Genomic DNA, 57,671 nt, shown 5'->3' on the forward strand with positions numbered 1-57,671 from the left:
TTATGAGGACATCATCAGGCACTAAAGCCAAAAGGGTTGATAAACTGTTTAGGCTATTTTTTTTAGTACGGTTTTCCAAATACTTACCAAGACTCACAAATGCCATCACCATCACAGATGCTTCAAAATAGACGTTTATCGTTTGATGGTGGACATGTTCGCCATGTTGCAGCCAAACATAAGTTGAATATGCCCAAATCACAGTTGTTGCCAGTGCCACCAATACATCCATATTGGCAAGACCGCCTTTAATACTTGCCCATGCCCCTTTGTAAAAATGCCCACCAAACCCAAATTGCACCAGTGTTGCCAACACAAACTGCAACCAAATTGGTGGCATAAATGCATGACTGCCAAACAGCATACCAAACATGCCTACCCAAAATGGCAACGACAATGCCCAAAGACCTAACAGTGAATAAGGGATGGTGCTGACTTGGGCAGCCGATACCGAATCTTGCATCAAAACCGCATCAAAACCTGCTTTTTTAATCCAACCAATGATTTCATCAATTGTTGTTTTGCTATCATCAAATGTAATATTTGCAGACTCACCTGCAAAATTAACACTTGCCATTTCAATGGACGATTTTTTATTAAGCACTTTTTCGATACGGCTAGCACAGGCTTGACACGTCATACCACTAATGGCGACATTAATTGTTTGCTTGTTATCCATAATTAGCCCCAAATTAAAAACCAATAAAAAAACCAAGTAAAACTTGGCTTTTATAGAAAATAAAGAAACTTGTTTTTAAGATTCCACATCAAAACCAATATCTTCTATAGTTTGGACAATTTGTAGTTTATCAAGGGCGTTTTCATCATAATCAATAATTGCCTGTTTTGTATCCAAATTTACAAATGCATTTTTTACACCACAAAGCTCATCCATGGCTTGTTGTACTGCTTTAACACACCCCTGACAAGTCATGCCTTGTATTTGTAAAGTAATCTGTTTCATAATAAAGTTCCAAAACGTTTAGCTTTTTTGGCTTTTTGTATTTGACTGACAAAGCACCAATGAGGGTTTTGCTCAATCGCATTCATGATGGTTTGAGCATCCATGACGCTTTTATCAAAAACAACCGCTACCTGCTTATTTCTAAAATCAACTTCCACGTTTTCTACGCCTGTTAAAGATAAAAGGCTATCTTTGATGGCAGAAACACAACCACCACAATGAATGGTATCAATAGTTAAAGATAAAGTTAGTAGCGCTTGACTCATAAAGATTCTCTTTTATTTTAGATGGATTAAACTTGGAGTGTATAAACTGCCAATCAATTTGGGCAGTCTTTTACTGTAACCCACTTTACCCATAAAAGCAAGTACAACCAAAGGATAATCTAAAAGCTCAATTGCATCCTATTATGGCATCACAGCAATATTTTGCAAGCCAAGCGTTTCAGGTAATCCAAATAATAAATTCATATTTTGAATTGCCTGGCCTGCTGCCCCTTTAACTAAATTATCCTGTACCACAAGCACTGTCAACGTTTCTTGGGCATTATTCTGACAAATGGCGATTTTTAGGCGGTTTGATGCTCGTACTGAACGCGTATCTGGCAAACAGCCATTTGGTAGTACATCAATAAAGGGTTCATCTTGATAAACGCTGGCAAATACACTTTGCCAATCTATCGCCGCACCTTCTTTGCTCAAGGTTAAATGAATGGTGCTAAACATGCCACGAATCATAGGCACAAGGTGTGGTACAAAACGGATATGTTGGGGAAATTTTGCCGACAAAATATCAAAAATGCCCTGCTCAATTTCTGGTTGATGGCGATGACCTGCCACCCCATACGCCGAAAAATTATCTGAAAGCTCGCTAAACAAAAGCCCCATTTTTGCATTACGTCCCGCACCTGATACACCTGACTTTGCATCAATAACGATATGTTTACCAATTAATTGGGTATTTTGTTGATTTTGCATTTTGATGACAGGATTCAGCCCCAAAATTGCCGTAGTTGGATAACAACCAGGATTGCCAATCACATTTGCTGATTTTATTTTGTCACGATTGATTTCAGGTAAACCATACACTGCTTGACCAAGCACCTCAGGACAAGTGTGCAAAAGCCCATACCATTTACTAAAATCATCCAAATTTTGCAAACGAAAATCAGCTGCCAAATCAATGATTTTAGTATTATTATCCAGTAGTTTTTTGGCAGAATTCATTGCAACACCATGAGGCGTAGCAAAAAATACCACATCGCAACTGGCAAGCTTATCATCATTTGGCTCACTGAAAACAAGTTCGCTTGTAGGATAAAAATTTGCAAAAATATCACTGACCTTTTTGCCACCTTCTGACCGTGAAGTTAGTACGTCAATTTTGACATTTGGATGATGTGATAATAGCCGAATCAATTCCGCTCCTGTATACCCTGTACCTCCAACGATACCAACCTTGATTTTATGAGCCATATTCTTTCCTTACAAATCTTTATTAGTATTTACAAGCTATCCAAACCGCGCTGCAAATCACAAATGATGTCCTTGGCATCCTCAAGCCCAACAGACAAACGAATCAGTCCGTCATTGACACCTGCTTTTTGTCGTTGTTCAGAAGTCATGCGAAAATGGGTAGTGCTTGCTGGATGAGTGATGGTGGATTTAGCATCACCTAAATTGTTAGTAATGCTAATCATTTTAGTACTATCAATCACATGCCAAGCCGCAGTTTTATCCAGTACTTCAAACCCAATAATCGCCCCAAAAGCCGTTTTACCATCAAATTCAACATGCTGGCTTTTAACCAATTCATGTGATGGATAGTCAATCAACCCTGAAAAATGCACTTTTTTAACGTTGGGATGATTGCTTAAAAATTCAGCGACTTTTTCGGCGTTTTGACAATGAGTTTTCATGCGAAGTTTTAGAGTTTCCAACCCCTTTAATAGCACCCAAGCATTAAAAGGTGATAAGCTAATTCCGCCCGTTCTAACTACGGTAAAGGCTTTTTCCATCAGTTCATCGCATCCAACCAAAGCACCGCCAAGCACCCGACCTTGACCATCAATGTATTTGCTTGCTGAATGAATCACCACATCAGCGCCAAGTGTCAAGGGTTTTTGCACGATAGGCGTTGCAAAACAGTTATCAACAATTAGTAACGCATTGTTTTGATGGGCCAAATCCGCTAAAAAGCGAATGTCTGCAATTTGAGCCAAAGGATTGCTTGGACTTTCACAATACAAAACTTTGGTGTTAGGCTGAATGGCATTTTGCCAAGCTTTGTTATCAAAGCAATCTACATAACTGATTTCAATACCAAATGCTTTAAAATAAGTATCAAATAACGCCACTGATGACCCGAACAGCTGCTTGGCACATAAAAGATGGTCACCTGTTTTTAAATACGCCAAACACATTGTTAAAATTGCACCCATACCGCTGGCGGTTGCCACTGCTCGTTCGCCGTTTTCTAAAAGCGCTAAACGCCGCTCAAAAGCCCGTACGGTTGGATTGGTATGGCGTGAATAAATATTACCCTTTTTTGTACCATCAAAATGGTCAGCGGCATCTTTGGCAGATTGATAAACATAAGAGCTGGTAGTAAAAATTGCTTCGCTATGTTCGCCTTCATCAGTCCGATGATAGCCGCCGCGCACCGCAAGCGTTTGCTCAGCAAAATCTAAATCCAAATTCAAGGCATCTGATTGCCAGTTAGAGTCTACGATTGTCATTATTGCTCCATGTTCTTGAAATTATAGAAAAATCAAAGTATTGCAAATAAAATATTTTTATTAAAAATCTATTATATGCCTTTTTTTATCAAAATAGAAATGTTTTATTAATAATTTGCCGTTTATTTATCCAAACCCAAACGGTATTTTTTGATGCTAATTTTTTATTTTATTTTTAATATCGCGCTGACAGCTTGGATTAAATATTATTTTAGTGCTTTAATAAATTGATTAACATGATTGGTCAGCAGAATTGATAAAAGGGAATCAGTCTCATACTAACTCCCCATTTATAAAAACCTATTTACTCAATTGATTTAAAATCATAACCTAAATTTATCAGCCCTCCAAGAGACTTTGTCCTAAATAACCATTTTTTTCAAAGCCTGGTAACGTAAAGAAGTAACCACCTCCAAATGGGCTGATGTATTCTTCTAAAGGCTCGCCATTTAATAAATTTTGCACAAAAATAAAACCATCATCTAAATTTGCCTGATAGCAAATAAATATCAATCCCACATCAAGCTGGCTTGCCTTAGAAAGCCCTCGTGAATAGTTGTAAGGACGACGATACAACAAATGTTTTTTCATAAAATCAGGGTCACGTGAATTTGCCAAACGTATATGACTATCTTTAGGAATACTATCTCCATCAGGGTCTTTTTGATAGTCTGGCGTATCATGTTCATGTTTCATGCCAAGCGGTGCGCCACTGTATTTTTCACGTCCAAAAATTGTTTGTTGTTCCTGTAGAGGTGTTCTATCCCAAAACTCTACAAAATGCCGAATCAAGCGAACTGCTTGGTAGGTACCATTTTTTGTCCATGATGGTTCATCTTGGGCATTTTTGGCAACACCTGTCCACAAAACATCGTTAGCAACCTGAGCATTTGAAACGTCAGGGTTAGCAGACCCATCACGAAAACCAAACAAATTACGAGGGGCTTGATCTTGAGGAGACTTAGGTAAAAATCCATCAATACTCCATTTGATTGCTGCATAAGCGCTTAATTGCTTAATCAAATCACGCAGGGCATTTTGGCACGTTTCAGGGCTAAACGCACAAATTTGCAATGAAAAATCACCATCACACCAGTCACTTTGAAGCTTATCATTGGGGAAATCTTTCATTTGAGTTAAATGCTTGGGTTTTTTATCCGCCAATCCAAAACGTTTATCAAATAAACTTTCACCCACGCTTACCGTAATTGTCAAACCATCCGCTGGTATGGTTTGCCCTAAAATGCCGCTGCCAGACGGTGGAAGTTTTGGGTCTGGGTCATGCAGTTGCCCACCTTTGGTTAAAAATTCGATTCGCTGGCTGATAAGCCAAAACATTTTTTTAAGCTCATCAATGGTGTTAATACTAATATCAAACGCTGAAAATATTGCAAATGGTTGATGTGGCGTTGCAATTCCAGCTTGATGAACACCATAACAATCATAGCCTTGTGTAGAGTGCTCAGCTGGATTTTGAGGGCTATTTTGAGTGGTTTTTTGGTAACTTGATGTATTTTTATCACACGCTCCTAACACACCAGCAACAGTAAATGCGGTGGCAGTTTTTAATAAAGTGCGTCTTGGCATGTTTTCTAAAATAGACACAACAATCTCCTCATTTAGACAACCTAATAATTAGTAACTCATTTTTTAAACAAACCACCCAATCGCCAAAACAATCGGGTGGTTTATTAATGGTTCTTTATCATAAAAAGACTTTTCTTGCAAAAGACCAAAGGTGTTAATCCAACCCTAAAAGTCCACGCAATTTTGCTAAATCTTCTGCCAAAGCATTGATTGGAGCTTGTAAAGCCTTACGGTCAGCATCAGTTAATTTATCGTAAGTTTCAAAGCCGTCGCCTTTTTTATATTTTGCTAAAATTTCATTAACAATCTTAAATTGAGCATCGGTTTTTTCCAGCAAGGCTTTATCTTTTTCAGCAATATTGGCACGGAACAATTCAACAATTTTTTGTGAGCCTTCAATATTTGCTTGGAAATCACTCAAATCAGTATGACTGTAACGGTCTTCTTCACCGCTAATTTTACTGCCTGCAACTTCTTCAATCAGCACACTAGCGCCACCTACTACTTTACTTGGTGGGAAGTTTAATAGGTCAATTTCTTTTTTAAGTTTTTCTATATCGCTCAGCAATTTATCTGCAAAAACTTCCGCTCCCTTGGTGGTGTTTTCTTTCCATAAAATGTATTCAATACGGTGAAAACCGGTAAAACCTTCGTCTTTTGCACCCGCTTTAAAATCATCTTCACGCGCATCAATTACAGGGTCTAATTCATTGAATAGCTCTGCAATTGGCTCGATACGCTCATAGTGTACACGCGTACTAGCAAATTTTGCTTTTGCTTCTTCAGTTTTGCCTGCTTTTATTGCTCCTACAAAGTCTTTAGTTTTAGCTAGAAGTTGTTCAGCTTCACCTTGTACGTATTTCTTGTATTCAGCTAGAGGCTGGGCTAGTGCTTCTAAATTAGCTTCATTTGTAGTATCTTTAAAACCACTGTCTGTAACAATCAGCTTGCCACGAGGGTTATTTAATAAACCACAGGTCATTTCATATTCACCGGGCAACAGTGTTACCGTTAGGTTATTAGATAAACTTGGAGCGATATTCTCACGCTCATCAACCACCATCACTCCTTTTAAAATCTCCCACTCCAAGGCGCGACTACTGGCATTTTTAATCGCAAAGGTTGTTTTGCCACTAGGTACTGTAATCTCCATTGGCTCACATGCTGTGTCTGTTACAGCAACATTCACCACACCATCAGCAGATGGTTTGCCAGATGCGGCGGCTTGACCGTCTGCTTTGGCAGGTTCATCAGCCTTTGGTGGCTGACAAGCGGTCAACCCTAAAACAACGGCAAGAGTTAGTAAAGACAATTTAAGTTTCATATTTTTTCCTTGTAAAGTTAGGCAGTTTTAGTTTTACTGCCAGTTAAAAAAACCAATAATGCTGGAATTAAGTAAAGAAAATAAAGCACCACATCACTGGTTACTGGATGGTCGGTATACCCCAAAAATCCTGAAAGTACCACACCTAATGCGCTGTTTTCGTGTAGGATTGGTGAAAAATCAGCCAAAACTGTTTGACCAACATTCCAAATACCCGCTTCATGCAGCGCCCGAAAAGAACCTGCAAACAGTCCTGCGGCAACAAAAATCAAAAACACACCTGTAATCTTGAAAAAACGCGCCAAATTAATGCGCACACCACACTGATAAATCAGCCAACCAATCAAAGCCGCTAACAACAAACCTGCAACTGCACCAATAGGCATTTTAGAATCTGGGCTTTGCTCAAAAACAGCAATTAAAAAGAATACACTTTCTAAACCCTCTCGCAGCACCGCTAAAAATGCCATTAAGACAAGCGCCCATCCCTGTTTATTTCCTTGATTTAGAGCGCTTTGCACTGACGTTTGTAAAGAATCTTTGATGCCTTTAGCGGCTTTTCCCATCCAAATCACCATATAGGTCAGCATAGCAACCGCAACCAGCCCTATAACTCCCACCACAAATTCTTGTTCTTTTTGTGGAATCTCACCAGTTAGTTTATGGATGCCGTAACCAATCACAGTGCAAAGCAGGGCTGCTAAAAAAGCCCCTGTCCAAACTCGACTCATCAGGTGCATATGACCAGATTGACGTAAAAACCCCGCCACAATTCCCACAATCAATGCTGCTTCTATACCTTCGCGCAGCATAATGAGTAACGCCACCCACATTTTGCACACCCTCTTATTCTATATTTTGATACTTCTTGATAAAATTCATAATAAACTTATAAATTGATGAAATTATAACTGAATTTTTTTCAAATGGGAATGATTTTTATTAAAAAAATAAAATATTTTGTTACAAGCTGAATAACTTGAGCAATTATAGGCGCTTTTTTGATTAAAATTAAATCAATAAAAATTTAATAAAATCATAACAATAAAAAAAATTAAATCAAAATCCAAATATACATATCAATTAATCTAATTTATCAAAAAATATCAAGCGTGATAAAACAGCTTAATAAATATGCTTATTATTTTAAAGAAATTTTTTTATTAATTTAATGATATAAATCAAAAGTTTATAAATAAAATTAATTTATCGTTTATTTATTATTTATTCCATGTTTACAATCGTATTTTTTAATAATATTATTTTTTATTGATTCTTATGATTATTTTTAATAAAATTCGTTGGTAATAATTGTTAAAATCAGGCAAAATATAGTAATTTTTATTTAAGGTGAAAAAAATGACCACTCGCATTGAACATGATTTATTAGGTGAACGCGAAATCCCTGCAGACGCTTATTGGGGCATTCACACGCTGCGTGCCAAAGAAAACTTTAACATCTCCAAACAGACCATTTCAGATATTCCTGAATTTGTGCGTGGTATGGTGATGGTAAAAAAAGCAACTGCAGCTGCCAACTTTAAACTGGGTGTGCTTTCTGAAAAGGTGGCAACTGCTATTGATAAAGCATGTGATGAAGTTTTAAAAAATGGTCGTTGTCTTGACCAATTCCCATCGGATGTATTTCAAGGCGGCGCTGGCACTTCGGTAAATATGAATACCAATGAAGTAATTGCAAATTTAGCTTTGGAAATTTTAGGTGAAGCACGGGGTAATTATGCTGTAATTGACCCAATGGATCATGTCAACGCCAGTCAGTCCACCAATGATGCCTATCCTACAGGGTTTCGCTTAGCGGTTTATCACAGTATTTTAACCTTAGTTCATCAAATTAGTCATCTACAACGTGCCTTTAGTCAAAAAGCAGATGAATTTAAAGACGTATTAAAAATGGGCAGAACTCAACTTCAAGATGCAGTTCCTATGTCTTTGGGTCAAGAATTTAAAGGTTTTGCCACATCACTAGAAGAAGAAGTAACCAACCTAAAACGCAACAGTAAATTGTTATTATCCGTCAATTTAGGGGCAACCGCTATTGGAACTGGTGTCAATACACCAGAAGGTTATGCTCCTTTGGTTGTTGAAGAATTGGCTAAAATTACAGGGCTGCCCTGCTCGCTTGCTCCTGATTTGATTGAGGCGACTTCTGATTGTGGCGATTATGTTAGTGTGCATGGTGCGCTTAAACGTCTTGCAATCAAACTGTCTAAAATCTGTAACGATTTGCGCTTATTGTCATCAGGTCCACGTGCTGGTCTAAACGAAATTAATTTGCCTGAAATGCAAGCTGGTTCATCCATCATGCCCGCTAAAGTTAATCCAGTTATCCCTGAAGTTGTCAATCAAGTATGCTTTAAGGTAATTGGCAACGATACTACTGTTGCCTTTGCTGCTGAGGCTGGACAATTACAGTTAAACGTCATGGAACCTGTTATCGCTCAAGCCCTTTTTGAGAGCATTTCTTTGCTTGGCAACGCTTGTGTAAATCTTAGCGACAAATGTGTTGATGGCATCACTGCCAACCGTGAAATTTGCGCCAACTATGTGCTAAACTCCATTGGCATCGTTACTTATTTAAATCCATTTATTGGTCATCATAATGGCGATAAGGTTGGCAAAATCTGTGCTCAAACTGGTAAAGGTGTTAAAGAAGTCGTTTTGGAATTAGGACTGTTAACATCAGCACAGCTAGATGATATTTTATCACCAGAAAATCTACTAAACCCAACATATAAAGCCAAAAAAGTTCAATAAATTTAAATTTTTTGATTAAATAAGCCATAAGAAATTATTAATAATTAAATTATTCTTATGGTTTATTTTTTTTATTCAAAAAAATCCTGAAAATAATAAGCTTATATAAATTATAAAATGTATTTGATAAGCTTATCAAAATAAGATTTTTTGATAATAAAAGTGTAATATTTTAATAAAAAAAAGATAAATAAAATATTTAAAATTTTATTTATTTTATCGGATAAAAGTGTTAGCATAAATTTAAGTGTTAGATTTTGTATTTTAAATAAAGAATTTATCCATCTATCTATTAATTATTTGCAAGGATATTATCATGAGTCAAATTCAATGCCCAAATTGTCATACCATGTTTACGGTTGATAAATCCAACTACACTCAAATTCTAGAACAAGTTCGCACCAGAGAATTTCAAGCCGAAGTTGAAAAAAGAATGCAAGAAATTCAGCAGCAAATCCAGCATAATGCTGAGATTGATAAAATTCAAACCCAAAGACAATATGATGAAATCATTAGTCAAAAAGACCAAGATATTATCGCACTGCAAAATGAGCTAAACAACCATCAAAAAGACAGTGAATTAGCAGTAATTAATGCTCAAAATAAACTACATGCTGAAATTAGTGAACAAAATCAAACCATTACTGCGTTAAAAACACAAATCCAATCTTTACAAATCGCCAAAGATAATGAAAAGAAGTTTGAAATTGCTCAGGCAATCTCTGAAAAAGAACAACAAATTTATCAATTAAACACCAATCTGCAAATGCAAACCAAAGAGAGTGAATTGGCTACACATAATTTAAAAGAACAATATGAACAAAAGCTGCGTCAAAAAGATGAAGTCATTGCCTTTTATAAAGATTTTAAATCCAAACAAAACATCAAGCTTGTTGGGGAAAGTCTAGAACAGCACTGCGAAACTGAATTTAACCGCATTCGTACTACAGCGTTTATTAACGCTCAATTTGGTAAAGATAATGACATCAAAACTGGCAGTAAAGGCGATTATATTTATCGTGAATTTGACGATGATGGCAATGAAATTGTCTCTATTATGTTTGAAATGAAAAATGAATACGAACAAAGTTCCACAAAAAAGAAAAATGAACATTTCTTTAAAGAGCTGGATAAAGACCGTAATCAGAAACAATGTGAATATGCAGTTTTGGTTTCTTTATTAGAAGCTGACAATGAATTTTACAATGCAGGGATTGTTGATGTGTCTTATGCATATCCAAAAATGTATGTAGTGCGTCCACAATCTTTTATTACAATCATTTCATTACTTAGAAACGCAGCATTAAATTCTTTAAAATACAAACAAGAATTGCAACAAATACGTAATCAAAATATTGATATTACCAATTTTGAAGAAAAATTGGATAAATTTAAAGAAGGGTTTGCAAAAAATTATCGTCTTGCCAGTGAACGATTTAAGACCGCGATTGATGAAATTGACAAAACAATTATACATTTACAAAAAACCAGAGAAGCCCTATTGTCTTCAGAAAATAATTTAAGATTGGCAAATAATAAAGCTGATGATTTAAGTGTCAAAAAACTTACCAAAAATAATCCAACCATGAAGGCAAAATTTGATACTTTAAGTGAGTCAAATCACCAATAAATAATTTATAGGTAAGTTACAAACAGTCGCCACACGCCTATTGTAAAATTTTAAATAACAAAGCCAAACAAAAGCGTATGTGGCGCTGTGACATGTTTTAAAAGCAAATTTAAACTAAATGTGTGAAATATTTTTTACAAATTTAAAACCAGACACAAATCCGTAACAAATTTTTAGGCAAAAATTTTAAACCAACATTACAAAATAAAAACCCTTAAGAAGTATTTAGTCAAGTTAAAATAATGCATTTGTTTAATTTTTAAAATTTCATCTTATATTTTTAGGAAAATTAAATTTCTAATTTTTAACCCCTTTTCAATTTAGAAATTTTTTTGTAAAATTCAACGCGTCAAGAACAATGGTACTTAAATTTAAAAAATCTTTTCACTTTCAATAATTTTAGTTTTAGACGCTATGCTTTTTACCAAAAACTGGCGCATGTCGCCCATTAAATTAACTGCCTTTGTTTCTGCCTATTTTGCTTTTGTGCTAAATTGGGCATTTTTTCGAGCAGTATTTGAACTGTATCAACCAATTGGCAAAATCAGTGATTATTTTATTTACACCGTACCAATTGTCTTGTGGGCGTTGTGTTATGGGGTGTTTTTGCTGTTATCTATTCCTTATTTACATAAGGTTATCATACCAATATTACTTCTTATCAGCGCAGCAATCAGTTATCATTCTGTGTTTTTTAATGTGTATTTTGATAAAGACATGCTCGACAATGTCCTGCAAACTACGCCTGCTGAAAGTATACGCATGATATCGTTTAGTTATGTTGCATGGCTTTTGTTCTTGGGTGTACTACCAATAATACTTTATATTAAAGTCAAATGCACATACAGTATTTGGTGGCAAGAAATTATAAAACGCATTGCTGCATTGATGGTATCTTTGGTGATAATTGGTGGCACGGCAATGATTTTTTATCAAGATTATGCGTCCTTTTTTCGCAGTCATCTTGTTGTCAAGCATTTAATTGTGCCATCTAACTTTGTTGCTGCAAGCATTAGCAAAATTAAAAAAATGCGTGCTGCCAACACGCCTTATTTAGCAATCAATAAAGACGCTAAATTACAAAAAACTGATGATAAACGCAATGTGCTTATTTTTATACTCGGTGAAACAACTCGTGCACAAAACTGGGGATTAAATGGTTACAAAAATCAAACCACACCAAAACTTGCTCAGCGCATAAAAAACGGAGAAGCAGTCATTAATTTTTCAGATGTTAGCAGTTGTGGTACAGCAACGGCGCTATCGGTGCCTTGTTTATTTTCTGACATGGGACGCGAGCAATACGATGAAACTAGAGCAAAAAGCCAAGACAACGTCCTAGATGCTTTGCAATATGCTGGTGTGCAAGTTCAATGGATTGAAAATAACAGTGATTGTAAAGGCGTCTGCATACACATACCAACAACCAACACCATTCATTTAAACTTACCAAATTATTGCACAAATGGCGAGTGTTTAGATAATATTATGCTGCCTGAACTGGATAAAATATTAGACACGCCATCTAATAATGACCTCATGGTTGTATTACACACCATTGGTAGTCATGGACCAACTTATTTTGAGCGTTACACTGATAAAGAACGACTATTTACACCAACATGTGACACCCAAGAAATCAATCGTTGCAATGACGAAGAATTACGCAACACTTACGATAACAGTGTGGTTTATGTAGACCAATTTATTGATGCGATTATTACGCGCCTGCAACAACATCAAGACTGGAAAAGTAGCGTAATTTATGCTTCAGATCACGGCGAATCGTTGGGTGAAAATGGAATTTATCTTCATGGTACACCCTATGCAATTGCTCCAAAATATCAAACTCAAATACCAATGGTGCTGTGGCTTTCTCCAACATGGATAGAAGCCAAAGGAATAAATGTTGATTGTTTGCAAAAGCATCATCAAAAACCATATTCACACGACAATATTTTTCATACATTAATTGGCTTAAGTGATGTTAATCCCGATACTGTCAAAAATTATCAAGCCAATCTAGATATTATCGCAAATTGTCATTAACGTTTATTTTTGATAAAAACTACTAAAAGGTTGTCCAAATCTCATGAGACGACCTTTTTCGTGACTGCCCGCTATACCCTGTTAGAGTCATGGTTTTATCGATTAACTAAGTTAACATATCAACGGTGGTAGTGCGGCTGAGTATGAGGGAAAATTGAAAACCTGTGAATTGCTTTTAGTGATTTAATTTTAAGCCAGAATAAATGGGATTTAAGGAAATGGGAAATAAAAACTTACTAACATTAAAAAACAAATAAAATATGATAGAACAACTAACTTAACATAGCTATTTTGCTAATACAAACAATACGAAAATTAAATATGATGAAAATACAAGATTGGGGCGGCGGTTTAACTCAACATGAGGTTGAGGCCATTGAAAAAATCAAACAGGCTTTTCAAGCTTCTGAAAATAACAAGAAAGTAAAAGGACAGGGATTTGACGCATTAAAATCCTTGAAATCCATTTTCCCTTGGAAAGGATACTCGGGCTTTCGCTTCGCGGATATAAAAGAACGTAAAGAAAGTGAATTTGATTTGGTTATTGTTACCCATTGCAATGTGTTGATTATTGAGTTGAAACATTGGAATGGTGAACCTATTACCAATAATGGACTACGTTGGTATAAAGGGAAAAAAGATATGGGGCATTCACCCGTTGAAATTACCCGAAAAAAGATGTTCCTGTTAAAAAATAAATTAGAACAATTTCGTGGACAGTTTGCCAACTCTACGGAAAGATTCCCTATTCCAAAAATTGAATTTTTGGTTGTTATGACAGGAAATTCGGATTTTAGTAGATTATCTGACAAGGAAAAAATGAATGTTATTAGCTTAGAGGATTTTTTAAAGTTGGCTGATAATCAAAAATTTACCGCGCAATTTGGTACATACACCAAATATCCTGATAATTGTACTTTAAATAAGAATTTTTCTATTTTTGATGAAATTTTTTGTACCAATAAAAACGAAACTAAAAGTATCAGTATTGGTGGATATTACGCAGAAGACAACGCTATTTTCTCCCACCCTAAAGACATTTATCAAGAATATCTAGCTCAAACCGAAAACAAAAAGCACCAAGATCAAGCCTTATTGCGCCGTTGGGATTTCACTAAAATCAACTGTCCCGAAGCTCAAACACCTGACGGGCGTTATCGCCTAGTCAGCCGTGAATACGATGTATTGAACCATATTAAATTACAAAATAAAGACTTGTATCACGCTTGCTTGAATTACAAATCTACCCCGCAAAAAGGTGAAATCACTGCGGAACATATTGATTTATTTGAGCTGTTTCCACAACAAAAACGTTTTGACCAATTTGTCGGCGGATACAATGGTGAAAATTTAAGCACGGAACGCCGTTTGGGATTAGTGCAATTATTGTTGGATAAATTTGCCCAGTTACACAAAGTCGGTATTGCCCATCGTGATTTGGGTAATCACAGCATTTGGCTCTCGGCAGATGACAAAATTACGCTATCGGGGTTTGCAACCGCCTATTTTTCATCTGAGGAAACGGTTGGTGACATTCGTGAGATTTTGGAAGTCTCTGGCGATTTGGCAAAATCTCATTTTCCACTTTCAGACGGCATCAAACTCACACCATACCAATATGACGTACGTTCTTTGGCAGTTTTAGCATGGCATATCATTCAGGCAAAACGCATTTCACCGGTCAGTCTTGATGAAATGAAAAATAAATTAGCGGATGAAACAGCATGGTATGCTGAAATTTTGCGTGAGGCATTGTCTGATATACCTTTTAAAAGTGCGGTGGATTTTTTAGATAAATTTAATCAAGCCAAACCTGAGCAGGCGGTAGATTTTTCTTTTGATTTTACAAAATTAGAGCCGTTCACACATGACATCAACCATTCCCGTGCCTATCGTGAAGATGATGATTTTATTGTAGAAACCAGTGAGAAAGAAGTTTACTGTTCCAATGGTTTGTTGGTTAAAGCATGGCTGAATGCAGACCCACAAAATGATAATTCAAAAGCCAGAGTAGTTTTGAATTGGCTGGAAAATATGGCAAAACTGGCAAATTTGTCGCCTGATTATGTACCGAAAATCCGAGAATTCGGTATTGCCAAGAAATCAGGCTGCCTTTTTGCAGCAAGTGATTTTATTGACGGGCATACTTGGCAAGATATTTGCAAACTTGATTTGTCGGATGAGCAAAAACAGGTTCTTATTCATCAATTTATTCAAAATATTGAGCATTTGCACAGTTTGGGTTTCACGCATGGCGATTTGAAACCTGACAATGTGCTGGTAGCAATCGATGATGATTCTGATCGGCTGTATATTTTGGACATATTGGATTTTTCTTCAAGCGGGCAAAGTCAGTTCAATACTGAATATTCGCCGGAATTTGACCACCCTACCGAGAAACAACGCGATAATTTTGCCGTGATGAAAATGGCGTGCGAATTATTGGGCGTTGAATGGAATAGGTCGTCTGAAAGTTTTGCTGAAGTTGCTGAAGTGATACAGCAAGAGTATTCAGATAGCCAAACTGCGTTCATTTCATTAGCACGTTTTAAAGAAGCACTCGTTCCCAAACCGGCTACGCCAATGATTGATATTACAGTGGGCGGGCGCGAGTCTTTTTCACCAATTGCAATTTACCCTGAAAATGGTGAATTGTTTGTTCAATTTGAAAAGAGCAAGCAAGGTGATGTACTGGTGCAATTTATCGGTTTGGGCGGTGTATTAAAAGCATTTTATTCAGTAGAAGATAAACAATTTACTCATGCGTTAGCTCCAATCAACCGTGATTACATCAGTAAGAGAGATAGAGATAATAGTGTAATGAGCCTAACGCTGGGCTTAAACATTACTTATGATTCTTATAGTGAAATGACTGTACTAAATCATTCACTAAAAACTAACGAGCAGTTTATCCATACCATCAACCAATTTATTACTAAACATATTTCCAAACAACCCGAAGAAGAACTTATTGAAAAATTTGAAGTTTCTGAAACTGAAATTGTTGATGCTGAAATTGCAGTACCGGTTATTGAACAGCGCCCCAACATTCAAAAACTTTGGCAAGCTATTTTAGATACCGAAACGGAAGCCTTGCCATCTATTACTGCCAGCGAAGTATTACAAAAAACCGAAAACGGCGAAACTTATATTCCCTATGATGGCGAAATCAATCCGATTGATCAGTTTAAGCGAGATGAAATTATTGAGGCTATTGGAAAAAGCGAAGACGGCGAAAAAACCTTTAAATATGGTGTGGTAGATATTGCTAAAAGTCAATTGAATGAATTACACATCAAATCCAAAAGTTTGACCAATTCTGTAAATAATATTCAAGCAGATACAGCTGTTTATTTGCAAAGTAAGCAGAATAAGGCATCTTATACACGCCGTAAAAATGCCTTACAACGCATTCTAGATGGTGAAAGTGCGGTAAAAAATCTAGTGCATTATTTTGATGAACATTGCAACTTGCCGTCTGAAAAATATGAGATTCATGTCAGCGATGAAGAATTTAAACGCTATGACCAGCCTGAAAAAAATGTAAGCCTTAATGAAGCACAACGTATTGCCTTTCAGCGTTTGATTGCCAATGGACCATTATCCTTATTACAAGGTCCGCCGGGAACAGGGAAAACAGAATTTATTGCCGCATTTGTACATTATTTATTTGATGTGCAAAAGGTTCGAAATATTCTACTGGTCAGCCAATCACATGAAGCAGTCAATACTGCTGCCGAACGTATCCGTAAACACTGTCAGCGTTTGGGAACAGATTTGCAACTGGTACGGTTCAGTAATCGTGAAATTGCCGATTCTGAAATATTGGAAGATGTATTTTCACCCAATTTGGTCGGGCAAAAAAGAGCTCAGTTAAATGTAAACAAGATTAGCAATATCTGCCAGCTTGGACGTAGCATGGGGCTGCCTGAAGACTATTTGCGTAAACGTGCCGAATTAGCGTTTGATATTGGCGTGCAAATCCGCCGTTATCAAAAAATTGTTAAATCATCAAAAGATGAAACCGTTGATGAAGATGAAAAATGCTTACGCAAAAAATTAGAAAAAAGCATTAAAGAACAAGCTCAAGCAATGGAGCTACGTGAATTGGTTGAAATTGACGAAATTCTGCCAAAATTTATCAGTAAATTGGATCACAAGCATAATATTCAGCCGATTGAAAATATCCAAGCAGGTAAACTGATTGATTTAACCCAAGATATGCTGGAAGCCCTATCCAACGAACGCACCAATTATGATGAATTTTTGGCTCGTTCCCGTCAGCTTGTGATTGGCACTTGCGTAGGTATCGGACAACGCCATATCGGAATTGCCGATAATCTTTATGACTGGGTGATTGTGGACGAAGCCGCACGTTCTATTTCCAGTGAATTGGCGATTGCCATGCAGTCTGGTACGCGTATTTTGCTAGTTGGTGACCATAAGCAACTACCGCCTTTGTATTCAGAAGAGCATAAAAACGCACTTGCCCGCCGGTTAGGGATTTCCAAACGTGATGAAGAATTAGACCAAGCATTAGGCAGTGATTTTGAGCGAGTTTTTCAATCTGAATACGGCAAACAAACCTGCGCTACACTTAAAACACAATACCGCATGGCTCCTGCGATTGGCAGTTTGGTATCAGCATGCTTTTATGAAAATGTTTTGGAAAACGGTAAAACTGACAATGATGTGCCTAATATTTATTTCAGGCTACCTGAAAAGATAAAATCCTGCGTTACATGGTTAGATACAACTTCATTACCAAATGCGTATCATGAGCAAGGCAAAAGCGGTAGCTTATCCAACCGTGCCGAAGCCGATGTAATTATTGGGATATTACAAGATTTGGCAAACGATGAAACGTTTATGAATAGTGAACCTGTACAAAAATGTTTAGAGAAAAACGAACAAGCCATTGGTGTAATTTGCATGTATGGCGAACAGAAGAAACTGATTCGTAAAAAATTCAATGAACGCAGTTGGAATGACGACTTCCGCCGTTTAGTTAAAATTGACAGTGTGGACAGTTATCAAGGTAAAGAAAACCGTGTGATTGTCTTGTCGCTTACTCGCCATGATAAAACTTACAGCACAGGCTTCTTGCATCTACCAAACCGTATTAACGTAGCCTTATCTCGAGCTATGGATAAACTTATTATCGTTGGAGCAAAAACCATGTGGGAACATCCCAAAAACAGCAAAACGCCATTGGCAAAAGTTTTACGTTTTATACAAAAGCAAAATAATCCGCAAGATTACATAATTAAGATATTAAAAAACGGAGCCAAAAAATGAGTGAACAAAAAACACCTTATAATCAAATAGATTTTGTGGTTAAAGCTCCGCGTTTTCGTATCGTATTTTCGTATATGAGCGATAAAGGCGTGGCATTTGTGCGAGAATATATGCTTCGCTTATTAAAAATAACGCCATGCAAACCTGCACAAATTGCCCAATATTTCGGATTTAGCCAACACGAGACCGAAGTTGCCCTTGCTGATTTGGAGAGCAATAAATGGATTATTTGGCAGGATAACGGCTTGATTGCATTATCGGCAGAAGGGCAGAGACTGTTTCAAGACAATCAGGAATCACCCCATATTCCTACTTTAAAAGAATGTGGTGGTGAATATCGTATGGAATTATTAGATAGTAATTTTCTGAAAAAAAACGACTGTGATAAAAATCGTCAACACGCGATTGAGTTAGTCATCGAACCGAAGGTGTTATCAGAAAGTAGCGAAATTGCACGAAAAAAATTTCAAAATCGCTTTCGCCAGCTAATAGAAGATGAAATTGTTGAAGTTAAAAATGAAGTAGGTGAAATTGAAAAGGATATTTCACTATATAAAATTGATGTTATTGAACCCAAAGGTGCGCCTGATTATTTCCGTTTCACGCAACAATTTGAATTGCTGCCTGAAACAGGACAAGCTAAAGAACGCAATGATGTGCCGATAATTACTCATCAAGAAAATATTCAGCAAGCCATTACTGCACAACTGGAGAAATTTTATCGTCATGATAATTTGCGTGAACTGCGTAATAGTATGGCAGAAATTAGTGATGACGATACTTTAAAAGTGCTATTCGGCGGAACATTAGACTTTAACGAATTTTTAAAAGTTTATCAGGAGCATGAACAACAAAATGGCTTGTATTTTTTAGGACAAATTTATCATCAAGAAACCTTGTTCGAACAAATCAATAAAATTTTAGATAACTTAAACAAAAAATCACCTAAAAAACTCTATTGGTTGGCTCCAAGCGATATTTACTGGGGAAAACAACGGAAAATTCATGACAAAATTCAAAATTTAATAGATAAACAAAAAAATGGCTATGATTTTCACCTGTACTTACCTTTGCCTTCCGAACGAAATCAGCATGAAAAACAAGAATGGCTAAATCAATTTAGAGATATATCAGATAAAGTACTTTACGGATTCTGTGAAGGTTTTTTAGATGGAAATACTGAAATTCTATTTCTAGAAGATAAATTTGCTGTAGTTTGTTATCACGCAAAACTATCTTCTTATCCTGTGACATTGCCTATCGGGTTTATGACTACCGATATTAAAAAAGTAAATCATATTATAAGATTGGCTAAAAATTATCTAAATTCTGCCCTATTCCCTGATAGAGATGAAGATGAAATAAGACAAAAAGACTTTGGTTTATTATCACAATAAAAAAACAACCTACATCCTGTTTTTAAGTATGTGGGCTGCTTTTTCAATGTTTATTCAGCCCAACCAACAACATCTTCCACCGCCTGCCGCGTTTTAGCGCGCTTGGGTTCGCCTGTGCGATAGCCAAACGCCGCCATGACGCTGACACGGTATTCGTCAAGGTTGATTAAGCCTTTCTCCGACAGCAGCTTTTCCACATTTTCTTTTTGAAAGCCTTCCATCGGCGTGGAATCCACACCAATCAACGCGGCAGCGGTCATCATACTCGCCAACGTAATATAGGTTTACTTGGACGCCCAGTCGTTAAATGCACGCGGATCATTGGCAATGGCAAAATCGGTTTCGGCAAACTGGTTAAAAAACCTTGCATCATTTCAACGGTTTCAGACGGCATCCCATGCACACCGCCCCAGATTTTTTCTTGATAATCCGCCTGCATGGCAGCCTGCGTACGCGCCAACAAAATCACAAAATGGCTGCAATCCATAATTTTTTCCGCCGCGCCCCATGCGATGCCGCGAAACTCTTCGCGCAGAGTACGGTTTTACACCACCCAAAACCGCCAAGATTCCAGCCCGAACGAACTGGGCGACAGGCGCGCAGTTTCCAAAATATAAGTAAAATCATCGGCAGAGATTTTCTTCGCCGCGTCATAACTTTTGCGGGCGTGGCGGAAATGGAAGGCGTTCAAAACGGTTTGTTTATCGACAAGCATGGCTTTCTCCAGTTGAGTTATCTTGACTTCAAGCTAAATATAAATAGAGATTAGCTTGAAATCAAGATAAAATAGTAGGAATTTAAAAACTGAATGAAAATCATGACTGAACACACTGATGCCCTGCCCGTGCCGTTACCCAATGGAAACAGGAACTGCTCGAATTGACTGCCAAAAATATGCTTTTAATAGGTAGTCTGAGAACTGCTATCTCAATTGAAATCAAAGCAGAAAAAATTTAAAAGCGAAAAGTTTGAAAGTGTATGCAGAACAATTTCAGCCTGAGCAAGCAATTCGCTTGTCCATGGCAGACTATCGAGAACAGGATTGGCTAGTGAATGTGCCGCTGTATGCTTGTTCTATTTAAACAAATCTAATTACAGATTCCATCTTAGTTTAAAAAAGGAAAAATGATGTGTAATGTAAATATCCCCAGAAAAGACAATTCAAATTTAGAATTAACTCTAGAAGCTGGAAAAACAACAATTATTATTGGTGCAAAAGGCTCTGGTAAAACTCGTCTTGCTGTATATTTAGAAGAACAGTTAGGAGAAAAGCGCATCGAATTGCAGCGCATAGAGCGTTAAGTTTAAATCCCAATGTAGCTAAAATCTCGGAATTAAAAGCTAAGAGATATTTAACTTATGGTGACGCATGGGATAACATATCAATTTATCATAGGGCAGGACGAAGATGGGGGGACAAAGCTTCTACTAGCCTGCTTAATGATTTCGACTATCTTCTCCAATATTTATTTGCTCAACAAAATAATCTTGCTGTTGAAAATCACCAAAAACGCAAGCGTGGTGAAGAAATTACCAATAGCAAAACTAAATTAGACATTTTACAAGAAGTATGGGAAAGATTATTACCGACTAAAAACTGCGTATAACAGCAGATGATATAAGAGTGTCTTCTACCAGTATTGAAAGTGCTGACTATTCTGCTTCAGAGATGAGTGATGGAGAGCGTGCCGTTTTTTATATTTTAGGTCAGGTACTTTCCGCAAATGAAGGATCTATTTTAATTTTTGATGAACCGGAATTACATATTCATAAATCAATCATTTCTAATTTATGGGATGAAATTGAAAAATTACGTCCTGATTGCTCTTTTTTGATGATTACGCATGATATTGAATTTGCAGCAACGTGAGTTGCAAAAAAATATGTGATTCGTAATTATTATTCTGATCCTGCTTGGGATGTTTCAGAAATTCCAGATAGCGAAGTTGATGAGCAAACGATCACTTTGATTTTAGGTAGCAGAAAACCCATTCTATTTGTAGAGGGAGAAAAAACAAGTTTGGATATGGAAACCTATCGTCTTTGTTATCCTGAATGGTCAGTTATACCTAAAGGATCTTGCAAAGATGTTATTCAGGCTGTTTCATCATTACGAAAATTAAATGAAGATATGCCTATATTAAATATAAAGTGCGCAGAGATTGTAGATAGAGATACACGTGATAGCTCTCAAATACAAGATTTGGAAGAAAAAGGTATCAAAGTACTCCAGTATTCTGAAATTGAAAATATATTTAGCCCTCCCTCTGTCGCACATGAAGTATTAAAAATAGTAGGTTTTACTGATAATGAATTAACTAATAAACAAGAACAATTTAACACTGAATTACTCAGTTATATAAGAAATGAGTTATCGGGTGATAAATTTGAGAAGTTTGTTGTTCAGAGAATTCATAGATAAATTGATACTTACCTAAAAAGAATTGATTTATCAGATACGAAGAATTGCGATGAAATGAAAGATAAACTAATTTCAGCAGTATCTGCTTTAACCAATTCTAAAATCAATGAATGGATTTCTGAAATGAAAAATGAAATTCAAAATGTATTGATAATGAAAACATAGATGGATTGCTATATATTTATGAAAATAAAGGTTTACTGGCAAAAACAGCTTCTATATTAATGGGTACCAGTAAATCTAATTTTGAAGGCTTGTTAATGCGACAACTTAAAGCACCCAATAATAGTCTATTGCAAGCTGTCAAATCTGTTTTACCTGAATTAATTTAGATGAAGATTGGCGGTTGAATTTTTAAGATAATTTGCAAAATACTTAAAAATTTGACCGCTCTTTATTACGAAAAAGACCGTCTGAAATTTCAGACGGCTTTTACCTTTAGCGTATCAACAATCAACTTGAATACATTCAAATGCCCGCGGCGGCTGGGGTAATAAAGGTAAAGCGGATCGTAAGTAATGGAGTACTCGGGTAACAGCTCGACCAGTTGCCCCGAATGGAGCGCTAAAAAACCACCTTCTGAAAATTCCCTTTGACATTCCCCATCGTTCCCGATAAAATACGTTTAAGTTTTTAAACATATGAACTCAATAAACCGAATATGCCGCAACAAACCATGAATTTAATGCGCGAGTGCATTCCCATTTTTACCGTGTTGAGCGATGAAAACCGCCATCAAATCCTGCGCGTGCTGTGGGAACATGGCAAGATGAATGTGAATGAGCTGACCGAGCATCTACATCTGTCGCGCCCTGCGGTGTCGCATCATTTGAAAATCATGCTGCAAGCCGGTGCGGTGGCGGTGGAACAGGTCGGAAAAGAGCGGTTTTACAGTATTGCCATGGCGGATGCGGTGACGAGGTTGAAACAGCTTGCCGATTTGATGGCACAAAATTGCCCGCTTTCAAAATAGGGTTATCCGTTAACCCTTTATTTTTACCCAAATACGTTTACATTTTTAAACTTATCAACTTAAAGGAACGATTATGTTATTCACGCCATTCACTTTTCAAAACGGCAAAACCGCTAAAAACCGTATCTTCAAATCCGCCATGGAAGAGCAACTTGCCCAAAACGACCAGCCGTCTGAAAAACTCACCCGCCTTTACGGCACTTGGGCGCAAGGCGGCGCGGGCGTTTTGGTGACGGGCAATGTGATGGTCGCCGAAAGCGGCAAGGGTTCGATAAACGATGTGGTGATTTCAGACGACAGTAGCCTTGAGATGCTGAAAAAATGGGCGAAAGCCGGCACGCAAAACGACACGCTGCTCATCATGCAAATCAACCATGCGGGCAAACAGTCGCCTGCGGTGATCAATAAAACCCCACTTGCGCCGAGCGCCGTGCCGTTGGTGGGTATGGACGGCTTTATCAACCCGCCGCGCGAATTGACTGCCGATGAAATCAACGGGCTGATTCAGCAATTCGTACAAACCGCGAAAATTGCCGAACAGGCAGGCTTTTCAGGCGTACAAATTCACGCTGCACACGGCTGTCTCATCAGCCAATTCCTCTCGCCGCACCACAACCGCCGCCAAGACCAATGGGGCGGCAGCTTGGAAAACCGTATGCGCTTCCTTTTGGAAACCTACACCGCCATCCGCGCTGCCGTGGGCAAAGATTTCTTGGTCGGTGTAAAACTCAATTCGGCAGATTTCCAAAAAGGCGGTTTTGATGAAAGCGAATCGGTGCAAGTGGTACAAAAGTTATCAGAAATGGGCATTGATTTTATTGAAGTTTCCGGTGGCAACTACGAAAGCCCGCAAATGCTCGCCGCCAAAGACAGCACCCGCAAACGCGAAGCCTTCTTCATCGATTACGCCGAAAAAGCCCGTGCAGTCAGCCAAGCCCCGCTGATTATTACCGGCGGATTCCGTTCGCAAACCGCCATGGAAGATGCCTTATCCAGCGGCCATTTGGATTTGGTCGGCGTCGCACGCCCGTTTGCCTTAGTACCTGATTTGGCAAACAAAATGCAAAACGGCACTTATCAAACCGTACAAACCGACCGCATCCAAACGGGGGCGTGGCGTTGGTTGATAAAAAAGCGGGCGCGATGCTGGAAATGAACTGGTATATGACGCAAATGGATTTGATCGGACAAGGCAAACAGCCCAATCCCAAATTGTCGGCGTGGAAGGTATTGCTGAAAACTTTGTGGGAAAACGGCAAGGCGGGTTTGAGTACGGGCAGGGCTTGATAAACCACTTGAAACACTGTTTGGAATGGGCTACCTGAAAGCAGCCTGCACTTCAATCAACAAAGTGCAGGCTGCTTTCGCGTTTACGCCGATGGCAAAGTTGTGTTTGGGTGAGGGTTCGTAGTAGCGTCTTTGTTGCCTGGAAAAGGTGAAAAACTGTTCGCTTTGCTGTAACAAGGCTTGTACTTGCGGCAAAATTGTTCGCTAAAATTCGTCAGCTGCAATTGGCGTGTGCTGCGATTAAACAAAGCCCGTCCAAATAGCTTTCCAAATCAGCAATCACTCGCGTGATGACCGGCGACGGGAGCACCGCAAGGAGGTTAGTGGTTTCTCATAAGATTACTGCTTAATTTTCCTTAACTCATTAACCAAGACATGAACTGCGGTAGATGGATTGGACTCTCTATCTATTTTTGCTTCTCTAATAGCCCTTCTTGAGTTTGCTATTGCTGTTTCTATATAAGGTAATAGAACCTTATAAACACCTTGCCGCGCCTTATTGTAATTCATTGAAAATTTTTCGTTCCATTCTTTATTAAGTAAAGCAACACAATTATCACCAGCACTTTTATCGACTGTTTTCATAATAGGTGCGCGAGAATATTTAAAATGGCAAAGATACCAATATTCAAAACTTGGGTAAGATACAATCAAATTTATATTGTGTCCCTTTGCCAACTTTTTGGCATCATCAAAGGTTTGATGCGCATCTCTATCAATGACACAATAAACTTCATCAAATTCTAAATGTTGACTTTGCTTATCTTTTTCTTCAATAGCAGTTTCAACCACTGATTTAGGATCAGAACCACGTCCAGAATAAACTTGAACATTTACCGAAGAAAGGTTTTCAGTAGAAATCAAGTCTTCAAAATAAAGTTTTTCTGTTTTCTCACCTTCGCAAACGATCAAAATGGTTTTATAAGCTTCTCGTTTTGGTGCTTTACGGGATAAATCTCGAGCTTTCCGTTTTGCCATAGCCTTAATCCTCCCAAAAAGAGAATGGGAAATTAAAGTCTTGGAAAATAGGTTTTGCCCCATATTTACCGCTCAAATAATATTCTTCAATATCTTCACGATTGATATGCGGTTTAAAATCCGTTAATGGATAAAGCATTGTTGATCTATCCTTATTTTTTTCACAAAACCAAATTTGATCCCGACGTAATAGATTTTTCCTTAACACAGATGTTTCATGTGTTGTAAAAATAAGCTGGGCATTTCTTTGGTTAATTGGGGAATTGAATAGTTTAACCAAGAATCTAACCAGATCAGGATGCAGGCTTTTATTTAATTCATCAATAACCAAAGTATCGCCATTATGCAAAACTGCCAGAATCAATCCTGAAAATTCAAATAATTTTTGCGTACCATCTGATTCGTCTCTTAAATTTATTTTTTGTGGTTTATTTTCATTATCCAAATATACAAAAAAAGTCTCGTGTTGGGCGATGATGCGCTGTTGTAAATCTTGCAGTATTTCCTCTTTAATGAAATCAGGAATATCATCAGGAAGTTCTTCAAAATTTACTTTAAGCTTTTCAAAAACAATATCATCTAATTCGATACCTGCAGAACGCAATAACTGAATCATGATCTTTTTATCTTTTTCAGATTTTTTACATTGCTTTTTTGCCATCTCATTGCTGATTCTATCTGTGCTAATAATTGGAATTCTATTGATGAGGCTATGAAAAATAGGTTTGATTTGTTCACTATTTAAATGTGCTGCACTAGATAAGAATAGCTGATCTGGTCTGGTTTGATTTCTCCAGCTCACTCTTTCGCCTTTGAAATAATCAGACATTTTCCAATCGTAGCTTTCGGTCTGCTGGTTATACTCACGGGAATACCAGTTTTGTTCGCGACCTTTTGGATAGACACTTAACCATTCTTCATGGATTTTTTTGTCGTCAGCAATAAAGCCATAATCCACTCTAGTAGGTTGCAAACTACCTTCATCATTGGGTAAATCCACAACAAATGAAATGTCATAATGTGTTGGATTGTTTTTGTATGTTTCATCAAAAAGAAAAAATTCAGTTCTGATTGGTTCTTTCTCTTTCTTATTGAAGGAATGCGAAAGAATTTGAATCATTGAATATAATGCTTTGATTACATTGGATTTACCTGATGCGTTGGCTCCATAAATAACGGCAGATTTTAATAAAGACGGTGTAGCGGGCGCATTACTGTCAAAATAGTTGTCCGGCATTTCCGTTCCTGAATTACGAACTAACGAAAGCGTCTGTTCTTGTTTGATTGAACGATAATTTTCAACAGAAAATTGGATTAACATAGTTGGTTACCTATTTTGCTTTGTTTTTAGGAAAAAAATACCTATTTTTCGCACATTATACCGTTTGAAAACCTATATCTCAATTGATTTATTATTTAATTTAAGGGGTTGACGTAGATTAGCAGTTATGCTAGGTTACGAAAATACAGATAACCAATTGTAAATTAAGAAAGAGAGTTCAAAAGGAACTGCTTGAATTTTTTTGCACCCCACGTTATACGAACTATCCGGCGTACAATTAAGAGATGGGTAATCCATCATCAAAAAGCAGCCTGCATTTTGTTGACGGAAGTGCAGGCTGCTTTCTATTTTTCAGGTAGCCTCCCAAACTCCCTCTCAGGCTACCTGAACCCTCAAAATCACCCCCGTTCTGCTTCCCTTCCAGCATCTCCCACCGTTCCAATTTCTCCAGCAGCAGCGTTTCGATTTCCTCCGCGCGCGCTTGCAGGCTGCCGGCTTTTTCGTAGTCTTTGAAGATTTCGGGGTCGGAAAGTTGGGCGTTCAAATCGGCCTGTTCGGCTTCCAGCGCAGCGATTTCGTCGCATTTAACGAAGCCAAATTGATATTTGCATCAGATTGGGTAATGCCGCTGCTGCTGCGCAAAACCGTGTTAAAAATGTCGCGTATGGCGATGGAAAAGCGGAAATAGGCAAATACAAAGCAGCCTGCACTTTGAAAAACAAGGTGCAGGCTGCTTTTTATTTCAACGCGCTATTCTAACACTCATTACCTATACATGAAGTGAGGTGGATTTCTGTTTCGGCTTGCGGATAGAAAAACCGTCTTTCATGCTTAAGCCCAGCAGCGTCAGATTCGCCGCGCCTGCGATCAGTTCTATGCTTTGGACGATGTAAAACACGCTGTCAAACTGTCCTGCGGCGGCGCGGCTGTTTAAGAAAAACGCGCAAGGCAGCAAATCAATACTCCGTTGGCGGCGATAAAGGGCATACGGCGGCGTTTGGCGGCAATCGCGGCGTGTTTGCTTTTACCGCCCATTGTCATGTCCGTTGCGCCTGCGGTTGCCATGCAGGCAATCAACCCGAACAACGCATAAACAATGGTTTGCTTCACGGCGGCGACGGTTTCGTGCGAGCCGAAGAGTTCACTGAACACGGTGCTGCTCCAAAACGAAGCGATGAATAAAAATGCGCCCGCTCCTGCGGCGGCGTGGATTTTGCGTAAAGTATTGCGGTTCATCATGGTTTCCTTTGAATATTTAATAGGTCGTCTGAAATTATTTAGATAGCAAGCTATTGAGTTGAAATAAGTATAGCGTGCTATTAATTAAAATAGCAAGCTATATTCGTGATATAATCCGCAACAATCTGATTTGAAAGGAAACAAAGTGGACGAAGTTTTCAAAACTGAATCAGCGGGCTATCTGATGAACCACATTGCCCGCCAATTTGCCATTTTATTGGGCGAAGGTTTAAAGCCTTTGGGCATCGCCCCCGCGCAATTTCCGATATTGCTGGAACTGTGGCAGAAAGACGGTTTGAGCCAGCAGGAATTGGTGGAACGCGCCGATTTGAAGCAGGCAACGATTGCCAACACGTTGGCGCGGATGGAGCGCGACGGCCTGATTACACGCGAACCGAATCCTGACGATGCACGCAGCCGCCTGATTATGGTGACGGAGCAAGCTCGTGCCTTGCAACAGCAGTCTACGGAAATTGCCAAAGGCATCAACCAAACGGCTTTGTCGGATTTGTCGGCAGACGAACAAAAGTTGTTTTTGGAAATGGCGGCAAAAATTGTGGCGCGACAGCAAGAGATGATTGCAGGCGCGAAGTGAGGGCCGATGGCGCAACTCGGAATTTTAAAATGCAGGCTGCTTTTGAGGTCGTCTGAAAGCAGCCTGCACCCCGCCGCTTGCCGTAACCTATTGATATTCCTAGAATATCCATTCCACTCACTTTAAGGAAACACCCATGAAATCCAAACTATCCGCGCTTGCCGCTACCGCCCTTCTGGCCGCCTGTTCTGCCGTTCCGCATCATAACGAGCAGGCGAAAGCCCTGCTGGACGAAGGCATCGCCCTGTATCAAAAACAGGATTACCAACACGCCAAACCCTACTTTGAGCAGGCGCAACAGGCGGGGCATATGAAGGCGCCGCGTTATCTGGGCTTGATGTATCTGAACGGCGAAGGCGTCGCCAAAAATGCACAAACCGCTTTCGTCTACTTCACGCAGGCTGCCGCAGCGGGCGACATCACGGGGCAATACTGGCTGGGCTATTGCTACGAAAACGGTATCGGCACGGCAAAAGACATGACCCAGGCCGTGCGCTGGTATCAGAAATCCGCCGCACGTGGCGACCATGTTTCCCAGCCTGCCATTGACGCGCTGAACCGCTTGGGCGTGAAAGCAAATTAACTGTTTCCCTCAACCTTTTAAGGAGTAATCTCATGAAAAAAACCGCCACCGTCATCGCCACCGTCATCGCCGCCGGCCTGCTGCTGGCAGCCTGCACCGCCACGCAAAACACCGCTGAAAACAGCCCCGCCGCCCAAAGCACACAAAATCCCGCTTGGGACAAACAGTATGGCGGAGCGGACAAAGCCTACGATAGCCGCCTGCTCGCCCTGCGCGAGCAAATCGCCCCGCGTTTTGAAGTGCTGACCTTCAAAGACCCGCAAACGGGTAAAGAAATGCAGTACAACCTCTACACGCCGAAAAACCTCGAACCCGGCCGCAAATACCCGCTGGTGATGTTCATCGCTGATGCCAGCACCGCAGGCAAAGGCGTGAAAGCCCCGCTGATGCAGGGCTACGGCGGCATTATTTGGGCGACCGACGAAGCGCAGGCGAAACACCCCGCGTTCGTCCTCGTGCCGTCCTACACCGAAACGGCAGTCAACGACCAATGGCAAACCTCAGACGAAGTCGGCATGACCCTGCGCCTCGTCAAAAGCCTGATGACCCAAAAACCGATCGACCCCGACCGCGTTTACACCACAGGCCAATCCATGGGCGGCATGATTTCCTTCTATCTCAACAGCATCGAGCCGAACTTCTTCGCCGCTTCCATGTTCGTCGGCAGCCAATGGGACATCAACGTCTTGAAACCGCTAACGCGGGCAAAATTCATCTACACCGTTTCCGCCGCCGACCCGAAGGCATCGGCAGGTATGGCGCAAGTCGGCGAAATGCTGCAACAAAACAAAGTCGCCTACGCCGAAACCGAGTTCTCCGCCAAATTGCCGCAGGCGGAACAAGACGCAAAAGTCCAACAAATGCTCGCCCAAGGCAAACGCATCAACTTCATCCGCTTCATGCCGAATACGGTGATTCCAGAAAACAGCACCCACAAAGGCGCGGAGCATATGTATTCGTTTGATTACGCCTATTTGCTCGAACCCGCCCGCGATTGGCTGATGCAGCAGCGACGCGGAAAGTAAAGGATTTAATCACCGTTATTTAAGCAAAGGTCGTCTGAGATTCAATTTCAGACGACCTTTGTTTTTACAACACAAACCATCAATCAGGTTTTGGGCTCACTTTTTATCCTATCTAACCTGCAATAAATTCCCTCAAAAACTCATCAATCCGTTTATTCAAAAAAATCATGCGCTCTTCATTGAAATAAACTTTTGCTTTTTCTCTGTCGACCGTTGCTTTTAAGCTGTTTAGCCTACCCAAATCCAAATTCTCTCGGGTGTATTTCCTTGCCAGCATTGCGCGGAGTAAATCGCCGTCCAAGCTTAAATTTTGGATAACTTTCTCTACTTTATCGTTGGCATCTTTTTGTTTGTAATCAGTAATGTAGTCGCTCAATGCCAAACTCGGGTCAAGCTCAATATCACCTGATTGCACATCGTGTAAAAACAGCTCGGCAAATTTTTGGTCTTCCTTGGAAAGCGTGGCAAAAGAATGATGCAATTCTTCAAGCGCTGCTGCTTTTTCCTCGCCGCCGATGGTTTTAAGCCATTTTTCAAAGCGGGCATTCATATAATTTTGATCAATTTTATCGGTTTCGATTTCGTTGATGTGCGAACGCAAATCAAACGGCACATCATCGCTACCGCCACCATTGCCTGAACTTTCTTTAAACAAATCTTTATAACGAGCCAGCAGTTTATCGTAGGTTTCTTGATCGAAATTGAGTGTGGCAGTGATCACGCTGTCGTCTTCCTGTACCACGTCATAGCTTAATTTTTCCCAAGAAAAGCCCAAGAGCCGAGCAGCTTGTAAGTGCTCATTGATCTGATTGAATAGTTTGACAAACTTTGCGCATGAGGTTGTATCATCAGGATTTTTTGAAAAATCTTCTAATCCTGCCCATTTGAAAATATCGGCAATATCGGCAAAGCAGACATTCATTTTGTCGATAACCTTATCTAAATTATCGACAAACAGCCCCATAGGACGGTCGCCCGAATAAAGTTTGACGGCTCGCTCAATATTGCGTTGCATCGTATGCGGCTTGCGGTAATAGCGGATTAATCCAAAAGGCTTATCGGTTTTATCGCATAAGCGGTTAGTACGGGAAAACGCCTGAATCAAGTTGGCGTAATCCAAAATTTTGTCTAAATAGAGCGTATTGAGCCATTTGCTGTCGAAGCCCGTCAGCATCTGATCGACCACAATCAACAAATCCAGCTGCTCGTCGTGCTTGATTCTCTTATACGCATTGATATGCGACAACCTATCCGACAAATCCGTTTTAAATCGGTAATAAGTGGCATAGCCGAAGCTTGTGCCGAACTGGGCGTTGTAATCTTTCAAAATTTCGGCAATCCATATTTCCTTGTCGTTGCCTTGCCCATCGTTAAGAATATTTGGATCGAAAAGGGTGGTCAGTTTCGGCAAGGATTTTTTAGCTTCCTCAGAATTTCCGACTTCCTCAGCAATTCTGATTTTCTCAGCAATTCTGGCTTTAATTAAGCGATAATAATTGACCGCTTCGGGAATAGAGCTGGTGGCAAAAATGGCATGATATTTTTTGCCTTGACTGAGGCGTCGCCAATTATCCAGCATGTCGTCGATCACCGCATTCACATGTTCCGGCGTTTGATATTGCACATTGGGTATATAATCTTCAATGCCTTTTTGATATTTGCCGTCTGAAGTATATTCTCCCGCCATCGGCACATCATTCATAAATTGATTGTAGATTTTTTTCTTTTGGTCATCGGCAAATACTTCGCTTTCATCTGCTGCTTTAGCTTCTTGCAAAGCGACAGATCTGCGTAAATCGCTGTCTTTAAAGGTGCGGATATGGAAGGGGTGAAAGCCCAACACATTTTCATCGCGAATGCCGTCTGCAATCGAATATCGGTGCAATTCATTACCGAAAACCGTGGCAGTGGTTGAATTTTTCTTAGCGTTTTCTTCTTCAATCGGCGTGCCGGTAAAGCCGAAGAAAAGCGCATTGGGGAAGGTGTGCTTAATGGTGAGCAACATATCGCCAAAAGTGGTGCGGTGGGCTTCATCAATGATAAACACCAGCCGTTTGCCACTGATTTGCTCGATATCAGCCTCATTTACCCCTTCTTCTGCCTTGATATTACTCATTTTTTGAATGGAAGTAACGATTAAGCGGTCGCGGTCTTGTTTGCTTTTCAGCTTGGCGAGCAAAATGGCGGTGTTTTCCGTTGCCTGTACATCATCTTTACTATCGGCAAAATTCTGATATTCCTCCAACGATTGCTTGCCCAGCTCAATACGGTCGAGCAAGAAAATCACCTTATCCGCATCTTTGCGGCGGCTGATTAACTGCGCCGATTTAAAACTCGACATCGTTTTGCCCGAGCCTGTGGTATGCCAAATATAGCCGCCGCGCTGATTGCCCGAAGTCCAATCTGTTTTTGCCACCGTGTCGGCAATTTTGTTGACCGCATAATACTGATAGCTGCGTAATACTTTCAGCTGCTCGTCTTTCGCATCGGCAATGGTGTAATCGCCGATAAATTGGTGCGCCATCGGAATCGAGAGGAAATGCGTTGCCACCTTATCCCAATCGTTCATATACACATTATTGAAATCCGCCCAACGGAAATAAAACGCCGGATTTAATGGACCGCTGGTATTGGCAAAATAGCGGCATTCTTCCGGCGTCATCGCCACAAACACCTGCACCAGGCTAAAAATACCCGAAAACGCGCCTGTCTCATGGTATCGCTCAATTTGATAGGTCGCTTGACTGATGTTGCCCTCTCCTGAGCGTTTCAACTCAATATGGAACATCGGCATCCCATTAATTAACAACATCAAATCGCCACGCTGCTTAGGGTATAAATCCGAACGAGGAGTAAATTGGGGCTGCTGGGCAATTTGATAGCGGCTTTTGCCGGCAGAAATTTCCTCACGGTCGAAAATATCCAGCGACACTTCTTTGCCGAAATGACGGCTTGCCTTATGTTCACGCTTGATTGCCACTGTTTTGCCGTTGATAAAACCGTTTAGCGCATAAGGCGTTTTCAATGCCTGCACCTGCTCCAAAATCTGGTTCATTTCCGAGCGAAGCAACGGCACATCGAGCTTGTCGATATGTTGGTTGGTTTTATTCAAATGCGCCTGCCAGTTGGCAATCAAGTCTTCTTCGGTAGGATAGCGCAACACTTCCTTTTCCCAGCTTTTGGTGGCCAGCAGGGCAATCAGTGCGTTTTCAAAATCAGCTTCTTTATTAAACATTCTTTTTCTCCGTAAGGGCGCTACTACAATTTTTCAGACGGCCTCAATCATGGGCAGGAACACTGCCCTATACCAACATTGCCGCCAATAGCCCTTTTTTGAGTTGGTTTAATTTTTCGACTTCTGCCGACTGTAAGGCAATGGTTTCGTCTAATTGGCGGAAGAAATTACCGATGGCGGTTTGTTCTTTAAGGTTTGGGAAGTAAGTATTGTAATTTTCCATCTGTTTTATGCTAATATTAGGCTGAGCACCAGCTCCCCAATTCTCCATCAAATAAGTCAAAAATTCTTCTTTTTGCAACAATGAGCCAATAAAATCGTTATTTGAATTTTCATTTTGACGAAATAACCCAACACGTTGATTGATATATGCTTCATGACGAACTTGTCCAATTTTTCCAGTTGTTGCTCCTGACATCGCAATTAAATAATCATTTTTGTTTGCTTTAAATTTTTCTAGATTCTCATCTTCACCAAAATAAACAAAATCACCGCCGATTGAGCCATTAGGTAATATATTTGAAATACGAATTATGGCCATATTTCCAGAACCAAATTCTGCACTTTTAAAAGCATATCCCCCTACAATTTCTACCACCTCACCCAACTTCCTAGATTCCCACTCCCCCTCAAACCCTTTAAAGCGGATTTTCGGTATTTTTTCACCGTTTGCGGGGAACATTTTTGCCAGCATTGCCTTTTTAAGCTGACGGCTTTTTTCCAACACCGCACGGCTCTCGGTGATTTGGCTGTCTAAACGACGGAAAAACAAACCGAGGTGGGTTTGTTCAGGGAGGGAAGGTAAAGTGATTTCCCTGCTTTTCCAGTCTTCAACATTGAAAACCATTTTTTCAATATCTACACCGTAAGAGCTTAATAAAAACTTGCGGTACATACTTGGCGTTCGAGAAACAAGCGTAAGAAATTCTGTTCTTACATCGTTATTACTGACAACAACCAAATATTCATTCGATACAATTGCATTATCTAACTCAGAAGGAATAATGCCATTGGCACCATGAATAATCTGACGCTTGGAAATTAAATAATCGTTCGTTTTTAATTGGCTATAATTTTTAACTAAAATATCTTTCCCAAATAAATATCCACGAGAAACGACACCTTCGTTGCGGCGTTTTACGGTAACAAGCTGGTATTTTTCGCTATCTTCTAAATAAATAGAACGGCGTACTTCACTCAATATCTCGCCGATTTTTTCTCTTCCCACGCCCCTGAAAACACTTTAAACCGCAAACGTGGCTCTTGTTGCTTATTCATTTTGCCCCCTTAGCCTTTCAAAATCGCTTGCCATGCGGCAATGCCCTGCAAGTCAAACTCGCTGCCGGTGAGTTCGTCCATCATTTGTGCCAGTGCGGCGGCGCTTTCTTGTTTACGCTCGCTGATATGCTGATAGGTGTCGGCATATTTGTCGCAAAGTGCGGTCAGTTTTTGGCTGAATTGCGCCAGCATGTTTTCAGGTAGCCTGCACATCGCCGCATTGAGCGGAACAAACCATTTTTGGCGGAGCAAATCGAGAGCCTCGGCATCATTCAGGGATTCAATGGCGGCTTTGGTTTTGCTGTGAAGCTCGGCGGATAGGGTTTTGAGTTCCGCCTTGAGCGTTTTTTCTTCGGCAAGCAGCTTATAGGCAGCCTGCAATTTTGCGCCCAGGCTTTCTTCGGCAAAAATGTGTTTGTCGATGGCTTTGCTTAAGTCGGCTTTTTTGGCAATCGCTACGCCGTCGGCTTCCAATTCCTGTTGCAAGGCTTTGGGAATTTCGGCATTGATAAAGCCGTCGCCTTCTTCATTGACGGCAGGGCAGGCTTTTTCTTCTTCGCTCAGGTTTTCCAAAATGCTTTGCATTTCGGCGGCGATTTCTGCCAAGCGGCTTTCTTTGGCTTTCAGGTCTGCCAATTTCTGCGGCAATTTGACTGTTTGCACCAATTCAAACGGCAGAATATGCCCCACCCAGCCGTCTTGTACTTCGGCTTCTTTTTTGGTTTTGCTGTCTTTTTTCAGCACCATAAAAGGATCAACCTGCTTAATTGCCTGTTTGCCTTCGGTTTGAATCATCTCCAAATCGGCGGCAATGCCTGCCGCATCGGCACGCCATAGGTCATCGAGTTTTTGATAGGCGGTATAAAAATCCAATAAGGGCATTGCCTGCACTTTTTGGCGGATGAGTTCGGCAAGCTGCTGCTGGGTTTGGGAGATGTTGAGCGTTTCCATCGGCTCAATCAGCAGGGTTTCCAAGCAAGCGGTGAAATCGGCAAAGTTTTCTGCAAATTGTGTTTGGTAATTCAGCACGCCGGCGTGGCTTTGCATGGCAGCTTTGAGATTGTCGGTTTTCGGCTGCACATAAGGGGTTCCGTTATCGGTAAACAAAGCAGCCTGCAAGCCGTTAAAGGCTGCCCAATAGTCTGCAAACTGTGCCAGCTCGGCTTTGGGAATGCCGCCGTGCATGGTGGCGAAAATATCCCATTGCTCCACCGGCTCGGCAGAATCGACATAACGCGGAATGTTGAGGTTGTAGCCGTTTGCCACGATTTCGGCTTTCGGCACAATGCGGGAGAATTTAGGCAATTCCCGGCGATGGGTCACGCAATCGACAATGCGCTTGATATCGCTTGCCTGCAAATGGTTGTTTTTGCCTACTTTGATGAAATGTTTGGAGGCATCAATCATCAACACGTCGTTACGTTCGCGCTCTTGGCGTAAAACGATGATGATGGTGGGAATGCCGGTGCCGAAAAAGATATTGGCAGGTAGCCCGATAATGGCATCGATATGATTGTATTCAATCAGATTTTTACGGATTTTCTCTTCTTCACCTCCCCTAAAAAGCACGCCATGCGGCAAGACGATGGTCATGATACCGTTGGGTTTTAAGTGGAATAGGTCGTGTAATAAAAAGGCAAAATCGGCTTTTGCTTGCGGGGCGATGCCAAAGCGTTTGTAGCGTACGTCATTTTCTTTGTCTTTTGGATTCCACGGCTGGGAATAAGGCGGATTGGACACCACGGCATCCAGATAAAGCGGCTCGCCTTCCAGCGGCCAATCGTCTTCCAAAGTGTCGGCATTGCGGGTGAAAATATTGCTCGGCAAAATGCCGCGCATCACCAGATTCATGCGCGTGAGGTTGAAGGTGTTTTCTTTTAATTCCTGCGCGTAATATTTGATGCTGTCGGCGCTTTTGAGATGTTTGGCAACGCTATGGCCGATGTTAATCAGCAATGAACCCGAACCGCTGGTCGGGTCGTAAATGCTGATTTCTTCACGGTCTTTCAGATGATCGGCAATGATTTCAGACATCAGCAACGAGACTTCGTGCGGCGTATAGAATTCGCCCGCTTTTTTGCCTGCATTAGCGGCAAACATACCGATGAGATACTCGTAAATAAAGCCCAATACGTCATAGCCTTGTTTGCCGTCCATCGGAATATCGGCAATCAGCACGAAAAGGTCTTTCACCGCATTGGTTTGGCTGGCGGCGGTATCGCCCAATTTGCTCAAGCCCGATTCTAGGGTTTTAAAAATACCGTCAAAAACAGCGGTGTAATTGTCAGCAATATTGCGACTGAAAGCGCTCATTGCCGTGCGAACATGGGCAATATTGAAATCCGAGCCTTGGGCTAACCAAGTTGAAAACAGATGTTCGTAGCTGATGAAATAGCCGAGATTTTCTTTAATATAATCAATCAACTCACCCGTTTCGGTAAGCTGCTCGGCAAAATCTGATTTTTCTAACCCTTGTTCAAGGACAAATTTCTCCAGTTTGTCGGACAAAAATTTGTAGAAGATAAAGCCTAAAATGTAATCTTTGTATTCGTTCGCTTCGATTTTGGAACGCATTTTATTTGCCGACTGCCAGATTTTGGCAGCAAGTTGTTGTTTGTTCATTTTTATCTCTCTTTGGTTCTATATTGCGGTATTCATAATTGCCAAGTATAACCTTGGTTATAATAAACTATAAATAGCGTATTTTCATAATTTTATTGTAAAGAGGTCGTCTGAAATCCCAAAAGCAGCCTTACACTTTTCAGACGGCCTCAATAGGCAAGCTAGACTGACCAAACCCAACATTCTTAATCACTTGACAGTTTTATTGGCCCCTGCCGGAATCTACGTTTACAGATTCCAATCCGCTATACTATAGGCTTTTCCTTAACACACACTTCACAATATGAGTACCAAAAAATTTCCCGTTCCCCTCAGCTATTTCAGTATGCCGTTGGGACTTTTCGCGCTCGGTTTGTCTTGGCGTTACGGCGCGCATATCGGGCTTTTGCCAAATTGGGTTGCGGAAACGCTGTTAGCCGCCGCCTTTGTGCTTTGGCTGCTGCTGGTCATTGCCTACATCATCAAAATCCGTTTTTTCCGCCCCGAATTTTTGCAGGATTTGCAGGATTTGGTGCAATGCTGTTTCATCAGCGCGATTCCGATTACCACGATGCTGGCAGGTTTGGCAGCCTTACCCTACCAAACGCTACTGGCAAAAGGGTTGATTTTTCTGGGAACGGCGGGACAGTTGGCATTTGCCATGTACCGCGCAGGCGGCTTGTGGCGCGGCGTCCATACCCTTGATGCCACCACGCCGATTGTTTACCTGCCCACCGTTGCCACCAATTTTGTCAGCGCGACCGCAATGGCGGTATTGGGTTGGTCGGATTACGCCTGGCTGTTTTTGGGCGCGGGTCTGTTCTCATGGCTTAGCTTGGAAGCCGCCATATTAAGCCGTTTGCGCACCGGCACACCCGTCAACGCCCCTGTACGCGGTATTGTCGGCATTCAGCTTGCGCCCGCTTTTGTCGGCTGCGGTGCCTATTTCGCTGCATCAGGCGGACACATCGATACCTTCTCGCTGCTTTTAATCGGCTACGGCTGCCTGCAATTCCTGCTACTGCTGCGCCTTCTGCCTTGGATGCTGGAGCAAGGATTCAGCCCCAGCTTTTGGGGTTTCTCGTTCGGTTTGGCTGCAATGACGGGCTGCGGCTTCCATTTGATCGCCGAACAACGTTTACTGTTTTTAGGCTATTTCCTCGCCACCGCAGGCTCCGGCTTGGTGATGTTACTGTTGCTGGCAACTTTGAATTTAGCGAGACAGGGACGGTTGTTGGTGAAATGAAAAATCGTGCGGCTTAAAGGCGTGATAAAACGGACATGGTCTCAGGTCGTCTGAAAATACGGTCGCAACATCTAGAGTTCTTTGGATTCTACTGAATGGTCTCAGGCTGAAACTTAAAATCAGCCCGCACTTTTGATCAAGGTGCAGGCTGCTTTTGGCGTTTCAGGCTGCCGCACGATAAATTCCACCGCCTTCTGCACGTGGATTTCGGTGCTGTCGAGCAGGGGGACAGGGGTGTCGCCCTGTTGCACGAGCAGGCCGATTTCGGTGCAGCCGAGGATGACGGCTTGTGCGCCGCGTTCGGCCAAGGCGGCGATGGCGTTCAGGTAGCGGCGTTTGCTGTCTTCGCGGATTTGGCCGGTGCACAGTTCGTCAAAAATGATGCGGTGGATTTCGGCCTGTTCGGCTTCGTCGGGGACGAGGGTGCGGATGCCGCGTTCGGCCAGCCCGTCGGTGTAGAAGCCGTCCTGCATGGTGAAGCGCGTGCCGAGCAGCCCGACGGTGGTGCTGCCCTGCACCCGCGCGGCTTGGGCGACGGCGTCGAGAATGTGCAGGAAGGGAACGCTGACGGCGGCGGCAATGGGGGCGGCGACTTTGTGCATGGTGTTGGTGGCCAGCAGGATGCCTTGCGCACCGGCGTTTTGCAGGGTGCGGGCGGATTGGGCGAGGAGGTCGCCGGCCTGCTGCCAATCGCCGCTTTTTTGGCAGTTGGCAATGTGCTGGAATTCGACGCTGTGCAGCAGCAGGGGCGCGCTGTGATTGCCGCCTTTGATTTGGTTGACGCGGCGGTTGATGTGCAGGTAATAGGCGGCGGTGCTTTCGGGCGACATGCCACCAATGATGCCGAGTGTGTTCATGGGGGGTCCTTTGGATGTGGGCGGGTGCAGGCTGCTTTTATTCCAAGCCCATCTGTTTCGCGAGTTCCACATCCAATGCCTGCGATTTGGCAAAGGCAGGACGTGCCGCGTTGCATTTCATAAACGCGCCCAATTCGCTGTCCATATCCAGCACCTGCGCCCGCATAATGCCCCATGCAATCAGGCCGCTCAAATACACGTCCAGTGCGGTGAAATGGTTGCCCAGCGCGTATTCTTTGCCGCGCAGGAATGCGGTCAGCGTGGCGACGACTTCGTCAAAACTGCCGTAGCCGATGCTGCGTTTGCGTTCCAGTGTTTCGGGAATGCCGTGCCATTTGTCCATAAAGGCGTATTCGGCGTGCATGGCGAACATCAGCCAACGGTAAAACTCGCCGCGTTCTGCGGTGCCGACGGCGGGAATCAGGTTTTTCTCTGGGAAGAGTTCCGCCAGAAAAACCACCAGCGCGGCGGTTTCGGTGATCACCGCGTCGCCATATTTCACCGCAGGCAGTTTACCCATGGGATTGACGGCGAGAAAGTCGGCGGATTTGGTGCCGTTTTCGCCGTAAGGCACGGGGACAACTTCATAATCCGCACCGCATTCTTCCAGCAGCCAGCGGATAATCCGGCCGCGCGAATTGGGGTTGGTATAAAGTGTGATTTTTTTCATTTCATAAACTCCTGATTAAATTGCGAAACAGATGTGCAGGTTGCCTGAACTTATTCCACGATGCCGAAGATGTCTTCTTCGCGCATCACCAGCAGTTCCACGCCGTCGGCTTTCACAGTTTGGCCGCTGTATTTGCCGAAAATCACTTTGTCGCCCACTTTCACGTCCAAAGCGCGGCGGCTACCGTCTTTGCCGATTTTGCCCGCACCACGGCAATGACTTCGCCCATGTCGGGTTTTTCGGTGGCGGAAGGTGCAAGGATGATACCAGATGGGATTTTTCTTCAGTTTCCAGACCTTCGATACTACACGATTGTATAATAAACATATCTTATAGAATGTCTCAAAAATAAAATTAACAAAAAAGTATAGTAACACACTGTATGGCTACTAGATAAGGATGGTCTGCGCACAGTTCAAGACAGGTAGCGCATTTTTTGTTATTGGAAGATAGATATCTAAAATAAAAAGAAATTTTGAATTGTAGACTACTTTTATTGAATAGGTAAAGCAACCTATACAATCCAAAATTCCTTAGTGCGTTTTCTCAATCCACGACAGCTGTATAGACCCACCCTTGTCATTTCAGGATGCTAAGTATCAATACCTTGCCTGCTGCACCACGCACAATATCAATGGTGTTGCCATCCTGTACGCTGACAAAATCACCAACTCCATGAAAGCCGCCATCAATGAAACCAAACATCGCTGTGAAAAACAGATGAAATTCAATGAAGAGCACGGCATCGTACTGCAGCAGATTAAAAAACAAATCAAAGATATCAAGACGGCGTGTACCACGAAGAAGACGTGATTAAGAAATCGCCAAACTCGAAAAAGCCATGCAGTAGGCGGCTAGGGATTTGCAGTTTGAAGAGGTGGCTTTGTTAAGGGGTAGGATTCTAAGATTAAGGAAGGGTTGTTGTTTGGAGTGAATAATTTTGTTAGAATGTTTTGAATAAATTTCACTTTATATTTTAGAATTACAGGTTTTTGATTCATGAAAACAATTTTACAAAAATGCACAAGGTCTGATTTTGAATATTTATCAGAGGTTCTAGATAGTTATATTTCATTTACTAATGATGAAAAACGAAAGTCATTATTAGAAATGAAAACAATGCAAGATAGAGAAGAATTGATTGATTTAATAGACAAACAAATAAGATATTATGGATCTTCTGATATCATGTATCTCTTACGTTCTATTTTCTCAGATAATGGAGCTGTATCAGCAGAAGAGATAATTTTAGATGTGGCTGATAAATTAAAGGTTAAAATTAAAGTTGGTAGCTCGGTAGAAAAATCATTAGAAACAATAGCTAAAAGTGTTGTCGAAAGAGAGCTTTTAAGCAAAACACCTGAAGAGTTATATGGATACTTCAAAAAAATTGGTGTAGGAGATACAGACAATAAAGCTATTATTGAATTTATGAAAAAAATGGGACAGTCACTATATTACCTATATTGACGCAAATTTTAGGACCAAAAGTTACTTTCTCTATTCTTCAATCTATTCTTATTACAGTTATTTCATCAATGATTGGTCGAGAAGCAGCAAAAAAATAGTTCAAGAATTGCTAAAGCGTAATCCATGGTTACAAACGCTTGGTCCTGTTATGTGGGTTATTTCTGGTACATGGTTAGCTTTTGATTTGCAGGGGCCAGCTTTTAGAAAAACTGTTCCAATTTGTTTGTATTTAGGTATTGTTTCTTTAAGAGATGGCGAGGAAAACGAATAGCTAATGTAGTTTTATCAGATACTTGCCCACCATTGCAATCCATTGCCCGTCATGCTCAAAACGTTGGATTTACAACCTAACCTACATGATACTCAAGCCATAAGGGATGTAAGGTTGTCTGAAAAAACAATTTAAAATTTTGACAAGTTTGGACTGTATTCTTACTAGCTGCGTACGTTGTCCGCCACACACGCTACCTTCAGGTGGCATAAACCTGAAAATCAACACGTAAGCATTTTATAAAGTACTGTTTTAATTTATTGACGCTTTTATTTTGAAAAACGAGCAAAAAAACAGTAAACCTTTGTGATTTACTGTTTTAAAATTGTTCTATTTAGTTAGTTAGGAAAAATCTTATGTTTTACGGTCTTTACGACTCATGTATTCGTTATATCACAACAACATTATTGTTATAGTAGTAAATAAATAAAGCAAGTGCAGGGTTATATAACGTAGCCGCACACGCGGTCGGTAGTTTTTTATAGCATTTACTCCCCCAAACTCATTACCACTGTTTCTTTTGTGCCACCCCAATCTAACGGCAGCCATCCATCCCGCACATAACGGTGAAACGACGAAAATGCCCAATCACGGACATTGCCGCACAATCCATGTTTGACGGGATTGAAATGGATGTAGTCTGCGCAACGTTGCAAATCGATTTCGTCGCGCACGGTGTGTTCGTAAAAACGCCGTTGACAAATACCACGTTCGTTCCGCCGCTGTTTGCTGGTGGAAAGGTTTTCAGCACGAGGGAAATGTGCGGAGAATTTGGTTTTAATCAGTCGCCAGCACAGGGAATAATCCGCATCATTGGGCGGCAGCGTCCAAATGGCGTGGATATGGTTCGGCAGCACGCATACGGCGACGGTTTCAAAGGGATATTGTTTTTGCACATCCATATAGGCCGTACGCAATAAGTCGATATGTTCGACAAGCAGGCACGATTTCGGGTTGACGAGTTTGACGGTGAAAAAGAATGTGCCGCCGGCAATGAAGTTTCTGCGATAACGCGCCATAGGATTTTTGTTTGTGGTTTGGGTGTTGGAGAAGGAATGGTTTGTTGTTTAAGGTTTTAACTTTGTTGAAGCTGATGTTTTCAGACGGCATTGGAGGCCGTCTGAAAGCGCTAGCTTCAGCGAAGTTAAAAGTTGAAACGGCAAACCGTCAATCAAGCAACCGCGTGCGTGCGTACCGCACACACCCTACACGTTGGTTTTGAAGTTCCGCGTAATTCACAGGTAGGGTGTGTGGCGTAGCCACACACGCGGTCGGTTGGATATGCAGGCTACGGCTTGCTACGCTTGCTAATTACCTAAATTCGCAATAGTTCCTCTAGCTTTTTCTAGAAGATTCGCTATTCTTTCAGAAAGCTCCCCCCAATGAGGAGATATTGAATCTACTTCATGCTGCAATATCATTAATCTATCAATTATTTCAATGCTTTTTTTAACCTTTAAGTCATCAGGTAGTGAGTCATTCGCAACCATATTAAAAAAATCTTCTTCTAATCTTGAAAATTGCCTTCTAATTGTCTGCTTGTTAAAGAATGTAGTGTTATTTTTGGGAAATGTTATAAGTTCAACATTGTTATTTTTTTCAGGCTCAAGAATTCTTGTTAAATTCTGCATTTGCCGACGTAATGACCGCATTTCTGTTTGAATGACATCAAATGCTAAACTATCTTTATCATCTTTTAAGTCTGGCAACTGTGCTGGCGTACTTAATGATAGAAGTTTAACAATAGAATTTATATGGCTATCCCTAGGATTACTACCTAATGTTTCCGTAATGGCATGTGATAATTCTTTTTGAGTTTTTAATACCTCATGGTATTTCATATCCTTGGAATACTGCAAATACCGTAATCCACTAATATCAAAGATTGGTGGCGTACCTATTTCTTGTATCAGAACAACTGGCTTATCGAATGCCTGTCATATCCCAAGCTCAAACAACACATTTGGATTTCTTGTACTTAAATCACATATTGCAATTGGGGCATCAATTAACTTCTTTAAAATATCAAGCTGAATCAGGTTGGATGCTTTTACTTCATCAGCTCTACACGCATTAAATCCTGCTTGTTGGCAAGCTGGAACAATAATATCCTGATATACATGACTAAAATGACCTTTTGGATGCGAGTCCACATCCGAAATAGGCATAATTGCAAAACAATTTTTTATTTCTTCGTTTTGTTTAATACTATTCTTCGTCATCACTTGATCCTTCTTTATATTGTAAGAAAAATTAAAATATATATTTCAAGTATTTGCCAGTATAACTGGTTTCCATCTTCGCCACTTCCTCGGGGCTACCTGAAGCGATAATTTTACCACCACCATCGCCGCCTTCCGGTCCTAAATCCACAATCCAATCCGCAGTTTTAATCACGTCAAGATTATGCTCGATAATCACAATCGAGTTGCCTTTGCCTTTCAGACGACCTATTACTTCCAGCAGCAGGGCGATGTCGGCGAAGTGCAGGCCGGTGGTGGGTTCGTCGAGAATGTAGAGTGTTCTACCAGGTTTTAACTGGTAGTTGATCAAAACGTCAGAAATTTACAAGCAATAATTGTGCCTATATTCGGCTTTCCCCATCTGCATTTTTACAATTTTACTGACCGCCTAACCAACCTCCATTTTCAATCTTTGTTTAAAAGATGAATACAGAATAAGCATTGGTATTTTATCATAACTTTTTATATTTAAATTTAATTTTTTTCTAAAATTGAATCAATTTATACTAAAAAAATAAAATAGAAGAATATTTTTTCTCTTCTAAACTATCATAAGCTAAATTTTTGTGATAATTCTTAATTAAAAATAAAAGATGAATGTTTAAACCTGATGTATTTTATTTTTTCAAACCAAAAACTCATTAAAATTCAATAATATAATTATATGACACATAAGAAATTAGCGGTGTATCATTTACCATACAGCTGCTTATATCGATTTACAAAACCGTATCTTAATATAGCATTTAAAAATAAATACCAAATTTATTGAATGACCAAAAACCAATTTTTATCTGTCTTTTTTTATTTTTAATCAAAAAATTTGTTATAATAATACAATAGTATTATCAGAAATCTATCTCATGAAATCCGTTCTCTTTAATCAAACTGCCAAAAATATTCATAACATTTACTGCATTGGCAGAAATTATGTTGAACACATTGCTGAACTTAACAATCAAATTCCTGATGAACCTTTAGTGTTTTTAAAACCCAATGCCAGTTTAACCACAAAAAATCACATCACCCTACCCGATTTTTCAGACAACATCCATTATGAAACTGAAATGGTGCTTTTGATGGGTGATGATAAAAATATACTTGGAGTCGGCGCGGGACTGGATTTGACAGCAAGAGACATTCAAGATAACGCTAAAGCTAAAGGATTGCCATGGCTCAAAGCCAAAGGTTTTAAAAACGCCTGTTGGGTATCCCCTTTTTTGTCTTATCAAGAAAAAAATTATGAGCTGTATTTAGCAATTAACAATCATATTTGCCAAAACGATAGTACGTCGAAAATGATTCATTCTGCTGAAAATTTAGTGAATTACTTAGATGATATTTATGGGCTTTGCGCTGGTGATTTGATTTTTACAGGCACACCCAAAGGCGTGGGAAAATTATATTCTGGCGATAATTTAACCATCAAAATAGACGAACGCACTTACCAAATCACCGTTGGGTAACTATATTTTTGCGAGTGCATAATCTTTCACCAAAGACTTTTAGAGCTTTTTTTGTTACAATGGGCGAATTTCGTATTCTATAATCTTATGGGGCTATTATGAATATTTTAGTACTGGGTGTTGGTGGTCGTGAACATGCATTAGCTTGGGCATGTGCCAAGGATGACAAAGTGGCAACTGTTTTTGTTGCCAACGGCAATGCAGGCACCGCCAAAGAACACAAACTAAAAAATATAAATTTGGATACCAATAATCACGATGCTATTATCCAATTTTGCCAAGAAAATCATATTGCCTTTGTGCTGGTAGGTCCCGAAGCCCCATTGGTGGCTGGCGTGGTAGATAACTTAAAAAAAGCAGGAATTAAGGCATGGGGACCCAGCAAATATTGCGCACAACTTGAGGGTTCAAAAGCCTTTGCTAAAGAATTTATGCAAAAAACCGGAATTCCAACTGCATTTTATCAAGTCTTTACCCAAGCCAATCAAGCCAAAACCTTTATTCGTGAAAAAGGCACCCCAATTGTTATCAAAGCCGATGGGCTTGCTGCTGGCAAAGGTGTGGTGGTTGCGATGAACGAACAAGAAGCCTTTGATGCTATTGATGATATGTTATCAGGTAACAAGTTTGGTCAGGCAGGTAGTCGGGTGGTTATTGAGGAGTTTTTAGCTGGTGAAGAAGCCTCGTTTATTTGTATGATTGATGGCGATAACATTTTACCTATGGCAACCAGTCAAGACCATAAACGTATTTTTGAAGGCGATACAGGTGCCAACACTGGCGGCATGGGCGCGTACTCGCCTGCACCTGTGGTAACAGACAGCGTTCACCAAAAGGTTATGGAGCGCGTTATCAAACCTGTGGTGCGCGCAATGAAAGACAACGGCACACCCTATACAGGATTTTTGTATGCGGGGCTGATGATTGATGAACAAGGCGACCCCTTTGTTATCGAATTTAACTGCCGTTTTGGAGACCCTGAAACCCAACCAATTATGATGCGCCTTGAAAGCTCACTGACCGATTTAATCTTAGCAGGACTTGATGGCAAATTACCCAAAAAAGCCAATTGGAATGATAAAATGGCGTTAGGCGTCGTTTTAGCAAGCCAAGGCTATCCAGAGACCAGTTCAAAAGGTGATGTCATCACAGGTTTGGATAGCGATTTTGAACAAAACATTAAAGTTTTCCATGCTGGCACCAAACAAAACGGGGAACATATTGTCACGGATGGCGGTCGAGTTTTATGTGTAACCTGTCTTGCAAACACCATCAAAGACGCTCAAACACAAGCATTAGAAGCCATTAGAAAAATCCATTTTGATGGTATGCAATATCGTCGCGATATTGGCTGGCGTGCCATTGACCGATAATATGATTAATTTTTAATCTTAATTAAAAAAATTTAACCGATATGGAAAATTCTAATGGAAATTCTATATCGGTTTGTTATTATAAGCAAAATTAAATTATTAATGTAATTACAAATCATGACCAAACCGACAAGTCCTCTAAACAGCCTAACAACTTCCGCATTAAAGCGGCATTTATCCATTGCCAAAACAGGTTTGACCATTGGTACAAATTGGGCAAAACATAGTGTTGGCGGCTTATTTTTAAACGCCGAAGATAAACAGCGTCATAAAAATGATATGATAGCCAAACAATCGGCTTATTTAGTCAATGAACTTGGTAAATTAAAAGGGTCAGTGGTCAAAGTTGGGCAAATGCTGGCTTTATATGGCGAACATATGCTTCCAAAAGAGATGGTGGATGCTCTGCATACCTTGGATGATAATACCACTCCTTTGGCATGGCACGTTATTTATGAAGCCATTAAAACAGAACTTGGCGAAAAAATAGATGATTTTGAAATTGAACGCAGCCCAATTGGCACAGCAAGTCTTGCTCAAGTACATAAGGCTATACACAAATACACAGGTAAATCCGTTGTTCTAAAAGTACAGTACCCAAATGTGGCGGGGGCAATTGATGCCGATTTATCTTTATTTAAAAAAATATTAAAAGCCACCAATTTTTTTCCACAAACTAAAGCTCTTGATGAGTGGTTTGATGAAGTTCGTGATTTGCTGCATCGTGAGGTGGATTATTGCATGGAGGCTCAAACCACTAAACGCTTTGCTCGTTATTTGGCAAACAACCCAGACTATATTGTGCCAACGATTTATGACAATTACAGTACTCCCCGACTTATTTGCATGAGCTTTGAAGAAGGAATTCATCTAAATAACCAGCGACTGACGGATTTGTCAAACGCGCGAAAAAATCGTCTTGGACAACTGGCAATGGATATTGTGATTCAAGAAATTTTTGTTTGGGGAGAAATGCAAACAGACCCTAATTTTGGCAACTATCTTGTTAGACTTGATGAGGATGGTCATGACAAGCTAGTACTGCTGGATTTTGGAGCAATTAAACAGTTTGATGAGCATTTACTTACCATCGCTAAAGGTTTACTAAGCGCAGGTTATCATCAAGACATCCATCAAATGAAAATTGCTATGACAGGTTATCCATTTTTTGATGATTTAACCAATACCGCCAAAACCGATATGGCAAACGTATTTTTGCAGGCGTGCGAACCATTTGCCAATCCAGACTTACTTGGTAATTCTGAGCTTTTAGAAAATCGCGCTTACATTTGGTCAAAAAGCAATCTGTATGAACGTGTTATGACATCCGCCAAACAAGGCATGCAATCATTTGAATTTATGCTACCTCCCAAAGAAATGATGTTTATTAGTCGTAAATTTATTGGTGCATACGCTCTACTTTGTGCTTTAGACGCCAAAACAGATGCCAATATGCTCATTGCCCCTTATATTTGATATTCAAAAACATTGCTACTTGGTTTAATACGATGATACACCCCCAAACAAAACTCCATTTTATTTTATTTTTTGGACTGTTATTAATTTGCTTGATGACTTCATCGGTGGCCTGGGCAATTGATAAAGAACGTTTGGTTATTGATGCTCGCAGTCAAATTGGCAAAACTGTCAGTTATGACCCTGCTTATACCCAGCTTAGTTACCCGATGGGCGATGTGCCAATCAATAAAGGGGTTTGCACAGACGTCGTGATTCGGGCTTTGCGTCATCAAGATATGGATTTACAAAAACTCATCCATGAAGACATGAAACAAAATTTTTCGGCTTATCCCAAAAAATGGGGGCTAAAATCTCCAGACAAAAATATTGACCATCGCCGTGTTCCTAACATTGCCACTTATTTTAAGCGTAAAGGCTATCAAGTCAAAGATGGTGTTTATAAATCGGGTGATATTGTCACTTGGGATTTGGGCTCTGGACTTGTACATATTGGCATCGTATCAGATAAAAAAAGCCAAAGCCGAGTGCCACTGATTATTCACAACATCGGTTCTGGTACAAAAGAAGAAAATATTTTATATAAATTTAAAATCACAGGACACTATCGCATTCCCCAAAATCACCACCATGATTAGGTGATTGAACAAATTTTTGTTATAATTGATTTTTTGTAATGAGAATTTGTATGGGATTTAATTGTGGTATTGTTGGCTTGCCAAATGTTGGCAAATCCACCTTATTTAATGCATTAACCAAAGCAGGTATTGCGGCAGAAAACTTTCCTTTTTGCACCAAGGACCCCAATACAGGCATCGTGCCTGTACCCGACCCGCGTTTAAAAGAATTGGCAAAGATTGTTAATCCAGAACGCGTAATTCCCACTAGCATGGAATTTGTAGATATTGCAGGACTTGTTGCAGGTGCATCCAAAGGTGAAGGAATGGGCAACCAGTTTCTTGCCAATATCCGTGAAACTGATGCCATCGCCCATGTAGTTCGCTGTTTTGACGATGATAACGTGATTCATGTGGATGGACGAGTCAATCCTTTATCTGATATTGAAACTATCAATACTGAGCTTGCACTTGCTGACCTTGAAGCGGTAACGCGCGCTATCACCAATTTGAGCAAAAAGGCCAAAGGTGGTGATAAAGATGCTCAAGCATGCCTAAATGTGTTTCAAAAAATTGAACCGTTTTTGGCGGACGGTAAACCTGCTCGTATGGCAAACTTAGACAATGATGAGAAAAAAATCATTAAAAGTTATGGTCTTATCACGTTAAAACCCGTCATGTACATCGCTAATGTTGCTGAAGATGGCTTTGAAAACAATCCACATTTAGATGCAGTTACCGAATTTGCCAAAGCTGATAATGCTATCGTTGTGCCACTATGCAATCAAATTGAGGCAGAAATCGCTCAACTTGACGAAGATGAAAAAGCAGAATTTTTAGAAGGCATGGGCATGAATGAAGCAGGTCTTGACCGCGTGATTCGTGCAGGTTATGAATTGTTAAATTTACAAACCTATTTTACCGCTGGCGTCAAAGAAGTGCGTGCTTGGACAGTGCGTGTTGGAGCAACCGCTCCAGAAGCAGCTGGGGTGATTCACACCGATTTTGAACGCGGATTTATTCGTGCTGAGGTTATCGCTTATAATGACTTTATTGAGTATGGCGGCGAAAAAGGAGCGGCGGCAGCTGGCAAATCTCGCTTAGAAGGCAAAACTTATATTGTTGCAGATGGCGATGTTATGCATTTTCGGTTTAACGTATAACTTAACGCAACGGCCAAATAATAAAAGCCAAACATTATCAGGTTTGGCTTTTATATTTTATTTGTCTTCTGTTTTATTTAATGTTATTGCTGCATTTTTTGACAAAGCTCCACATTAACTGCTACAAACTGCTCCCAAGATAATTTATCTTTTAAATGAGTCTTGTAATAATTTTCCACCTGACAAATCAGTGGTCTATTTTCGTAGATTTGGCATAAGTTTGTATCTTCATCCAAATACTGACACACACCATCCCCACGACTTAAATAGGCGGTCAAAGAGCTATCTCCAACACGTCGACAACACTGCCCGCAAGCAGTGCAAGGAAAAGGGGTTGGTAAATTATTAAAATTCAATTTCTTTAACACGGTCATTTTTTAAATCCAACATTAAGTTTTGCATGTCTTTTAATGGCGAAGATTGCACCACGCCCAAAATACCACTTATGGCCAAATTTATTGTTTCGATGTTGTTGTTTTCCAAACCTTTGTCTAAAGTATTAAAAAAACCATCAATCACTGTCCGTCTTTCAGCAAAACAATGGTGCAAATACTGACTTAATAACTCTTTTTGACTACGAATCTCTTCAAGGCGTATATCACGCCATGAATTGATTGTTGCACGTTTGGTTTGTTCTTGCTCAGATATCAACAAATAGTTTTGATAACTATCCATCAGCTTATCCACTGCGGATATAATTGCATTTTGAGAACCAATTGACGATTGAATCGTGTCATTTGCTTTAATTAAAATACCTTTCATAATCCATCTCAAACATAAAGTTTATCATTTAGCCAATCTTATCACTCAGGTAAAATTCAAATATCCTGAACATTTATGTTTAATGCCCGGAACAGGCGAACCATCTTTTTCCATAATAGGTGTATTAATGATTGTTTTGATGGCTTTGCCAATCGATAACATTGTTATCAAATTTGGGTCATCATAGCTGGCAACCTTTACACTCTCAAATTTTTCTACCAAAATTGATAAAGTCTTACTAATCTCTCTGGCATTTTCCTGCAACCCTTTTAATGATTCCTCAATTAAATCAAATTGTGCAACCGCCTCGTCAATTTCAGCAGAATACTCATGGGCTTGAGTTAAGGCTTCTTCAGCTTTGCCCGCCATCACAAACCCCGCTACTGCCAGTGCAGGGCCTGCAACAATACCGCCAAGTGCCAACATGCCGCCTGTCATACCAAACCCACCGGCTGCCAAAGAACCGCCGCCTAACCAAGCTAAAGTTGCGTTTGTTGCTGCAGCACCCGACAATGAAGCAATGGCTGTACCTGTTGATGCTGTTGCCACCAGTGGTATCGTACCATAAACGCCAAATCCTACCAATGCGCCTGTAATTGTTCCTTGCAACAGTCCTGATTCTAATTCTAGTGATTGTTGCGTCATAACCTCCATTTCTTTGAGGTCATCAACATCAATCACACTTTGAAAATCTTTTAAATAGCTTTTGGTTTTTTTGCTTTGGTTTAGCACCGAAACGACATGAGCAATTTGATTTGCACCAATCTCCATCTTTAAACGCCCAAGCGCTTCTAATTCGTCATTAGTTTCATCGCGCACTTCATCAAGTTGTCTTCTTTTTCTTTTATAAAGACGTTCAGCACGCTCACCGATATCTTGTGCTTTTGACTGATTGCCAATCGCTTCAAGCCCTTTAACTACGCCAGTTGCCCCTAATGCTGCTGCCGCTCCCCCATAATAATACTGGAATTGCCATAATTTACTCCAAATTCTTTGTTACACGTTATAACCACGTTTTTTTAATTCACGTTTGATGGCAAGTTTTTCACCAATCATGCCAATATCACACTCTTTTAAATGTTGAAATAATTCATCGTCATCAAGTGTTTCATAAAATTCTTTATGAAAGTTATCAGGATCAATAATATCTTTGACCAAACGTTTCATATCATCAAAAATCAAACCCATGGTTTTCTCCTATCTATACTTCAATCTTTGTTTGAGTATATGATAGATGCATTTTTCTAAATTTACACAAAATGATAAGCTTATCTGATTTTTTGGAGGTAAATTGGATATTTTTTACACTAATTTAAATTTTAGATGGTTTTTAGATAAATTTATAGCAACTTTTATAGATAAGAAATAATAGTTATGTTACAATATTACCTTTATATTGCTAATAAATAAAGGAACGTTATGAAAAAAATTACTCTTCCTATGATGGCTTTGATGGCAGTTTTAGGTTTAACAGCCTGTAATAAACAAGAAGCTCCAAAAGCTGACCAGCCCGACCCAACCAATGAACAACCTACCAAACCCGCAGAAACAGCAAGCAATAACCCACCGCCTGCTCAGACTGCACCCAATACGGATCATGATCATCATGACCATGACCATGAAGGGCATAACCACGAACATATGGATGCTGGTGATAAATACGAATGTGGCAAAGACAGTGTGCAGATTGTTGTTCATAACCACGAAGGCGAAAAAGAAGCTCATTTAACTAAAGACAACATTACTTATGATTTAAGTGAGGATGTACAAAGCCAAGGACGCTTCACATCTGATGATAGCATTGCTGGTGAAGATAAAGGTATGGTGTTGGTGATTGGTGATAATACTGCTAAAGTAACCACTTTAGACAATAAGGTATTATTAGATTGCACTAAAAGCAAAAGTTAATTTTGGATAAATCGAATCAATTTATTTTACTCATCCGACTCATTCGTCCTCATACCCTTCCCTTAGCAGTCAGTGGTGTCATTTGCGCAAATGCATTGTCCTACGCTTTGGGTGGGTATTTTTCTTTTGTAATTGGCTTTTTATTATTATCAACAGCGATTTTTTTACAAATTTTATCCAATCTTGCCAATGATTATGGTGATATGATAAAAGGCGCAGACCTTTACCGCGATAAAAATGCACCCAACCGATTAATTCAGCAAGGAAAAATCTCAAGAGCTACACTAAAAATCATGTTCGTTTTAACACTGCTATTATCTTTGATAAGTGGGAGCTGTCTATTGTTTGCCAGTCTTTTCACGATAAAACAGTGGTTGTTATTTTTAGGGCTTGGCACATTATCCTTAGTAGCAGCAATCACCTATACCATTGGAAGATATGCTTATGGCTATATGGCGCTGGGTGAAGTTGCGGTATTTTTATTTTTTGGGATTTTAGCAGTTGTTGGCGGTTTTTATTTGCAAACAAAAACATGCAATGTGTTGATACTATTTCCTGCCTGTGGATTGGGTTTGTTATGTGCTACCGTTTTACACATCAATAATATTAGAGATATAGATGGCGATAAAAAAGCAGGAAAAATCACCCTTGCTAATCTTTTGGGATTAAAAAAAGCCAAAATGCTGCACATGGGATTTTTGTTCGCTGCAATCTTATCGTATGGTTTATTTATTTGTCTAACCCAATTATGGGGCGGGCTTTTAATATGTTTTACCCTACCCCAATTATTTAAACATTTAAAAGCACTATCAAAAGCTCAAAACCCTCAAAAGATTGGGCAAGAATTAAAAAACGTGGTTCTACTCACTTGGTGGGTGAATTGTTATTTTTCATTAGGCGTGGTAATTTTTTAGTCTATTAAATTTCAGACAATAATTTAGCCAACGCTTGCCCTGCATTCTGTGTTTTCATAAACTGTTCACCAATTAAAAAATGGTGAATGTTGTGTGATTGCATTAAATGCACATCATTTACTCCATGAATGCCACTTTCACTAACGATAATTGCATCATCTCCCAAATGATTACGTAACAATTTAGAAAGACCAATACTGGTCTGCAAATCAACATCAAAGGTATTTAAATTGCGATTGTTGATGCCGTAAATATTATGGCAAGATTTTGGTAAGTTTAATGCTCGCGTCAGTTCATGCTCATCATGAATTTCAATTAAAACATCCATACCATACGATAAAGCCGTTTGATGCAAATGAACTAGCGTCTCATCATCCAAACAAGCCATAATTAATAAAATACAGTCCGCTCCAATCAGTGCTGATTCAACAATCTGGTATTCATCAACCATAAAATCTTTACGTAAAACAGGCAATTTGACAGACTCTCGAGCCTCAACCAAATAATCCACACCACCTAAAAAATACTGCCTATCTGTCAGCACTGACAAACAAGTTGCCCCCGCCTGCTCATAACCTTTGGCGATTTTTACAGGGTCAAAATCTGTACAAATTTCACCTTTAGAAGGAGATGCTTTTTTAATTTCACTAATCACACCAATATTGCCGTTATGGATATCAACTGCCTTTAGAGCCTTGGCAAAACCTCTAGGTTTGTGATGAACAGCTCTTTCTTGCAGCTCTTTTAAAGAAACCAACCGTTTGGCACGGGTTATTTCTTCATGCTTGGTTTGGATGATTTTTTGTAAAATACTGGGTGTACTCATAATTGTTTCATCTATCGTTTTTTAAATTATATGGTTTTTCAAATCAATAATCATCGTTGATGGAAAGTTTGGGTAAATCGAGCAAAGTCCTGCATTTTTTGTTGGACTTTACCACTTACAATGGTTTGTTTCGCCAAATCCACGCCTGCTTGATAATTATCAACCACACCAGATACATACAAGGCAGCAGCTGCATTTAATGCAATCATATCTTGAGCTTTTAAAATCACATCATTGCAATTTTCGCCTGACAATGCTTGGGTTATCATCTTCAAACTTTCTTCAGCCGATGCCACTGACAAACCTGATAAATCGCGTTTTTGTACGCCAAAATCTTCAGGATTCAACACAAATGTGCTCACCTTACCATCTTTATATTCTGCCACTGTGGTATTGGCTGCCAAACTGATTTCATCAAGCCCATCATCAGAATGTACTACCCATACATGACGACTACCTAGGCTGCCCATCACGGTTGCCAAATGCTCACAAAGCGAACCTTCAAATACCCCAAGTACTGTATTAGGTACATTCGCAGGATTACTTAATGGACCTAAAATATTAAAAATAGTTCGCATTTTTAACATAGCACGCACTATTTTAGCGTGTTTCATCGCTGGATGATGGTTAGGTGCAAATAAAAAGCACAGGTTCTGACTGTCTAATGTTTGTACAAGCTCATCCGCAGATAACTGCAAATTTACCCCCAAAGCTGCTAATAAGTCCGAAGCTCCCGACTTACTAGACACACCCGTGCTACCGTGTTTAGCAACGTTTGCACCTGCTTGTGCCGCCACAAAAGAAGCTGCACTAGAAACGTTAAATAAATTTGCCCCATCGCCGCCCGTTCCGACAATATCCACCAAATGCTCACCTTGCACAACAACTGATTTAGCAAAATGTCGCATAACCAATGCAGCAGAAGCAATCTCATCTGTCGTTTCGCCTTTGATACGCCATGCAGTAATAATCGCTGATAGTAAAATATCTGGACATCTACCAAGCATAATGATGACAAACAATGTTTGGGTTTCCTGGGGTGTTAAATGTGTGTTTTGAGTCAGTTTTGCTAAAAAATCAACAAGACGATTTTGGATACATTCATCAGTTAATTGATTGATTTTATTAATAATATCTGAAATCATAAAAAAATCCTTATTCACTATTTATAATAAATCAATCAGCCAACAGTTGGCAACTGATTATCATCAAGTACACTCAAACCATATTCACGCAAAAAATTATTAAACAGTTGGTAACCGCACTCGCTTAAAATAGATTCGGGATGAAATTGCACGCCTTCAACCATCAAGGTTTTATGACGCACTCCCATAATCTCCTCCATCGTGCCATCGGCATTAGTTGTCCATGCGGTAATTTCTAACATATCAGGTAAGGTTGCTTTATCAATAACCAAAGAATGATATCGCACAACATCAAACGGACTGGGCAGATTTTTAAAGACGCCCTTTTGTGTATGAAAAACCGCCGATAATTTTCCATGCATTACCTCACCAGCTCGCACCACTTGCCCGCCAAACACTTGACCAATGGCTTGATGACCTAAACACACACCCAAAATAGGAATTTTGCCACTTAAATTTTGCAAAATATCCAGAGTAATTTTAGCTTCACTGGGCGTGCATGGACCAGGTCCTAAAATAATAGCTCTTGGACTTAGTGCAATCACATCATCCAGTGTTTTTTCATCGTTTCGCCAAACCACTACATCCTGTTTTAATTCACCAAAGTATTGGGCGATGTTATATGTAAAACTACAATAATTATCAATCATCAACAGCATAATCAGCCTTGCGCTTTTAGGAATTTGTTTGTAAAAATGCCAAAAAGTATAACACTGCAACCCTTAAAAAACAACACAACCAACGATATAAAAGCAGCTTTCGCTGCCTTGATTATTTTTTAACATCATCAATCATGTTGATTCTAACAAATTGCAATTTATCTAGAAATTATCACCAAAAATTGCCTTAATTGCCGTGCCATCAAAATGATATTCCTTACCACAAAAACCACAATCTAGAACCAAATCGCCATGTTGTACATCCAGCATTTGCATCGCTTGGTTGTAACCAAGCTGCACAATTGCACCCATGCTTTTTTCTTTGGAACAAGTACAAGCAAAATGAATTGGGGTGCAATCAGGCAAGACGACATCTTCTTCGTGATAAAGACGGTACAAAATTTCATCAGCGGGTAAATCTGTCAATTCTGAATTTTTAATGGTATCTGTTAAAGCTGTTAATCTATCCCATAAATCAGGGTCGTTGTCTTTATCTTGTTGGGTTTGCGGTAAAAGCTGCACTAAAATTCCGCTAGCGTGTGTATCGTTAGTGGCAAGTTTGATTAAGGTTGGGATTTGAGCGGACTGTTTTTGGTAATGTGCCAAACATTCAGCTAAATTATCGCTTACTTTTTCTACAATGCTTTGGTAACTATCACCAAATTCTGGATGAATGCTGATAAATAGCACACTATCTTGCAATAACGTCAACACTTCATCACTGGTTTTTAGTTTATCCCAAAGATTGGTTTCTTCTGATGAAAAGCCAGCCAAAGCTCTTACGGCTCCCGTGTGGTCACATTCTGCCATAGCAAATTTTAATGGTGATGATTCATTTATAGACTGCAATTGAATGGATAGTTTGCCATCAATTTTTAAGGTGGCAATTAATAGACTCGCTGAAACCAACATTTCACCTAAAAGCGCTTTTAGGGCTTTTGGATACGGTTTTTGTTGAATCACAGTCAAAAAACTATTAGATAATTTTACCACATCGCCACGAACAGGTGAGTTTTGAATAAAAAAACGTTGACGACAATCAATTTGATTCATAGTTTTCTCTTTAAAAATGGATTGCTTGTTAATGGGGATTTATTTTAGAATATAAAGCACTTAACCATCTAACTAACCAACATACAAATGACAAATTTCACCAATACCACCAAAAAATTACACAAACTTGCTGATGCTTGCCCTTTTGATTTTAGGGGCTTGATTGCTAGCCTGCCTAACGACGATGATGGTTTTTTAGGTCATGGAGCTGATTTATCAATAAACACTTTATTGCACGCTTATCGCTGTGGAGCTTTTCCTTGGTTTAATGAGGGCGACCCAATTTACTGGTG

Annotated in this window: 59 protein-coding genes and 2 pseudogenes (2 of these 61 cut by a window edge); 26 read left to right on the forward strand and 35 right to left on the reverse strand. The window is 40.1% G+C overall.

All coding sequences use genetic code 11. From position 1 onward, the window contains the following. From ACZBKJ_RS03295 to efeU, 8 genes are all read right to left on the reverse strand, one after another. Positions 1-679, reverse strand: the start of a protein-coding gene (locus ACZBKJ_RS03295; RefSeq protein ID WP_463199501.1) for a heavy metal translocating P-type ATPase. 1,529 nt of this gene lie to the left of the window's left edge; the window shows 679 of its 2,208 coding nt (coding positions 1-679); its start codon is at positions 677-679; its stop codon lies beyond the left edge, outside the window. A 75-nt stretch (positions 680-754) separates the two neighbouring features. After that, on the reverse strand, positions 755-964 hold the full coding sequence (locus tag ACZBKJ_RS03300; protein WP_463199502.1) for a heavy-metal-associated domain-containing protein: 210 nt from the start codon (positions 962-964) through the stop codon (positions 755-757). Then, positions 961-1,230 (reverse strand): heavy-metal-associated domain-containing protein, encoded by a 270-nt coding sequence (locus tag ACZBKJ_RS03305; protein WP_463199503.1) that lies wholly within the window; start codon positions 1,228-1,230, stop codon positions 961-963. The genes ACZBKJ_RS03300 and ACZBKJ_RS03305 overlap by 4 nt, the downstream gene beginning before the upstream one ends. A gap of 141 nt (positions 1,231-1,371) precedes the next feature. Further along, positions 1,372-2,439 carry an N-acetyl-gamma-glutamyl-phosphate reductase gene (gene argC, locus ACZBKJ_RS03310; protein WP_463199504.1) on the reverse strand — a complete coding sequence of 356 codons (1,068 nt, stop codon included), beginning with the start codon at positions 2,437-2,439 and terminating at the stop codon, positions 1,372-1,374. A gap of 29 nt (positions 2,440-2,468) precedes the next feature. Then, positions 2,469-3,701, reverse strand: a complete 1,233-nt coding sequence (locus ACZBKJ_RS03315; RefSeq protein ID WP_463199505.1) for an O-succinylhomoserine sulfhydrylase — start codon at positions 3,699-3,701, stop codon at positions 2,469-2,471. 339 nt (positions 3,702-4,040) lie between these two features. Beyond that, complete coding sequence (efeB, locus tag ACZBKJ_RS03320; RefSeq protein ID WP_463199506.1) at positions 4,041-5,306, reverse strand: iron uptake transporter deferrochelatase/peroxidase subunit; 1,266 nt, start codon at positions 5,304-5,306, stop codon at positions 4,041-4,043. Between the two features lie 136 nt (positions 5,307-5,442). Next, entirely contained in the window at positions 5,443-6,612 is a 1,170-nt protein-coding gene (gene efeO / locus ACZBKJ_RS03325; protein ID WP_463199507.1) for an iron uptake system protein EfeO, read from the reverse strand. A 17-nt stretch (positions 6,613-6,629) separates the two neighbouring features. Next, on the reverse strand, positions 6,630-7,445 hold the full coding sequence (gene efeU / locus ACZBKJ_RS03330; protein ID WP_463199508.1) for an iron uptake transporter permease EfeU: 816 nt from the start codon (positions 7,443-7,445) through the stop codon (positions 6,630-6,632). A 526-nt stretch (positions 7,446-7,971) separates the two neighbouring features. Here efeU and aspA point away from each other — a divergent pair. The 5 genes from aspA (at position 7,972) to ACZBKJ_RS03355 (ending at position 19,761) form a co-directional block, all read left to right on the forward strand. Further along, positions 7,972-9,387, forward strand: coding sequence for an aspartate ammonia-lyase (gene aspA, locus ACZBKJ_RS03335; RefSeq protein WP_463199509.1), 1,416 nt, complete (start codon positions 7,972-7,974; stop codon positions 9,385-9,387). Between the two features lie 316 nt (positions 9,388-9,703). Then, complete coding sequence (locus tag ACZBKJ_RS03340) at positions 9,704-11,017, forward strand: DUF2130 domain-containing protein (protein WP_463199510.1); 1,314 nt, start codon at positions 9,704-9,706, stop codon at positions 11,015-11,017. A gap of 414 nt (positions 11,018-11,431) precedes the next feature. Further along, positions 11,432-13,066, forward strand: coding sequence for a phosphoethanolamine transferase (locus tag ACZBKJ_RS03345; RefSeq protein WP_463199511.1), 1,635 nt, complete (start codon positions 11,432-11,434; stop codon positions 13,064-13,066). Positions 13,067-13,387: 321 nt separating this feature from the next. Beyond that, on the forward strand, positions 13,388-18,364 hold the full coding sequence (locus ACZBKJ_RS03350; protein WP_463199512.1) for an AAA domain-containing protein: 4,977 nt from the start codon (positions 13,388-13,390) through the stop codon (positions 18,362-18,364). Then, entirely contained in the window at positions 18,361-19,761 is a 1,401-nt protein-coding gene (locus tag ACZBKJ_RS03355; RefSeq protein ID WP_463199513.1) for a hypothetical protein, read from the forward strand. The genes ACZBKJ_RS03350 and ACZBKJ_RS03355 overlap by 4 nt, the downstream gene beginning before the upstream one ends. A gap of 50 nt (positions 19,762-19,811) precedes the next feature. On the opposite strand, the gene ACZBKJ_RS03360 is transcribed toward ACZBKJ_RS03355, so the two are convergent. Genes ACZBKJ_RS03360 through ACZBKJ_RS03370 form a run of 3 tightly spaced genes read right to left on the reverse strand, consistent with a single transcriptional unit; the run spans position 19,812 to position 20,476 of the window. Further along, positions 19,812-20,024, reverse strand: a complete 213-nt coding sequence (locus ACZBKJ_RS03360) for a nitroreductase family protein (RefSeq protein WP_463199514.1) — start codon at positions 20,022-20,024, stop codon at positions 19,812-19,814. Continuing rightward, positions 20,021-20,248 carry a hypothetical protein gene (locus ACZBKJ_RS03365; protein ID WP_463199515.1) on the reverse strand — a complete coding sequence of 76 codons (228 nt, stop codon included), beginning with the start codon at positions 20,246-20,248 and terminating at the stop codon, positions 20,021-20,023. The genes ACZBKJ_RS03360 and ACZBKJ_RS03365 overlap by 4 nt, the downstream gene beginning before the upstream one ends. A 57-nt stretch (positions 20,249-20,305) precedes the next feature. Further along, positions 20,306-20,476, reverse strand: coding sequence for a nitroreductase family protein (locus ACZBKJ_RS03370; RefSeq protein WP_463199516.1), 171 nt, complete (start codon positions 20,474-20,476; stop codon positions 20,306-20,308). A 410-nt stretch (positions 20,477-20,886) separates the two neighbouring features. On the opposite strand from ACZBKJ_RS03370, the gene ACZBKJ_RS03375 reads away from it, so the two are divergent. The 6 genes from ACZBKJ_RS03375 (at position 20,887) to ACZBKJ_RS03400 (ending at position 24,443) form a co-directional block, all read left to right on the forward strand. Further along, a complete protein-coding gene (locus ACZBKJ_RS03375; RefSeq protein WP_463199517.1) occupies positions 20,887-21,063 on the forward strand; it encodes a hypothetical protein in 177 nt (58 codons plus the stop codon). Between the two features lie 322 nt (positions 21,064-21,385). Next, a complete protein-coding gene (locus tag ACZBKJ_RS03380) occupies positions 21,386-21,631 on the forward strand; it encodes an AAA family ATPase (protein WP_463199518.1) in 246 nt (81 codons plus the stop codon). 15 nt (positions 21,632-21,646) lie between these two features. Beyond that, positions 21,647-22,183, forward strand: coding sequence for a DUF4435 domain-containing protein (locus ACZBKJ_RS03385; protein ID WP_463199519.1), 537 nt, complete (start codon positions 21,647-21,649; stop codon positions 22,181-22,183). A 661-nt stretch (positions 22,184-22,844) separates the two neighbouring features. After that, complete coding sequence (locus ACZBKJ_RS03390) at positions 22,845-23,156, forward strand: ArsR/SmtB family transcription factor (protein WP_463199520.1); 312 nt, start codon at positions 22,845-22,847, stop codon at positions 23,154-23,156. A gap of 73 nt (positions 23,157-23,229) precedes the next feature. Continuing rightward, positions 23,230-24,312: an NADH:flavin oxidoreductase/NADH oxidase family protein gene (locus ACZBKJ_RS03395; protein ID WP_463199521.1), complete on the forward strand. Its 1,083-nt coding sequence runs from the start codon at positions 23,230-23,232 to the stop codon at positions 24,310-24,312. 8 nt (positions 24,313-24,320) lie between these two features. Further along, positions 24,321-24,443, forward strand: coding sequence for a hypothetical protein (locus tag ACZBKJ_RS03400; protein WP_463199522.1), 123 nt, complete (start codon positions 24,321-24,323; stop codon positions 24,441-24,443). Between the two features lie 339 nt (positions 24,444-24,782). On the opposite strand, the gene ACZBKJ_RS03405 is transcribed toward ACZBKJ_RS03400, so the two are convergent. From ACZBKJ_RS03405 to ACZBKJ_RS03415, 3 genes are all read right to left on the reverse strand, one after another. Beyond that, the gene (locus tag ACZBKJ_RS03405) at positions 24,783-25,421 is read right to left on the reverse strand and encodes an RloB family protein (protein WP_463199523.1); all 639 of its coding nucleotides are present in this window, start codon (positions 25,419-25,421) and stop codon (positions 24,783-24,785) included. Positions 25,422-25,425: 4 nt separating this feature from the next. Continuing rightward, positions 25,426-26,742, reverse strand: coding sequence for an AAA family ATPase (locus tag ACZBKJ_RS03410; protein WP_463199524.1), 1,317 nt, complete (start codon positions 26,740-26,742; stop codon positions 25,426-25,428). Positions 26,743-26,980: 238 nt separating this feature from the next. Next, complete coding sequence (locus ACZBKJ_RS03415) at positions 26,981-27,247, reverse strand: ABC transporter C-terminal domain-containing protein (RefSeq protein ID WP_463199525.1); 267 nt, start codon at positions 27,245-27,247, stop codon at positions 26,981-26,983. Here ACZBKJ_RS03415 and ACZBKJ_RS03420 point away from each other — a divergent pair. After that, positions 27,236-27,391, forward strand: coding sequence for a hypothetical protein (locus tag ACZBKJ_RS03420; RefSeq protein WP_463199526.1), 156 nt, complete (start codon positions 27,236-27,238; stop codon positions 27,389-27,391). The two genes, ACZBKJ_RS03415 and ACZBKJ_RS03420, sit on opposite strands and share 12 nt — an antisense overlap. An 81-nt stretch (positions 27,392-27,472) precedes the next feature. Here ACZBKJ_RS03420 and ACZBKJ_RS03425 read toward each other — a convergent pair whose 3' ends face one another. Then, positions 27,473-27,658, reverse strand: coding sequence for a hypothetical protein (locus ACZBKJ_RS03425; protein WP_463199527.1), 186 nt, complete (start codon positions 27,656-27,658; stop codon positions 27,473-27,475). Continuing rightward, positions 27,634-27,942: a hypothetical protein gene (locus tag ACZBKJ_RS03430; protein ID WP_463199528.1), complete on the reverse strand. Its 309-nt coding sequence runs from the start codon at positions 27,940-27,942 to the stop codon at positions 27,634-27,636. The genes ACZBKJ_RS03425 and ACZBKJ_RS03430 overlap by 25 nt, the downstream gene beginning before the upstream one ends. Positions 27,943-28,087: 145 nt before the next feature. Between ACZBKJ_RS03430 and ACZBKJ_RS03435 the strand changes: the two genes are divergently transcribed. From ACZBKJ_RS03435 to ACZBKJ_RS03445, 3 genes are all read left to right on the forward strand, one after another. After that, positions 28,088-28,537 (forward strand): MarR family winged helix-turn-helix transcriptional regulator, encoded by a 450-nt coding sequence (locus ACZBKJ_RS03435; protein ID WP_463199529.1) that lies wholly within the window; start codon positions 28,088-28,090, stop codon positions 28,535-28,537. 136 nt (positions 28,538-28,673) lie between these two features. Next, the gene (locus tag ACZBKJ_RS03440) at positions 28,674-29,120 is read left to right on the forward strand and encodes a tetratricopeptide repeat protein (protein ID WP_463199530.1); all 447 of its coding nucleotides are present in this window, start codon (positions 28,674-28,676) and stop codon (positions 29,118-29,120) included. A gap of 32 nt (positions 29,121-29,152) precedes the next feature. Next, positions 29,153-30,145, forward strand: coding sequence for a carboxylesterase family protein (locus tag ACZBKJ_RS03445; RefSeq protein WP_463199531.1), 993 nt, complete (start codon positions 29,153-29,155; stop codon positions 30,143-30,145). A 112-nt stretch (positions 30,146-30,257) separates the two neighbouring features. On the opposite strand, the gene ACZBKJ_RS03450 is transcribed toward ACZBKJ_RS03445, so the two are convergent. From ACZBKJ_RS03450 to ACZBKJ_RS03460, 3 genes are all read right to left on the reverse strand, one after another. Beyond that, positions 30,258-33,380 (reverse strand): type I restriction endonuclease subunit R, encoded by a 3,123-nt coding sequence (locus ACZBKJ_RS03450; protein WP_463199532.1) that lies wholly within the window; start codon positions 33,378-33,380, stop codon positions 30,258-30,260. Positions 33,381-33,447: 67 nt separating this feature from the next. Beyond that, complete coding sequence (locus ACZBKJ_RS03455; RefSeq protein ID WP_463199533.1) at positions 33,448-34,581, reverse strand: restriction endonuclease subunit S; 1,134 nt, start codon at positions 34,579-34,581, stop codon at positions 33,448-33,450. An 86-nt stretch (positions 34,582-34,667) separates the two neighbouring features. Then, positions 34,668-37,280 carry a type I restriction-modification system subunit M gene (locus tag ACZBKJ_RS03460; RefSeq protein WP_463199534.1) on the reverse strand — a complete coding sequence of 871 codons (2,613 nt, stop codon included), beginning with the start codon at positions 37,278-37,280 and terminating at the stop codon, positions 34,668-34,670. Positions 37,281-37,563: 283 nt separating this feature from the next. Here ACZBKJ_RS03460 and tehA point away from each other — a divergent pair, with 283 nt between their 5' ends. After that, positions 37,564-38,505, forward strand: coding sequence for a dicarboxylate transporter/tellurite-resistance protein TehA (tehA, locus tag ACZBKJ_RS03465; protein ID WP_463199535.1), 942 nt, complete (start codon positions 37,564-37,566; stop codon positions 38,503-38,505). Between the two features lie 119 nt (positions 38,506-38,624). Here tehA and ACZBKJ_RS03470 read toward each other — a convergent pair whose 3' ends face one another. The 4 genes and pseudogenes from ACZBKJ_RS03470 to ACZBKJ_RS03485 all read right to left on the reverse strand — a co-directional run bounded on the left by ACZBKJ_RS03470 (position 38,625) and on the right by ACZBKJ_RS03485 (position 40,773). Further along, positions 38,625-39,362 carry an aspartate/glutamate racemase family protein gene (locus ACZBKJ_RS03470; protein ID WP_463199536.1) on the reverse strand — a complete coding sequence of 246 codons (738 nt, stop codon included), beginning with the start codon at positions 39,360-39,362 and terminating at the stop codon, positions 38,625-38,627. Between the two features lie 37 nt (positions 39,363-39,399). After that, positions 39,400-40,032 carry a glutathione S-transferase family protein gene (locus ACZBKJ_RS03475; protein WP_463199537.1) on the reverse strand — a complete coding sequence of 211 codons (633 nt, stop codon included), beginning with the start codon at positions 40,030-40,032 and terminating at the stop codon, positions 39,400-39,402. Positions 40,033-40,082: 50 nt separating this feature from the next. Continuing rightward, positions 40,083-40,309: pseudogene (locus ACZBKJ_RS03480) on the reverse strand (co-chaperone GroES). Between the two features lie 302 nt (positions 40,310-40,611). After that, complete coding sequence (locus tag ACZBKJ_RS03485; protein ID WP_463199594.1) at positions 40,612-40,773, reverse strand: hypothetical protein; 162 nt, start codon at positions 40,771-40,773, stop codon at positions 40,612-40,614. Between ACZBKJ_RS03485 and ACZBKJ_RS03490 the strand changes: the two genes are divergently transcribed. Both ACZBKJ_RS03490 and ACZBKJ_RS03495 read left to right on the forward strand, forming a co-directional pair. Continuing rightward, the gene (locus tag ACZBKJ_RS03490; protein WP_463199589.1) at positions 40,708-40,845 is read left to right on the forward strand and encodes a hypothetical protein; all 138 of its coding nucleotides are present in this window, start codon (positions 40,708-40,710) and stop codon (positions 40,843-40,845) included. The two genes, ACZBKJ_RS03485 and ACZBKJ_RS03490, sit on opposite strands and share 66 nt — an antisense overlap. A 186-nt stretch (positions 40,846-41,031) precedes the next feature. Beyond that, complete coding sequence (locus ACZBKJ_RS03495) at positions 41,032-41,502, forward strand: hypothetical protein (RefSeq protein ID WP_463199538.1); 471 nt, start codon at positions 41,032-41,034, stop codon at positions 41,500-41,502. Between the two features lie 759 nt (positions 41,503-42,261). Here ACZBKJ_RS03495 and ACZBKJ_RS03500 read toward each other — a convergent pair. From ACZBKJ_RS03500 to ACZBKJ_RS03515, 4 genes and pseudogenes are all read right to left on the reverse strand, one after another. Further along, positions 42,262-42,792, reverse strand: coding sequence for an REP-associated tyrosine transposase (locus ACZBKJ_RS03500; protein WP_463199539.1), 531 nt, complete (start codon positions 42,790-42,792; stop codon positions 42,262-42,264). 288 nt (positions 42,793-43,080) lie between these two features. Beyond that, positions 43,081-43,614, reverse strand: a complete 534-nt coding sequence (locus tag ACZBKJ_RS03505) for a hypothetical protein (RefSeq protein ID WP_463199540.1) — start codon at positions 43,612-43,614, stop codon at positions 43,081-43,083. Between the two features lie 96 nt (positions 43,615-43,710). Continuing rightward, on the reverse strand, positions 43,711-43,995 hold the full coding sequence (locus tag ACZBKJ_RS03510; protein ID WP_463199541.1) for a hypothetical protein: 285 nt from the start codon (positions 43,993-43,995) through the stop codon (positions 43,711-43,713). A 31-nt stretch (positions 43,996-44,026) separates the two neighbouring features. Further along, positions 44,027-44,302 (reverse strand): annotated as a pseudogene (locus ACZBKJ_RS03515) (hypothetical protein); the annotation flags it as partial. A gap of 577 nt (positions 44,303-44,879) precedes the next feature. On the opposite strand from ACZBKJ_RS03515, the gene ACZBKJ_RS03520 reads away from it, so the two are divergent. From ACZBKJ_RS03520 to ychF, 5 genes are all read left to right on the forward strand, one after another. Next, positions 44,880-45,482 carry a fumarylacetoacetate hydrolase family protein gene (locus ACZBKJ_RS03520; protein WP_463199542.1) on the forward strand — a complete coding sequence of 201 codons (603 nt, stop codon included), beginning with the start codon at positions 44,880-44,882 and terminating at the stop codon, positions 45,480-45,482. 98 nt (positions 45,483-45,580) lie between these two features. Then, complete coding sequence (purD, locus tag ACZBKJ_RS03525; protein ID WP_463199543.1) at positions 45,581-46,855, forward strand: phosphoribosylamine--glycine ligase; 1,275 nt, start codon at positions 45,581-45,583, stop codon at positions 46,853-46,855. 117 nt (positions 46,856-46,972) lie between these two features. Then, positions 46,973-48,331, forward strand: a complete 1,359-nt coding sequence (locus ACZBKJ_RS03530; protein ID WP_463199544.1) for an ABC1 kinase family protein — start codon at positions 46,973-46,975, stop codon at positions 48,329-48,331. Between the two features lie 95 nt (positions 48,332-48,426). Next, positions 48,427-48,969, forward strand: coding sequence for a DUF1287 domain-containing protein (locus ACZBKJ_RS03535; RefSeq protein ID WP_463199590.1), 543 nt, complete (start codon positions 48,427-48,429; stop codon positions 48,967-48,969). Positions 48,970-49,019: 50 nt separating this feature from the next. Continuing rightward, positions 49,020-50,111, forward strand: a complete 1,092-nt coding sequence (gene ychF / locus ACZBKJ_RS03540) for a redox-regulated ATPase YchF (RefSeq protein ID WP_463199545.1) — start codon at positions 49,020-49,022, stop codon at positions 50,109-50,111. A gap of 83 nt (positions 50,112-50,194) precedes the next feature. Here the strand turns inward: ychF and ACZBKJ_RS03545 are convergent, their stop codons facing one another. From ACZBKJ_RS03545 to ACZBKJ_RS03560, 4 genes are all read right to left on the reverse strand, one after another. After that, positions 50,195-50,485: a YkgJ family cysteine cluster protein gene (locus tag ACZBKJ_RS03545; RefSeq protein WP_463199546.1), complete on the reverse strand. Its 291-nt coding sequence runs from the start codon at positions 50,483-50,485 to the stop codon at positions 50,195-50,197. Next, a complete protein-coding gene (locus ACZBKJ_RS03550) occupies positions 50,457-50,873 on the reverse strand; it encodes a hypothetical protein (RefSeq protein ID WP_463199547.1) in 417 nt (138 codons plus the stop codon). The genes ACZBKJ_RS03545 and ACZBKJ_RS03550 overlap by 29 nt, the downstream gene beginning before the upstream one ends. A gap of 45 nt (positions 50,874-50,918) precedes the next feature. Next, on the reverse strand, positions 50,919-51,692 hold the full coding sequence (locus ACZBKJ_RS03555; protein WP_463199548.1) for a hypothetical protein: 774 nt from the start codon (positions 51,690-51,692) through the stop codon (positions 50,919-50,921). A 177-nt stretch (positions 51,693-51,869) separates the two neighbouring features. Continuing rightward, positions 51,870-52,061 (reverse strand): hypothetical protein, encoded by a 192-nt coding sequence (locus tag ACZBKJ_RS03560; protein WP_463199549.1) that lies wholly within the window; start codon positions 52,059-52,061, stop codon positions 51,870-51,872. A gap of 231 nt (positions 52,062-52,292) precedes the next feature. Here ACZBKJ_RS03560 and ACZBKJ_RS03565 point away from each other — a divergent pair, with 231 nt between their 5' ends. Next, positions 52,293-52,781: a hypothetical protein gene (locus ACZBKJ_RS03565; RefSeq protein ID WP_463199550.1), complete on the forward strand. Its 489-nt coding sequence runs from the start codon at positions 52,293-52,295 to the stop codon at positions 52,779-52,781. A 2-nt stretch (positions 52,782-52,783) separates the two neighbouring features. Continuing rightward, positions 52,784-53,695 (forward strand): 1,4-dihydroxy-2-naphthoate octaprenyltransferase, encoded by a 912-nt coding sequence (gene menA / locus ACZBKJ_RS03570; protein ID WP_463199551.1) that lies wholly within the window; start codon positions 52,784-52,786, stop codon positions 53,693-53,695. Between the two features lie 4 nt (positions 53,696-53,699). Here menA and trpC read toward each other — a convergent pair whose 3' ends face one another. The 4 genes from trpC to hslO form a co-directional block, all read right to left on the reverse strand. Continuing rightward, positions 53,700-54,521, reverse strand: a complete 822-nt coding sequence (gene trpC, locus ACZBKJ_RS03575; RefSeq protein ID WP_463199552.1) for an indole-3-glycerol phosphate synthase TrpC — start codon at positions 54,519-54,521, stop codon at positions 53,700-53,702. Between the two features lie 50 nt (positions 54,522-54,571). Further along, the gene (trpD, locus tag ACZBKJ_RS03580) at positions 54,572-55,666 is read right to left on the reverse strand and encodes an anthranilate phosphoribosyltransferase (protein WP_463199553.1); all 1,095 of its coding nucleotides are present in this window, start codon (positions 55,664-55,666) and stop codon (positions 54,572-54,574) included. A 35-nt stretch (positions 55,667-55,701) separates the two neighbouring features. After that, on the reverse strand, positions 55,702-56,325 hold the full coding sequence (locus ACZBKJ_RS03585) for an anthranilate synthase component II (protein ID WP_463199554.1): 624 nt from the start codon (positions 56,323-56,325) through the stop codon (positions 55,702-55,704). A gap of 162 nt (positions 56,326-56,487) precedes the next feature. Next, on the reverse strand, positions 56,488-57,378 hold the full coding sequence (gene hslO, locus ACZBKJ_RS03590) for an Hsp33 family molecular chaperone HslO (protein WP_463199555.1): 891 nt from the start codon (positions 57,376-57,378) through the stop codon (positions 56,488-56,490). A gap of 87 nt (positions 57,379-57,465) precedes the next feature. Here hslO and aat point away from each other — a divergent pair, with 87 nt between their 5' ends. Beyond that, positions 57,466-57,671, forward strand: partial view of a leucyl/phenylalanyl-tRNA--protein transferase gene (gene aat, locus ACZBKJ_RS03595; RefSeq protein WP_463199556.1) — the 5' portion only. It continues 559 nt past the right edge of the window; 206 of the gene's 765 nt are visible here — the first part of the coding sequence; it begins with the start codon at positions 57,466-57,468; its stop codon lies off the right edge, out of view.

This window comes from Moraxella sp. I5G, from assembly GCF_055193055.1.

Bases quoted from the DNA above. Each gene is read 5' to 3' on its own strand.
- ACZBKJ_RS03300 (WP_463199502.1), bottom strand. From the start codon at position 964: ATGAAACAGATTACTTTACAAATACAAGGCATGACTTGTCAGGGGTGT.
- ACZBKJ_RS03410 (WP_463199524.1), bottom strand. From the start codon at position 26,742: ATGTTAATCCAATTTTCTGTTGAAAATTATCGTTCAATCAAACAAGAA.
- ACZBKJ_RS03500 (WP_463199539.1), bottom strand. From the start codon at position 42,792: ATGGCGCGTTATCGCAGAAACTTCATTGCCGGCGGCACATTCTTTTTC.
- ACZBKJ_RS03475 (WP_463199537.1), bottom strand. From the start codon at position 40,032: ATGAAAAAAATCACACTTTATACCAACCCCAATTCGCGCGGCCGGATT.
- argC (WP_463199504.1), bottom strand. From the start codon at position 2,439: ATGGCTCATAAAATCAAGGTTGGTATCGTTGGAGGTACAGGGTATACA.
- ACZBKJ_RS03350 (WP_463199512.1), top strand. From the start codon at position 13,388: ATGATGAAAATACAAGATTGGGGCGGCGGTTTAACTCAACATGAGGTT.
- tehA (WP_463199535.1), top strand. From the start codon at position 37,564: ATGAGTACCAAAAAATTTCCCGTTCCCCTCAGCTATTTCAGTATGCCG.
- efeU (WP_463199508.1), bottom strand. From the start codon at position 7,445: ATGTGGGTGGCGTTACTCATTATGCTGCGCGAAGGTATAGAAGCAGCA.
- ACZBKJ_RS03405 (WP_463199523.1), bottom strand. From the start codon at position 25,421: ATGGCAAAACGGAAAGCTCGAGATTTATCCCGTAAAGCACCAAAACGA.
- ACZBKJ_RS03470 (WP_463199536.1), bottom strand. From the start codon at position 39,362: ATGAACACACTCGGCATCATTGGTGGCATGTCGCCCGAAAGCACCGCC.
- ACZBKJ_RS03440 (WP_463199530.1), top strand. From the start codon at position 28,674: ATGAAATCCAAACTATCCGCGCTTGCCGCTACCGCCCTTCTGGCCGCC.
- hslO (WP_463199555.1), bottom strand. From the start codon at position 57,378: ATGAATCAAATTGATTGTCGTCAACGTTTTTTTATTCAAAACTCACCT.
- ACZBKJ_RS03445 (WP_463199531.1), top strand. From the start codon at position 29,153: ATGAAAAAAACCGCCACCGTCATCGCCACCGTCATCGCCGCCGGCCTG.
- ACZBKJ_RS03360 (WP_463199514.1), bottom strand. From the start codon at position 20,024: ATGATGACCGCTGCCGCGTTGATTGGTGTGGATTCCACGCCGATGGAA.
- ACZBKJ_RS03505 (WP_463199540.1), bottom strand. From the start codon at position 43,614: ATGAAATACCATGAGGTATTAAAAACTCAAAAAGAATTATCACATGCC.
- ACZBKJ_RS03520 (WP_463199542.1), top strand. From the start codon at position 44,880: ATGAAATCCGTTCTCTTTAATCAAACTGCCAAAAATATTCATAACATT.
- trpC (WP_463199552.1), bottom strand. From the start codon at position 54,521: ATGAGTACACCCAGTATTTTACAAAAAATCATCCAAACCAAGCATGAA.
- purD (WP_463199543.1), top strand. From the start codon at position 45,581: ATGAATATTTTAGTACTGGGTGTTGGTGGTCGTGAACATGCATTAGCT.
- ACZBKJ_RS03400 (WP_463199522.1), top strand. From the start codon at position 24,321: ATGACGCAAATGGATTTGATCGGACAAGGCAAACAGCCCAATCCCAAA.
- ACZBKJ_RS03565 (WP_463199550.1), top strand. From the start codon at position 52,293: ATGAAAAAAATTACTCTTCCTATGATGGCTTTGATGGCAGTTTTAGGT.
- ACZBKJ_RS03395 (WP_463199521.1), top strand. From the start codon at position 23,230: ATGTTATTCACGCCATTCACTTTTCAAAACGGCAAAACCGCTAAAAAC.
- ACZBKJ_RS03390 (WP_463199520.1), top strand. From the start codon at position 22,845: ATGCCGCAACAAACCATGAATTTAATGCGCGAGTGCATTCCCATTTTT.
- ACZBKJ_RS03460 (WP_463199534.1), bottom strand. From the start codon at position 37,280: ATGAACAAACAACAACTTGCTGCCAAAATCTGGCAGTCGGCAAATAAA.
- ACZBKJ_RS03345 (WP_463199511.1), top strand. From the start codon at position 11,432: ATGCTTTTTACCAAAAACTGGCGCATGTCGCCCATTAAATTAACTGCC.
- ychF (WP_463199545.1), top strand. From the start codon at position 49,020: ATGGGATTTAATTGTGGTATTGTTGGCTTGCCAAATGTTGGCAAATCC.
- ACZBKJ_RS03560 (WP_463199549.1), bottom strand. From the start codon at position 52,061: ATGGGTTTGATTTTTGATGATATGAAACGTTTGGTCAAAGATATTATT.
- efeO (WP_463199507.1), bottom strand. From the start codon at position 6,612: ATGAAACTTAAATTGTCTTTACTAACTCTTGCCGTTGTTTTAGGGTTG.
- ACZBKJ_RS03315 (WP_463199505.1), bottom strand. From the start codon at position 3,701: ATGACAATCGTAGACTCTAACTGGCAATCAGATGCCTTGAATTTGGAT.
- ACZBKJ_RS03340 (WP_463199510.1), top strand. From the start codon at position 9,704: ATGAGTCAAATTCAATGCCCAAATTGTCATACCATGTTTACGGTTGAT.
- ACZBKJ_RS03510 (WP_463199541.1), bottom strand. From the start codon at position 43,995: ATGACGAAGAATAGTATTAAACAAAACGAAGAAATAAAAAATTGTTTT.
- ACZBKJ_RS03495 (WP_463199538.1), top strand. From the start codon at position 41,032: ATGAAAACAATTTTACAAAAATGCACAAGGTCTGATTTTGAATATTTA.
- ACZBKJ_RS03375 (WP_463199517.1), top strand. From the start codon at position 20,887: ATGATGTGTAATGTAAATATCCCCAGAAAAGACAATTCAAATTTAGAA.
- ACZBKJ_RS03490 (WP_463199589.1), top strand. From the start codon at position 40,708: ATGAAAGCCGCCATCAATGAAACCAAACATCGCTGTGAAAAACAGATG.
- ACZBKJ_RS03535 (WP_463199590.1), top strand. From the start codon at position 48,427: ATGACTTCATCGGTGGCCTGGGCAATTGATAAAGAACGTTTGGTTATT.
- ACZBKJ_RS03430 (WP_463199528.1), bottom strand. From the start codon at position 27,942: ATGATGAACCGCAATACTTTACGCAAAATCCACGCCGCCGCAGGAGCG.
- ACZBKJ_RS03530 (WP_463199544.1), top strand. From the start codon at position 46,973: ATGACCAAACCGACAAGTCCTCTAAACAGCCTAACAACTTCCGCATTA.
- ACZBKJ_RS03370 (WP_463199516.1), bottom strand. From the start codon at position 20,476: ATGCTTGTCGATAAACAAACCGTTTTGAACGCCTTCCATTTCCGCCAC.
- trpD (WP_463199553.1), bottom strand. From the start codon at position 55,666: ATGATTTCAGATATTATTAATAAAATCAATCAATTAACTGATGAATGT.
- ACZBKJ_RS03355 (WP_463199513.1), top strand. From the start codon at position 18,361: ATGAGTGAACAAAAAACACCTTATAATCAAATAGATTTTGTGGTTAAA.
- ACZBKJ_RS03450 (WP_463199532.1), bottom strand. From the start codon at position 33,380: ATGTTTAATAAAGAAGCTGATTTTGAAAACGCACTGATTGCCCTGCTG.
- ACZBKJ_RS03545 (WP_463199546.1), bottom strand. From the start codon at position 50,485: ATGACCGTGTTAAAGAAATTGAATTTTAATAATTTACCAACCCCTTTT.
- aspA (WP_463199509.1), top strand. From the start codon at position 7,972: ATGACCACTCGCATTGAACATGATTTATTAGGTGAACGCGAAATCCCT.
- ACZBKJ_RS03585 (WP_463199554.1), bottom strand. From the start codon at position 56,325: ATGCTGTTGATGATTGATAATTATTGTAGTTTTACATATAACATCGCC.
- ACZBKJ_RS03365 (WP_463199515.1), bottom strand. From the start codon at position 20,248: ATGGATTGCAGCCATTTTGTGATTTTGTTGGCGCGTACGCAGGCTGCC.
- ACZBKJ_RS03305 (WP_463199503.1), bottom strand. From the start codon at position 1,230: ATGAGTCAAGCGCTACTAACTTTATCTTTAACTATTGATACCATTCAT.
- ACZBKJ_RS03550 (WP_463199547.1), bottom strand. From the start codon at position 50,873: ATGAAAGGTATTTTAATTAAAGCAAATGACACGATTCAATCGTCAATT.